Source organism: Nonomuraea turcica (assembly GCF_030718205.1).
Lineage (GTDB): Bacteria > Actinomycetota > Actinomycetes > Streptosporangiales > Streptosporangiaceae > Nonomuraea.
The window spans coordinates 1-57,490 of sequence record NZ_JAUZQF010000034.1; the positions used below are offsets into that span (position 1 = coordinate 1).

50 protein-coding genes, 2 tRNA genes and 1 pseudogene (1 of these 53 cut by a window edge) are annotated in these 57,490 nt (G+C 68.7%); 23 read left to right on the top strand and 30 right to left on the bottom strand.

All coding sequences use genetic code 11. The features are described from left to right. The first annotated feature begins 591 nt into the window (after positions 1-591). The gene (locus tag Q9G87_RS52085) at positions 592-990 is read left to right on the top strand and encodes a hypothetical protein (protein ID WP_305924141.1); all 399 of its coding nucleotides are present in this window, start codon (positions 592-594) and stop codon (positions 988-990) included. Between the two features lie 94 nt (positions 991-1,084). Further along, entirely contained in the window at positions 1,085-1,276 is a 192-nt protein-coding gene (locus Q9G87_RS52090; protein WP_305924142.1) for a hypothetical protein, read from the top strand. A gap of 3 nt (positions 1,277-1,279) precedes the next feature. Here the strand turns inward: Q9G87_RS52090 and Q9G87_RS52095 are convergent, their stop codons facing one another. The 9 genes from Q9G87_RS52095 to Q9G87_RS52135 all read right to left on the bottom strand — a co-directional run bounded on the left by Q9G87_RS52095 (position 1,280) and on the right by Q9G87_RS52135 (position 11,045). Next, positions 1,280-1,945, bottom strand: a complete 666-nt coding sequence (locus Q9G87_RS52095) for a response regulator (RefSeq protein ID WP_305924143.1) — start codon at positions 1,943-1,945, stop codon at positions 1,280-1,282. Next, positions 1,942-4,491, bottom strand: coding sequence for a sensor histidine kinase (locus Q9G87_RS52100; protein WP_305924144.1), 2,550 nt, complete (start codon positions 4,489-4,491; stop codon positions 1,942-1,944). Before Q9G87_RS52100 ends, Q9G87_RS52095 begins: the two co-directional genes overlap by 4 nt. 9 nt (positions 4,492-4,500) lie before the next feature. Next, complete coding sequence (locus tag Q9G87_RS52105) at positions 4,501-4,968, bottom strand: group II truncated hemoglobin (protein WP_305924145.1); 468 nt, start codon at positions 4,966-4,968, stop codon at positions 4,501-4,503. A 114-nt stretch (positions 4,969-5,082) separates the two neighbouring features. Then, positions 5,083-5,159: transfer RNA gene (locus Q9G87_RS52110), tRNA-Met, on the bottom strand. Positions 5,160-5,267: 108 nt separating this feature from the next. Continuing rightward, positions 5,268-5,344, bottom strand: a tRNA-Met gene (locus tag Q9G87_RS52115). 54 nt (positions 5,345-5,398) lie between these two features. Beyond that, a complete protein-coding gene (locus Q9G87_RS52120) occupies positions 5,399-8,344 on the bottom strand; it encodes a UPF0182 family membrane protein (protein WP_305924146.1) in 2,946 nt (981 codons plus the stop codon). A 130-nt stretch (positions 8,345-8,474) separates the two neighbouring features. Next, a complete protein-coding gene (locus Q9G87_RS52125) occupies positions 8,475-9,518 on the bottom strand; it encodes a YlbL family protein (protein ID WP_305924147.1) in 1,044 nt (347 codons plus the stop codon). A gap of 10 nt (positions 9,519-9,528) precedes the next feature. Beyond that, the gene (locus Q9G87_RS52130; RefSeq protein WP_305924148.1) at positions 9,529-9,954 is read right to left on the bottom strand and encodes a molybdenum cofactor biosynthesis protein MoaE; all 426 of its coding nucleotides are present in this window, start codon (positions 9,952-9,954) and stop codon (positions 9,529-9,531) included. A 17-nt stretch (positions 9,955-9,971) separates the two neighbouring features. Further along, on the bottom strand, positions 9,972-11,045 hold the full coding sequence (locus Q9G87_RS52135; RefSeq protein ID WP_305924220.1) for an NAD-dependent epimerase/dehydratase family protein: 1,074 nt from the start codon (positions 11,043-11,045) through the stop codon (positions 9,972-9,974). A gap of 79 nt (positions 11,046-11,124) precedes the next feature. On the opposite strand from Q9G87_RS52135, the gene Q9G87_RS52140 reads away from it, so the two are divergent. The 3 genes from Q9G87_RS52140 to Q9G87_RS52150 are packed head-to-tail and all read left to right on the top strand — an operon-like array spanning position 11,125 to position 14,024. Continuing rightward, complete coding sequence (locus tag Q9G87_RS52140) at positions 11,125-12,438, top strand: zinc-dependent metalloprotease (protein WP_305924149.1); 1,314 nt, start codon at positions 11,125-11,127, stop codon at positions 12,436-12,438. Further along, positions 12,435-12,995, top strand: a complete 561-nt coding sequence (locus Q9G87_RS52145; RefSeq protein WP_305924150.1) for an NUDIX hydrolase — start codon at positions 12,435-12,437, stop codon at positions 12,993-12,995. The genes Q9G87_RS52140 and Q9G87_RS52145 overlap by 4 nt, the downstream gene beginning before the upstream one ends. A 33-nt stretch (positions 12,996-13,028) precedes the next feature. Next, a complete protein-coding gene (locus tag Q9G87_RS52150; RefSeq protein WP_305924151.1) occupies positions 13,029-14,024 on the top strand; it encodes an endonuclease/exonuclease/phosphatase family protein in 996 nt (331 codons plus the stop codon). Between the two features lie 208 nt (positions 14,025-14,232). On the opposite strand, the gene Q9G87_RS52155 is transcribed toward Q9G87_RS52150, so the two are convergent. Beyond that, positions 14,233-14,817: a glycosyltransferase family protein gene (locus Q9G87_RS52155; RefSeq protein WP_305924152.1), complete on the bottom strand. Its 585-nt coding sequence runs from the start codon at positions 14,815-14,817 to the stop codon at positions 14,233-14,235. Continuing rightward, positions 14,814-15,329, bottom strand: a complete 516-nt coding sequence (locus Q9G87_RS52160) for a M48 metallopeptidase family protein (protein ID WP_305924153.1) — start codon at positions 15,327-15,329, stop codon at positions 14,814-14,816. Before Q9G87_RS52160 ends, Q9G87_RS52155 begins: the two co-directional genes overlap by 4 nt. A 452-nt stretch (positions 15,330-15,781) precedes the next feature. Between Q9G87_RS52160 and Q9G87_RS52165 the strand changes: the two genes are divergently transcribed. After that, a complete protein-coding gene (locus tag Q9G87_RS52165; protein ID WP_305924154.1) occupies positions 15,782-17,587 on the top strand; it encodes a ThiF family adenylyltransferase in 1,806 nt (601 codons plus the stop codon). A gap of 64 nt (positions 17,588-17,651) precedes the next feature. Next, positions 17,652-18,986, top strand: a complete 1,335-nt coding sequence (locus Q9G87_RS52170; RefSeq protein ID WP_305924155.1) for an ABC1 kinase family protein — start codon at positions 17,652-17,654, stop codon at positions 18,984-18,986. 372 nt (positions 18,987-19,358) lie between these two features. On the opposite strand, the gene Q9G87_RS52175 is transcribed toward Q9G87_RS52170, so the two are convergent. Next, a complete protein-coding gene (locus tag Q9G87_RS52175) occupies positions 19,359-19,988 on the bottom strand; it encodes a TetR/AcrR family transcriptional regulator (RefSeq protein ID WP_305924156.1) in 630 nt (209 codons plus the stop codon). A 68-nt stretch (positions 19,989-20,056) separates the two neighbouring features. Here Q9G87_RS52175 and Q9G87_RS52180 point away from each other — a divergent pair, with 68 nt between their 5' ends. Next, positions 20,057-20,263, top strand: a complete 207-nt coding sequence (locus Q9G87_RS52180; RefSeq protein WP_305924157.1) for a hypothetical protein — start codon at positions 20,057-20,059, stop codon at positions 20,261-20,263. An 84-nt stretch (positions 20,264-20,347) separates the two neighbouring features. Further along, positions 20,348-20,659: a hypothetical protein gene (locus tag Q9G87_RS52185; RefSeq protein WP_305924158.1), complete on the top strand. Its 312-nt coding sequence runs from the start codon at positions 20,348-20,350 to the stop codon at positions 20,657-20,659. Between the two features lie 130 nt (positions 20,660-20,789). On the opposite strand, the gene Q9G87_RS52190 is transcribed toward Q9G87_RS52185, so the two are convergent. From Q9G87_RS52190 to Q9G87_RS52205, 4 genes are all read right to left on the bottom strand, one after another. Continuing rightward, complete coding sequence (locus Q9G87_RS52190) at positions 20,790-20,954, bottom strand: hypothetical protein (RefSeq protein WP_305924159.1); 165 nt, start codon at positions 20,952-20,954, stop codon at positions 20,790-20,792. Positions 20,955-21,021: 67 nt separating this feature from the next. Then, a complete protein-coding gene (locus tag Q9G87_RS52195) occupies positions 21,022-21,291 on the bottom strand; it encodes a WhiB family transcriptional regulator (RefSeq protein WP_305924160.1) in 270 nt (89 codons plus the stop codon). A 519-nt stretch (positions 21,292-21,810) separates the two neighbouring features. Continuing rightward, on the bottom strand, positions 21,811-22,680 hold the full coding sequence (locus tag Q9G87_RS52200) for an acyl-CoA thioesterase (protein ID WP_305924161.1): 870 nt from the start codon (positions 22,678-22,680) through the stop codon (positions 21,811-21,813). Between the two features lie 113 nt (positions 22,681-22,793). Continuing rightward, on the bottom strand, positions 22,794-24,827 hold the full coding sequence (locus Q9G87_RS52205) for an ATP-dependent DNA helicase UvrD2 (RefSeq protein WP_305924221.1): 2,034 nt from the start codon (positions 24,825-24,827) through the stop codon (positions 22,794-22,796). Between the two features lie 152 nt (positions 24,828-24,979). On the opposite strand from Q9G87_RS52205, the gene Q9G87_RS52210 reads away from it, so the two are divergent. After that, on the top strand, positions 24,980-25,885 hold the full coding sequence (locus tag Q9G87_RS52210) for an alpha/beta hydrolase (protein WP_305924162.1): 906 nt from the start codon (positions 24,980-24,982) through the stop codon (positions 25,883-25,885). A gap of 22 nt (positions 25,886-25,907) precedes the next feature. Here the strand turns inward: Q9G87_RS52210 and Q9G87_RS52215 are convergent, their stop codons facing one another. Continuing rightward, positions 25,908-26,720: a patatin-like phospholipase family protein gene (locus Q9G87_RS52215; RefSeq protein ID WP_371825970.1), complete on the bottom strand. Its 813-nt coding sequence runs from the start codon at positions 26,718-26,720 to the stop codon at positions 25,908-25,910. A 251-nt stretch (positions 26,721-26,971) separates the two neighbouring features. On the opposite strand from Q9G87_RS52215, the gene Q9G87_RS52220 reads away from it, so the two are divergent. Then, complete coding sequence (locus tag Q9G87_RS52220) at positions 26,972-27,223, top strand: glutaredoxin family protein (protein ID WP_305924163.1); 252 nt, start codon at positions 26,972-26,974, stop codon at positions 27,221-27,223. A 101-nt stretch (positions 27,224-27,324) separates the two neighbouring features. Here the strand turns inward: Q9G87_RS52220 and Q9G87_RS52225 are convergent, their stop codons facing one another. Both Q9G87_RS52225 and nudC read right to left on the bottom strand, forming a co-directional pair. Continuing rightward, a complete protein-coding gene (locus tag Q9G87_RS52225) occupies positions 27,325-27,696 on the bottom strand; it encodes a hypothetical protein (RefSeq protein ID WP_305924164.1) in 372 nt (123 codons plus the stop codon). Between the two features lie 78 nt (positions 27,697-27,774). Beyond that, positions 27,775-28,749 (bottom strand): NAD(+) diphosphatase, encoded by a 975-nt coding sequence (gene nudC / locus Q9G87_RS52230; protein ID WP_305924165.1) that lies wholly within the window; start codon positions 28,747-28,749, stop codon positions 27,775-27,777. 144 nt (positions 28,750-28,893) lie between these two features. On the opposite strand from nudC, the gene Q9G87_RS52235 reads away from it, so the two are divergent. The 4 genes from Q9G87_RS52235 to Q9G87_RS52250 are packed head-to-tail and all read left to right on the top strand — an operon-like array spanning position 28,894 to position 34,177. After that, on the top strand, positions 28,894-30,045 hold the full coding sequence (locus tag Q9G87_RS52235; RefSeq protein ID WP_305924166.1) for an ATP-grasp domain-containing protein: 1,152 nt from the start codon (positions 28,894-28,896) through the stop codon (positions 30,043-30,045). Further along, positions 30,042-31,529: an IucA/IucC family protein gene (locus Q9G87_RS52240; protein WP_305924167.1), complete on the top strand. Its 1,488-nt coding sequence runs from the start codon at positions 30,042-30,044 to the stop codon at positions 31,527-31,529. Before Q9G87_RS52235 ends, Q9G87_RS52240 begins: the two co-directional genes overlap by 4 nt. Next, positions 31,530-33,080 carry an IucA/IucC family protein gene (locus tag Q9G87_RS52245; protein WP_305924168.1) on the top strand — a complete coding sequence of 517 codons (1,551 nt, stop codon included), beginning with the start codon at positions 31,530-31,532 and terminating at the stop codon, positions 33,078-33,080. Further along, entirely contained in the window at positions 33,077-34,177 is a 1,101-nt protein-coding gene (locus Q9G87_RS52250; RefSeq protein WP_305924169.1) for a type III PLP-dependent enzyme domain-containing protein, read from the top strand. Before Q9G87_RS52245 ends, Q9G87_RS52250 begins: the two co-directional genes overlap by 4 nt. Before the next feature lie 254 nt (positions 34,178-34,431). Here Q9G87_RS52250 and Q9G87_RS52255 read toward each other — a convergent pair whose 3' ends face one another. Next, positions 34,432-37,704: an ATP-dependent helicase gene (locus Q9G87_RS52255; RefSeq protein WP_305924170.1), complete on the bottom strand. Its 3,273-nt coding sequence runs from the start codon at positions 37,702-37,704 to the stop codon at positions 34,432-34,434. Then, a complete protein-coding gene (locus tag Q9G87_RS52260) occupies positions 37,698-40,850 on the bottom strand; it encodes an ATP-dependent helicase (RefSeq protein ID WP_305924171.1) in 3,153 nt (1,050 codons plus the stop codon). The genes Q9G87_RS52255 and Q9G87_RS52260 overlap by 7 nt, the downstream gene beginning before the upstream one ends. A gap of 797 nt (positions 40,851-41,647) precedes the next feature. Between Q9G87_RS52260 and Q9G87_RS52265 the strand changes: the two genes are divergently transcribed. Continuing rightward, positions 41,648-43,108, top strand: coding sequence for a chymotrypsin family serine protease (locus Q9G87_RS52265; protein WP_305924172.1), 1,461 nt, complete (start codon positions 41,648-41,650; stop codon positions 43,106-43,108). A 1,082-nt stretch (positions 43,109-44,190) separates the two neighbouring features. Here Q9G87_RS52265 and Q9G87_RS52270 read toward each other — a convergent pair. Together Q9G87_RS52270 and Q9G87_RS52275 are read right to left on the bottom strand one after the other, a co-directional pair. After that, positions 44,191-45,123 (bottom strand): inositol monophosphatase family protein, encoded by a 933-nt coding sequence (locus tag Q9G87_RS52270; RefSeq protein WP_305924173.1) that lies wholly within the window; start codon positions 45,121-45,123, stop codon positions 44,191-44,193. A gap of 17 nt (positions 45,124-45,140) precedes the next feature. After that, positions 45,141-46,298, bottom strand: coding sequence for a hypothetical protein (locus Q9G87_RS52275; protein ID WP_305924174.1), 1,158 nt, complete (start codon positions 46,296-46,298; stop codon positions 45,141-45,143). Between the two features lie 144 nt (positions 46,299-46,442). On the opposite strand from Q9G87_RS52275, the gene Q9G87_RS52280 reads away from it, so the two are divergent. From Q9G87_RS52280 to Q9G87_RS52310, 7 genes and pseudogenes are all read left to right on the top strand, one after another. Next, complete coding sequence (locus Q9G87_RS52280) at positions 46,443-46,847, top strand: hypothetical protein (RefSeq protein WP_305924175.1); 405 nt, start codon at positions 46,443-46,445, stop codon at positions 46,845-46,847. Further along, a complete protein-coding gene (locus Q9G87_RS52285; RefSeq protein ID WP_305924176.1) occupies positions 46,844-47,053 on the top strand; it encodes a hypothetical protein in 210 nt (69 codons plus the stop codon). Before Q9G87_RS52280 ends, Q9G87_RS52285 begins: the two co-directional genes overlap by 4 nt. 23 nt (positions 47,054-47,076) lie before the next feature. After that, a complete protein-coding gene (locus Q9G87_RS52290; protein ID WP_305924177.1) occupies positions 47,077-47,340 on the top strand; it encodes a hypothetical protein in 264 nt (87 codons plus the stop codon). 197 nt (positions 47,341-47,537) lie between these two features. Then, positions 47,538-48,137: an NUDIX domain-containing protein gene (locus Q9G87_RS52295; RefSeq protein ID WP_305924178.1), complete on the top strand. Its 600-nt coding sequence runs from the start codon at positions 47,538-47,540 to the stop codon at positions 48,135-48,137. A 61-nt stretch (positions 48,138-48,198) separates the two neighbouring features. After that, positions 48,199-48,396, top strand: a pseudogene (locus Q9G87_RS52300) (ribosomal protein bL12); the annotation flags it as partial. Between the two features lie 91 nt (positions 48,397-48,487). After that, positions 48,488-49,105, top strand: coding sequence for a GNAT family N-acetyltransferase (locus Q9G87_RS52305; protein WP_305924179.1), 618 nt, complete (start codon positions 48,488-48,490; stop codon positions 49,103-49,105). A 99-nt stretch (positions 49,106-49,204) separates the two neighbouring features. After that, a complete protein-coding gene (locus tag Q9G87_RS52310) occupies positions 49,205-49,738 on the top strand; it encodes an ABC transporter ATP-binding protein (RefSeq protein ID WP_452452415.1) in 534 nt (177 codons plus the stop codon). A 463-nt stretch (positions 49,739-50,201) separates the two neighbouring features. On the opposite strand, the gene Q9G87_RS52315 is transcribed toward Q9G87_RS52310, so the two are convergent. From Q9G87_RS52315 to Q9G87_RS52345, 7 genes are all read right to left on the bottom strand, one after another. Continuing rightward, complete coding sequence (locus Q9G87_RS52315; protein ID WP_305924180.1) at positions 50,202-52,949, bottom strand: CDP-glycerol glycerophosphotransferase family protein; 2,748 nt, start codon at positions 52,947-52,949, stop codon at positions 50,202-50,204. Between the two features lie 208 nt (positions 52,950-53,157). Then, positions 53,158-53,472 (bottom strand): MGMT family protein, encoded by a 315-nt coding sequence (locus Q9G87_RS52320; RefSeq protein ID WP_305924181.1) that lies wholly within the window; start codon positions 53,470-53,472, stop codon positions 53,158-53,160. Further along, entirely contained in the window at positions 53,460-53,819 is a 360-nt protein-coding gene (locus Q9G87_RS52325) for a hypothetical protein (protein WP_305924182.1), read from the bottom strand. The genes Q9G87_RS52320 and Q9G87_RS52325 overlap by 13 nt, the downstream gene beginning before the upstream one ends. 67 nt (positions 53,820-53,886) lie before the next feature. Then, positions 53,887-55,050, bottom strand: coding sequence for a S8 family serine peptidase (locus Q9G87_RS52330; RefSeq protein WP_305924183.1), 1,164 nt, complete (start codon positions 55,048-55,050; stop codon positions 53,887-53,889). Next, positions 55,044-55,946, bottom strand: coding sequence for a hypothetical protein (locus Q9G87_RS52335; RefSeq protein ID WP_305924184.1), 903 nt, complete (start codon positions 55,944-55,946; stop codon positions 55,044-55,046). The genes Q9G87_RS52330 and Q9G87_RS52335 overlap by 7 nt, the downstream gene beginning before the upstream one ends. A gap of 55 nt (positions 55,947-56,001) precedes the next feature. After that, entirely contained in the window at positions 56,002-57,213 is a 1,212-nt protein-coding gene (locus Q9G87_RS52340; RefSeq protein WP_305924185.1) for a S8 family serine peptidase, read from the bottom strand. A 20-nt stretch (positions 57,214-57,233) separates the two neighbouring features. After that, positions 57,234-57,490 carry the end of a hypothetical protein gene (locus tag Q9G87_RS52345; RefSeq protein WP_305924186.1) on the bottom strand. 460 nt of this gene lie beyond the right edge of the window, so the window shows 257 of its 717 coding nt (coding positions 461-717); its start codon lies off the right edge, out of view — the gene reads right to left on this strand; it ends in the stop codon at positions 57,234-57,236.

Below are 57,490 nucleotides of genomic sequence, written 5' to 3' on the forward strand. Positions count from 1 at the left end.
GCGTTCGTCCTGAGCCAGGATCAAACTCTCCAAACAATGATCATGTTCGGATGAATCATCCAAGCAATAACCGTCAAAAATGACGGGGTCATACATGTGTGATGCACATGCACTGGCTTTTAACACAACTGTTGAGTTCTCAAGAAACGGACGCGTTTTCCGGCGTTTCGTTTCGGTCTTGCGTTATGTCTTAATTCTTACATCCCCTCGAATTCCTGTCAAATTGACCGGACTCGCGAGAACTGCGGGAATTAAGTCGCGCCCCGTTTCCGGGACAACCCCTCTAACTTACCAGCTCATCCAGAGTGATGCGAATCGTCCCGGATGACCAACGAGGAAGTGGGGTTTGCCGGGACATCTCCGGAGCTCCATGAGCCCCTCGGCCGCCCTGCGCTAGGCAACTCTAGCAGCCCGCGGCACCCACTTCGCGCAACTTAGGTAATCATGAGGTCCTTCCCTCACCACCTGACCCTCAAACCTCTGTCATGTCCACGCGCCGGCGACGCCAGGTCAAGCCGACAGCAAGTCATCCGCAATCGCCCTCAGGTACGAAGTACTCACGAGCAGACTGCGCTCTTGGAGGTGCCCGCCATGACCCGCTCGGAGTTCGACGACATCCGCGCGTTCCTCGCCGACGAGACCACCCATGCCGGGGACCTGCTGAGAATCGCCAGGACGCTGGTCGACGACCTCGAGCACGCCCGCATGCGTGAGGCCGTGCTGCGCTCCCACTACTTGCACCTTCTCACGGCCGCGCGGGCTTCGGTGGCAGCCGAGGCCGTGGACGCGCCCGATCCCTTGACGTTCCTCAGGCGCGAGTTGGCCGAGCAGGGTCAGCTTCCCGAGGACGGCGAGGCCATGCAGCGCATCCTGTCCGACGCTCGTGCGGGGGCCGCGCTGGCCGCCGCGATGGAGGACAACGCTCTGAAGCGTCCTCGCGGCATGCGCCTGCGCCGTTGCATCGGCACGCACAGGACTCTTCGCAAGTAGACCCAGCCAACACCGGCACATGTTGCCCCACCGGTGACTGGATGACGACTCCGGACATACCGCCTCTTTCACCCCTGACTGCAAGACTGCGCATATGTGGCAGCGGGGGCTGAACTGGGCGGCAATCATCCTGGTCGGGACTTTCAGCCTGATGTGGGTTGGTGTCGTGATTTATGCGGACGAGCTCTCTCCTCCATGGATGCGCATCGCGCAGGCCGCCTTCGCCCTGCTGTTGCTCGGCTGGTCCGTGCAGAAAGCCATCGCGATGATCGCCGGGAAGGCGTGAAGGTCACGGCTGGAACCGGTACCCCATGCCGGGCTCCGTCAGCAGATGCACCGGGTGGGCCGGGTCGCGTTCGAGCTTGCGGCGCAGCTGCGCCATGTACTGGCGCAGGTAGTGCGTCTCCTTGAGATAGGAGGCGCCCCAGACCTCGGTCAGGAGGTGGCGCTGGCTGATGAGCTTGCCCGGGTTCCGCAGCAGGATCTCCAGGAAGTGCCATTCCGTGGGCGTCAGCCGTACCCCTCCCGAAATCGTCTTGCTGGAAAGGTCGATGACGTGGTCGCCCAGTTGTACCGAGGAGACCTCCTCTTGCTGGCTCGTACGGCGGGTCACCGCGCGGATGCGGGCAAGCAGTTCGTCGATGCCGAACGGCTTCGTCACGTAGTCGTCGGCGCCCGCGTCGAGCGCGTCCACCTTGTCCGAGCTGTCCGACCGCCCGGAAAGGACGATGATCGGCACGGACGTCCAGCCCCGCAGCCCCTGGATGACCTCCACACCGTCGAGATCGGGCAGTCCCAGGTCGAGGATGACCAGGTCGGGGTGCCAGTCGGCGGCATGGCGCAGCGCCGTGCCGCCGTCGGGCGCGACCGCGACCTCGTACTGCCTGGCGGCGAGATTGACCCGCAGGGCGCGCAGGATCTGCGGTTCGTCGTCCACGACGAGCACGCGGGTCATGCGGCCCTCCGCAGCGAGACGGCCATGGTGAGTCCCCCTCCGGGTGTGTCCTCCAGGACGAGCGTGCCTCCCATCGCCTCGGTGAGGCCGCGCGAGAGCGCCAGGCCCAGCCCTACTCCCGTGTGGTTGTCGCGGTCGCCGAGCCGTTGGAAGGGCAGGAACACCCTTTCATGCGCTTCCTGCGGAATGCCCGGACCCCGGTCGATGATGCGGATTTCGACGTTCTCGCCGAGCCGGCTCGCCGTGACGAGCACGTGCTCCCCCTCGGGGGTGTAGCGGGCGGCGTTCGCCATGAGGTTGACGAGGATTCGTTCCAGCAGCGCGGCATCGGCCAGGATCTCGGGGAGGTCCGCGGGGATGTCGCTCTTGATCAGGCCGGGCGCGGGGGCGAGGTCGTCGAGTGCGCGCGGGAGGATGTCCTCGATCGCCACGGGCTGGAGGGTCACGCCGAGGGCGCCGGCCTGCAGCCGGCTCATGTCGAGCAGGTTAGAGATCAGGCGGTTGAGCTTGATCAGTGACTCATCCGCGGTGGCGAGCAACTCGGCGCGGTCCTCCTCCGACCACGTGATCTCGGAAACGCGCAGGCTCTCGATCGCGGCCATGGCCGAGGCGAGGGGCGTACGGAGGTCGTGGCTGACGGCGGCGAGCAGGGCGGTGCGCATCTTGTCGGCCTCGGCCAGCGGCCGGGCCCGTTCGGCCGCCTCCCGCAGCCGTTGCTGCCGCAACGCGACCGCCGCCTCGGCCGCGAACGCCTCAAGCACCCGCCGATCGCTGGCGTCGAGCAGCCGCCCGTGGGCGGCCAACGCCAGCCGGTCGTCGATCATGATGTCGATGTCCGCCGTCCCAGGCGAGGTGGCGGGCGGACCGCCCGAGGTGGAAACGATCCGCCAGCCGTCGTCCCGGCGGGTATGGCTGATCCGCTCCGGGATCGGCCCGGTCTGAGCATTGTCCGTGCGTTCGAGCAGGGTCACCGAGGTCAGGCCGAACGTCTCGCGCATCCTCGCCAGCAGCGACGGCAGCGCCGCCTCGCCCCGCAGCACATGGCCGGCCAGCGTGGCGAGCACCTCCGCGTCGGCCCGCGATCGCGCCGCCTCCCTGCTCCGTCTGGCCGCCAGGTCGACGACCGTGCTCACCATGACCGCGACGAGCACGAAGATGGCCAGCGCGAGCACGTTCTCCGGCTCGGCGATCGTCAACGTGTGCAGCGGCGGCGTGAAGAACCAGTTGAGCAGCCCGAACCCGAGCACCGCCGCCGCCAGCGCCGGCCACATGCCGCCCACCAGCGCCACGCCCACCACGAGCAGCAAGAAGAGCAGGATCTCACTGGGCAGCGACAGGTGCAGCGGCCGCAGTGCGGCCGTGAGCAGCGGCATCCCGAGCAGGGTCAGCCCCCAGCCGTACGCACGCCGGGTGCGGGTCAGCGCCGCCCTCGACCGCCCCCGATCGCGCACCTTCCTGGTCGCCTCGTGCGTGACCATGTGCACGTCGATGGTTCCTGACAGGGCCGTCGTCGTCACCCCGACCCCTCGCGAGACGATCTGCGCCAGCCGCCCTCTCTTCGACGCGCCGAGGACGAGCTGGGTGGCGTTCACACCGCGCGCGAACTCGAGCAGCGTCCGGGGCACGTCGTCGCCGATCACCTGGTGGTACGTGCCGCCCAGGTCCTCGACGAGCGTGCGCTGGCGGGCCAGGTGCGCCGGGTCGCCGCCGGAAGCCAGGCCGTCGGCCCTGGTGACGTGCACGGCCAGCAGATCCGAGCCCTTGGTGCGCGCCGCGATGCGCGCGGCCCGGCGGATGAGCGTGTCCCCTTCGGGGCCGCCGGTGAGCGCCACGACGACGCGCTCGCGAGTCTCCCAGGTGCCGTGGATGGAGTGTTCCGTACGGTAGCGGTCGAGTTGTTCCTCAACCTTGCCCGCCACCCAGAGCAGCGCCAGCTCACGCAGAGCGGTCAGGTTGCCGACGCGGAAGTAGTTGGCCAGCGCCGCGTCGAGCTTCTCGGGGGCGTAGACGTTGCCGTGCGCCATGCGGCGGCGCAGTGCCTCGGGCGCCATATCGACCAGCTCGATCTGGTCGGCCCGCCGCACCACCTCGTCCGGCACGGTCTCGCGCTGTCGCACGCCGGTGATCTGCTCGACCACATCGTTCAGCGATTCGAGGTGCTGGATGTTGACGGTGGAGATGACATCGATGCCGGCGTCGAGGATCTCCTCGACGTCCTGCCAGCGCTTGGGGTTGCGGGAGCCGGGGACGTTCGTGTGGGCGAGCTCATCGATCAGCGCCACGGTGGGAGCGCGGGCGATGACGGCGTCGGGGTCGAGCTCGGTGAACGTCGCGCCCCGGTAGGCCATGGTCTTCCTCGGGAGGATCTCCAGGCCCTCGAGCAGGCGGGCGGTGCGGGCGCGGCCGTAGGTCTCGACGAAACCCACGACCACGTCCTTGCCGCGTTCCCGGCCCCGGCGCGCCTCGCTCAGCATGGCGAACGTCTTGCCCACCCCTGGGGCCGCGCCCAGGTAGACGCGCAACCGCCCGCGGGCCGTGCCTCCCATTCCTCCAGGTTACGGCTGGTACGGCGGAGCGACCCCCCAGCCCCAGTGCGGCACCGGCGCCTGCGGCGGAGGCGCCGCCCCGGGCTGGGAGTTGTGCTTGGCCAACCGGGTGCCCCATTCGATGTAGCCAGCGAACGCCGCCCTGAACTCTGGGTCGTCGGGCAGCCCGACCTCGTCGGCGGCGTCCATGAGCAGATTCACCCACCTGCGGCGCTGCTGCTCGGTGATCGCCTTGCCGAGGTGGTGGCGGAGCATGTTGGGGTAGCCGCCGCGTTCCTTGGTGTAGCGGTCAGGTCCGCCGAACACCTCGCTCAACCACATGGCGACGTGTTGGGGATGATCCGGGTCCATGTGCGCGAACAACGGCCCGATCACGTCGTCCTTCACCACGGTGCGGTAGAACGCCTCGGTCAGCCGCTCGAACGCCTCGGTGCCACCCGCCCACTCGTACAGCGTCGGCGCTGTCTCATCAGTCATGTAATGATGTAATCATCCGCGGGGTCGGGGAGCAACGCCCGCCTGCGGCGAGAAGGGCACCATACCCGCTGGAAATGACAAAGTCCCCGGCCATTCGGCCGGGGACTTTGTGTTTGGTAGCGGGGACAGGATTTGAACCTGCGACCTCTGGGTTATGAGCCCAGCGAGCTACCGAACTGCTCCACCCCGCGTCGCTGTCTTACGTTTATAACTATACAGCCCCGAGCGAGTGCTCGCGCCAGTTAAAACAAACCCACCGCAGAACGCACGAAAGGCCCGGTTTCCCGGGCCTTTCGACATGGTAGCGGGGGCAGGATTTGAACCTGCGACCTCTGGGTTATGAGCCCAGCGAGCTACCGAACTGCTCCACCCCGCGTCGCGTTGTGCCTTAAGACTAGACGGCAACGCGGGGATGGCGCAAACCGAACGGCTAAGACGTGCCCTGCGCCTGTGGTGATCCTGTCGGCGAGGGCGATCCCGTCGGCGATGTAGTGGGCGTGGCGGTCGGCGTGGCGGTCGGCGAGGCCGTCGGGCTGGCCGTGGGCGCCGACTGCTGCGTGTTGGCGCTCTGCAGCGCCTTCAGCGCCTCCTCCAGCCGCTTCTGCGCCTCGCCATAGGCGTCCCAGTCCGGCGGGCTGGCCTGCAGCGCCTTCTGGGCGTCCTCGTAGGCCTTCCTGGCGTTGGAGATCGCCGTGTTGAGCGCCGTGCTGGTCTGGCTGGGCTGTTGTTGCTGCTGCTGGGGCTGCTGCTGTTGCTGTTGCTGCTCCTGCTCGCCGAAGACCTCCTTCAGCGCCTCGTCCAGCGTGCGGCCCACACCGATCTTGGCGCCGTACGACACCAGCACCCGCTGCAGGATCGGGTACGGCTCCTGCCCGCCGCCTGCGGCCACCTGGATGTACACCGGTTCGATGTAGACCAGGCCGCCCGCGTACGGGAGCGTCAGCAGATTGCCGTAGCGGACCGACGAGGCGCCGACGCCCAGCAGGTTGAGCTCACCCGCGAACCGGCTCTGGAAGGAGTTTTGTGCCTGCCCAGGACCAGGGATAGGGGTGCTCGACGGCATCCGCAGGATACGGATGCGCCCGTAGCCGGAGCCGGCCGACGAGTCGACCGCCATGAACGCCGCCAGGTTGGGCCCCTGACGCGGCACGAACGTCGTCGTCAGCGAGAACGCCGGCTGGCCGCCCGGCATCGTGGTGGTCAGGTAGTAAGGCGGCTGCTTGATGTTCTTGTCGCCCTGGGTGGGGTCGCCGGGGACGTTCCAGAAGTCCTGGCCGCTGTAGAAGGCGGCGGGGTCGGTGATGTGGTAGCGCGACAGGGTGTAGCGCTGCACCTTGAACAGGTCCTCCGGGTAGCGCACGTGGCTGCGCAGCTCGGCGCTCATCTCCGAGGCCGGGCGGATGATGCCGGGGAAGGCCGCGCTCCAGGTCTTCAGCACCGGGTCGTTGGTGTCCCAGCCGTAGAGCTTGACCGTGCCGTCGTAGGCGTCGACCGTGGCCTTGACCGAGTTGCGCATGTAGTTGATCTTGTCGCTCGGCTGCTGAGCGATCACGCGACGGTCGGTGGTCGTGTCACGCGTCATATCGTCGAGGCTCTCGCTCTGCGAGTACGGGTAGTCGTTGGACGTCGTGTAGCCGTCGACGATCCAGACGATGCGCCCGTCGACGATCGTCGGGTAAGGGTTGCCGTCGAGCGTGAGGAACGGGGCGACCTTCTGGACCCTGTCACGCGGGTTGCGCTCGTACAGGATCTTGGAGTTGTCGTTGACGTCGCCCGAGAGCAGGATGTTCGCCTCGCCGTACTTGGCGGCGTAGAGAAGCCTGTTGAAGAACGATCCGACGGGCACGCCGCCGCCGGTGTAGGTCGTGTTCTCCTGGCCCGTGCCACCCGTCTTCGGGTAGTCGAGCTCCTGCGGGTTCTTGGGGTTGCCGCCGGCGATGACGTAGTGGTCGGAGGTCTGGTCCTCGCCGTAGTAGACCCGCGGCTCCTTGAGCTTGGTGCTGTCGACGAGCGGGCCGGTGACCGGCATGTCCTTGGCGTCGTAGTCGGGCAGACCCTGGGAGTCGACCTTGTTGCCGGGCGCCGCGACGAAGCCGTAGCCGTGGGTGTAGACCAGGTGCCGGTTGATCCAGTTGTTCTGGCCCGCGTCCGGACCGGTCAGCTCCCGGACGCCGACGATATGGTCGATCATCTTGCCGGTGCTGTCGGGGTAGCGGTCGACGTCGAGCGGCTCGGCGAAGTTGTAGAAGCCGCGGATGCGCTGGGTCTGCTCGTAGGTGGACGAGACCAGCGCCGGGTCGAGCAGCCGCACGCCGGAGACCGAGGTGTCGCCGCGGGGCTGGACCTTAGTCGGGTCGGCCTGGGCGTTGTAGGTCTCGACCTCGGTCTTGTCGACGTTGTAGGCCTCCCGCGTGGCCTCGATGTTGCGCTGGATGTAGGCCGCCTCCTTGCCCTGCTGGTTGGGCTTGACCTGGAACTGCTCGACCAGCGCCGGGTAGACGCCGCCGATCAGGATGGCCGAGAGCACCAGCAGGCCGAAAGAGACCCCGGGCAGCATGCCGCCGGGCCGCACCACGCCGGCGAAGAACAGCGCGGCGCAGATCAGCGCGATGATCGCGAGAATGGTCTTGGCCGGCAGGACCGCGTTGACGTCGGTGTAGGACGCGCCGTGCACGAAGCCGCGGTCGGAGAAGACCAGGCTGTAGCGGTCGACCCAGTAGGCGACGGCCTTGAGCAGCACGAAGATGCCGAGCAGGACGGACAGGTGCACCCGCGCCGCCCTGGAGGCGTGCACGCCCGGCGACTGCAGGCGGAACCCGCCGTAGAGGTAGTGCGTGATGGCCGCCAGGATGGCCGAGAGGATCACGGCGGTGAACAGGAAGTTCAGCGTCATCCGGATGAACGGCAGGTCGAACATGTAGAACGAGATGTCCCACCCGTGCAGCCTGTCCTGCTTGCCGACCGGCACACCGTTGATGAACTTCAGCCATGTCTCCCACTGCCCCGCGAACGAGGAGCCGGAGAAGAGCGCAAGCAATCCCATGCCGACGATGAAGATCAGCTTACGGTGGGGGTCGAGCGCCATGCGATAGCGGTCGGCGCCGCTGGCGCCACCGAACATCGCGGGCCCGAACATCGGCCGCGTGCGGAACGCCAGCAGCATGTTTCCGCCGGCGATGGCGACCATGAGCAGCGCCCCGACCACGAAAAGCGCGATCTGGGTCAGCACTACGCCGGTGAACACCGACGAGTAGTCGACAGCGTCAAACCACAAATAGTCGGTATAGATACCGGAAAACAGGAAGAACAATGCCACGATCGCCACGAGAGCGATCGCCACAGGCAGGAGCAGTCGTGGCCGACGGGGCAAGCGCATCGCCCTGCCGGCTCCTGGGGTCCGGAAGCTCAAGGCCAACCCCTCGTCGTGATGAAGAAACGGTCCGTGTTCTGGCAACCTACACCGCTAGGCCAGCCATACGGCTAACGCACGGCGGTCGCCAGAAGTTTCATCCGGCCTCGCACGCGGGCACGTTTCCGTTGCCCGTGCGCAGCGCGTCGAGCGCCAGCACTGTGTCATGCAGGGTATCCGCTCTGACCAGCCGAAGGCCCCCGGGAACGGCCTTCATGGCCTCGGCGCAGTTGTCGGCGGGGGTCAGGAATATGGTCGCGCCGGATTCCTTGGCGCCCACCATTTTCTGCTGGATGCCGCCGATCGCGCCGACCTCGCCCGTCGGCTGGATGGTGCCGGTGCCGGCGATCTTCTTGCCGCCCGTGAGCTCGCCGGGCGTGAGCTTGTCCAATATGCCGAGCGAGAACATCAGCCCCGCGCTGGGCCCGCCGACGTCGCCCACATTGATGTCGACGTCGAACGGGAACTTGTATTTCGCCTGCATGATCACGCCCACTTGGGGCTGCCCCTTGGCGTCCACCGTCTGCACGGTGACGTCGAGTTTCTCCTTGCCCCGGGTGATGTTGAAGGTCACGCTCTCGCCGGGCTTGTGTGCCTTGACCCCGTCGCTCACCACGTTGACGTCCGTGGCCGCCTTGCCGTCGACGGAGTTGATCTCGTCGCCCTTCTGCAACTTGCCGTCGGCGGGCTTGCCCTTTTCCGTGGACAGAACGGTCACGACCATGCTGAAGGGAATCTTGAGCTCGGTGAGCGCGGCGGCGGTGGCGGAGTCTTGGGAGTTGGTCATCTCGACCGTGTTTTCCTCCTCGACGTCCTTGGGGTCACGGTCGGGAGCGAAGATGGTCTCCTGCGGGACCACGGCCACGGTGGGGTCGATCCAGCCGCGCAACGCCGTCAGCAGGTCGATCTGCGCGGCCGGGCCGCCCTGGTAGGCCACCGTCACCAGGCTCAGCGCGCCGGTGGTGGGATAGGTCTGCCGGCCCTTGATCGCGATCACGGGCTTCTTGTCGACCTCGCCGATGGTGTTCTCGGTCGGGCCGGGGCTCAGCACGACGTACGGGACCGGCCGGAACGCTCCCACCACCCCCAGCGCGAGCACGAGGAATCCCGCGAGCAGCAGGGTCAGGGCGCGTCGTGACATGATGATGAGCTTATTCGCAGGCGCCGACCCACTCGGTCTCGCCGTCGGCGAAGACCTGGTGTTTCCAGATGGGGACCTGCGCCTTGAGGTCGTCGATCAACCTGCGGGAGGCCTTGAACGCCTCGTCCCTGTGCGGGCCGGCCACCGCCACGATGACGGCTGCGTCGCCCAGCTCCAGGTCGCCCACCCGGTGCACCGCGGCCAGCGCCGTCACGGGGAAGTCGGCGGCGACCTTCTCCGCCACCGCGCGCAGCTCGGCTTCCGCCGTGGGGTGCGCGGAGTAGGAGAGCCTGGTCACGGGCTTGCCGTGGTCCTGCTCCCGCACGGTGCCGACGAAGATCGTGGTGCCGCCCGCGGCGTGGTCGCCCACGGCGGCCAGCACCTCGTCCACGGACAGCGGGGTGTCGCGAATGCCAAGCAATCGGATGACGTCCACGGGAAAGAGCCTAACCTTTACTGACGCCTCTTTTTGCGTACCTGGCGGACGATCGCGGCGGTGCCGATGACGGCGACGGTGGCGCCGGCCGCGGTGAGCGTGGCCTCCTTGACGGGCAGCCGCCTGCCGACCACGGTCGTCCTCTTCTCCAGCAGCTCCAGCTGCTGCTCGAGCGCGGCCTCGTTGGTCCACGACGGCTTCCAGCCCGCCTCCCGCAGCGCCGTGCAGTCCACGACCCACGGGTAGACCACGTAGTGCAGGTCGGTCGCGGGCGCCGGGGTGATGCCGAGCCTGTGGAGCCGCTGCGCCGTACCGAACGTCAGCCCGGCGGGCAGCTCGAACCTGCGGATGCCGGACAGTTCCTCGACCTGCTCCTGCTCCAGCCACCCGTCGGAGCCGACCGCCACCACGCCGGTGACGACTCCGCGGGCGGCCAGCTCCAGCGCCGAGATCAGGTCCTCGACGTGGCAGAACTGCCAGTGCGGGGTGCAGCCCTTGACGGTCAGGAGCCTGGGCGACTCGAAGTGCCGGGTGATCACGGTGTCGACGCCCGGGCCGACGACCGCCGCCGGGCGCAGCACGGTCACCTCGAGCCCGGGATGGCTGCGCAGCGATCTGCGCACCAGGGACTCGATCTCCAGGTAGTCGCCCACGACGCCGGTGTCGGGCTCGGCCGCCACCGGGGCGTCCTCGGGCAGGGGCACCTCGTTGTCCGGCGCGGCGCCGTAGACCATCGCGCTCGTGACCAACACCACACGGCGCACGCGTGCCGCGGCGCACGCCGTCAGCACCGTCTGGGCGGCGCGCAGGTTGTAGGCCCGCCGGGCCACCGGGTCGGAGTCCACCGCGTAGTCGCCGGCCAGATGGACCAGCACGTCGATGTCAGCGATGCGGTTCGCCAAGAGCGGATCCCGTACGTCGATCACTCTCCACGTGGCCTCCTGAACGTCACCGCGCTGCTCGTCGATGGCCACCACCCTGCGGAAACCCGCGGAGGATACGAGCCTTGCGAGCAGCTCGCGGCCGATGCCGGAGGCCGCGCCGGTCACGGCGACGACGGGGTGGCGCGGGCGTTTCGAGGTAGGCACCAGGTCCTCACTTTGCACTGATCCGCCGTAGGACGACTAACGTGGCGGATGTGGACTCCTCCATCCTGCACGAGGTAGAGCGGTGACTGACCTGCCAGGTCGCGAAAACGACCCTAACGAAAACCCGTTCGCCATGTTCGGCAACCCTGAGCAGATGGCTCAGGCGATGCGCCAGTTCGCCGACATGTTGTCGGCACCTCAGGGTTCAGGCCCTGTCAACTGGGACATGGCGAAGAACATCGCCCGGCATGCCGTGGTGGCCGAGGGCGACCCGAGCGTCATGGAAGGCGAGCGCCGCCAGATCGTGGAGGCGCTGAGCCTGGCCGACCTGTGGCTGAACGAGGCGACCGCGCTGCCCAGCGGCGTGGCCAACCCGCAGGCCTGGAGCCGGTCCGAGTGGATCGAAAACACCATCCCGATTTGGCGCAAACTTTGCGAGCCGATCGCCGAGCGCATGGTCGAGACCATGGGCGGCGCTCTCGGCGGCTCGGGCCTGCCGCCCGAGGCCCAGCAGATGGCCGGCCCTCTCATGGGCATGCTCAAGCAAATGGGCGGCATGATGGTCGGCCAGCAGATCGGCCAGGCCATCGGCTCGCTCGCCCGCGAGGTGATCGGCACGACCGACATCGGCCTGCCACTGTCCGACACGGCCGCGCTGCTGCCCGGCGGCATCGCCTCCTTCAGCGAGGGCCTGGAGATGCCCTCCGAGGAGATCAGGATCTATCTGGCGCTGCGCGAGGCCGCGCACCACCGGCTGTTCCAGCATGTGCCGTGGCTGCGCTCGCACCTGCTGGGCGCGGTCGAGGAATACGCCAAGGGCATCACGCTCGACACCTCCGCGCTCGAAGAGCAGATCCGCGGGCTCGACATCAACAACCCCGAGGCGATCCAGGAGGCGCTGAGCGGCGGCAAGCTACTCAAGCCTGAGGAGACCGAGCGGCAGAAGGCCGCCCTGGCGCGGCTGGAGACGATGCTCGCCCTGGTCGAGGGCTGGGTCGCCACCGTGGTCGACCGGGCCGCCGAAGGCAAGCTGCCCTCCGCCGGCGCCCTGGCCGAGACCGTACGCAGGCGCCGGGCCACCGGCGGTCCCGCCGAGGTCACGTTCGGGACGCTGGTGGGGCTGGAGCTGCGGCCCCGGCGGCTGCGAGAGGCGGCGGCGCTGTGGCGGGCTCTGGAGAGCGAGCGCGGGATCGACGGCCGCGACGCGCTGTGGGGCCACCCGGACCTCATGCCGACGGCCGACGACCTCGACGACCCCGACGCGTTCGTCCGCGGCGAGGCCGCCTGGGACATCTCCCAGTTCGAGGGCAAGCCGGGCGGCACCGAGGCTGAAGGCGAGCAGGGCGACCAGCGCGACCAGCGCGAGCCGGGCGACGGCGAGGGCGACAAGAGTTGAGCCTGCACCGCGACGCGGTGGCGGTGCTGTCCGCCTGGACCGCGCCCACGCCCGAGGAAGAGGCGCTGCGCAAGGAGTTCCTCGACCACCTGCGGGCGCACGACGACGCGATGTCGCGCGCGTGTGTGCCCGGGCACTTGACGGCGACGACGGCGGTGCTGTCGCACGACGGCACGCAGGTGCTGCTCACGCTGCATCCGAAGGCCGGGATGTGGTTGCCGATGGGCGGGCACTGCGAGGTCTCCGACACCTCGCTCGCGGCCGCGGCGCTGCGGGAAGCCTGGGAGGAGTCCGGCATTTCCGGACTTGAGCTGCTTCCTGGGCCGCTGGCGGTGGACAAGCACGTCGTGTGGTGCCACCCGCCGAACAGCTGGCACCTCGACGTCGAGTACGCGGCCGTGGCGCCGCCCGGCGCCGAGGCGGTGATCAGCGAGGAGTCGCTGGACCTGCGCTGGTTCCCAGTCGACGAGATCCCCGACCCGTCGGACGAGGCGACGCGGCGATTGGCCAAACGTGGACAGGCCGTGCTCGGCTCTGGTTCGCGCGCACTTGGCTAGAGTCCTTTGCGTCGTTCTCCAGAGGGGGATTTGGTGAGCACTTCGGCTGAGTCGCCCATCGGCGGCACGATCGTGACGCCCGCTCGCAGACGCCGGAGGTTCACCGGGTCGGCGCTGACGTGGGTAGCCGTGAGCCCGTTCGCGGCGTGGGCGGTCGCCAGGGTGGCGGGGCTGGAGCGGGGGTCGTTGCCCACGCAGCTCATGACCGCGACCCCGTACGCGGCGGCGGGCTCGCTGGTTCCCCTCCTGATCGCCGCGGTCGGGCGCAAACGCGCCGCCACCGCCGTGGCGTTACTCACCACGACCGCCCTCGGTTTCAGCGTGCTGCCCAGGGCGCTGGGCACGGCCGAGGCGACGGCCGGCCGGCCGCTCAAGGTCATGACGATCAACATGCTGTACGGCCGGGCCGACATCGACGCGATCATGAAGTTGGTCCGGGAGTTCGACCCTGACGTGCTCAGCACACAGGAGCTGACGCCTGGTGCGGTCGCCGACCTGGACGCGGCCGGGCTCAAGGAGCTGATGCCGCATCGCGTGCTGGAGGACGAGTGGAGCGCCGGCGGCAGCGGGCTCTACTCCAAGCACGCCATGGAGCAGCTGCCCGACGTGATGCCGCCGGTGGGGCACAAGATGCCCGCCGCGCTGGTGTCGTTGCCTGGCGGGAACCCGATCGAGTTCGTCGACGTGCACCCCTACCCGCCGCTCGGCCCGAACGTCACCCAGTGGAACGACGCGCTGGCCGCCCTGCCGTCCACCTCTCCCGACCGGGTGCGGATCCTGGCGGGCGACTTCAACGCCTCCCTGGACCACGCGGCTCTGCGTAAGCTGCTGGCCAGGGGTTACAAGGACGCCGCCGCTCAGGTGGGGGCCGGGTTGATCCCGACGTGGCCGGCCAACAAGCGGGTGCCGCCGATCATCACGATCGACCATGTGCTGGTGGACCGGCGGGTGGGCGTACGGGAAGTCAGCGTGCGCGACGTCCCGGGAACCGACCATCGCGCCGTGCTGGCCGCGCTCACCGTGCCCTGAGCCGGGGTCGCGCCTCGCGTCCTGAACCGTGTCGCTCACCGTGCCCTGAGCCGGGGTCGCGCCTCGCGTCCTGAACCGTGTCGCTCACCGTGCCCCGAGCCGGGTCGCGCCTCGCGCCCCCTGAGCCGTGTCGCCCAACATGCCCCGAGCCGGGTCGCGCCTCGCGCCCCCTGGGCCGTGTCGCCCAACATGCCCTGAGCCGTGTCGCTCACCGTGCGCTGATCAGCGCCCTGGTGTTGTCCCAGCCCTCGAGGCCGGGATCCAGGCGTTCGACGTCTTGCGGTGTGCGCAGGCGGTGCCAGCCCGGGGTGGTGGCGACCCTCCGGGGTCCCGGGGCCTGGGCGCGCAGCGCGCCCACCACGTTCTCGTCGTCCAGGTCCGGGGCAGCCCAGGCGGGGGCGGGGAGTGCGCAGGCCAGGGCCACGGCGCCGCCGTTCTCCGCCGGGCAAACGGTGATCTCGGCCCTGCCGAGCTCCCTGAACAGCTTGCCGACCAGCAGGGGCGGCAGGTCTGGCGCGTCACCGCAGATCACGGCGGCCTGATCGGCCTTGAGCCGGCCGAGCACGGCCTGCAACGGCTCGTCCTCCGCTATCGCGACGATCTCGGTGCCGGGCCAGACGATCTCCTCCAGGCCGGGCACGCTGGTGATCAGGACGGGGGTGACGAGCTCGAGTCCCGCGACCATCTCGTAGGTGTCCTCGGCCATCGCCTCGAGAAACTCTCGCGGGTCGACGCCCGGCGGCGCCGCCTGCGCCATGTGCTGACGTACGAGGACCGCGACGAGGCGCGTCAACACTCCTCCGGCGCCGTGTGGGCCGCGGCGGAGAACCCCTCCAAGAACCCGCGCGCCCGCTCCGCTTTCGGATACTGTTCCACCAGCGCCCAGAACTTGGGGCCGTGGCTGGGCACGAGCAGGTGCACGAGCTCGTGGATGATCACGTAGTTGATGACCCATTCGGGCAGGCCCTTGAGGCGGGTGGAGATCCGGATCGTTCCGTTCTCCGGGGTGCAGGAGCCCCAGCGGTGTTGCTGGTTGTCGACCCAGCGCACGCTCACGGGCTCGGCCTTGCCGTCGAGATATTTCGCCGACAGCTCCCTGGCCCGCTCCAGCAGGCCCTCTTCGGTCGGCCTCCGCCGGCTCTCCTTCGCGGCCAGCCGATCCAGCATCCGGCTCACCCATTCATCCGCGTCTTCACCGCTCAGCCAGGCGGGCAGGAGCACGATCGTCTTGTCGCCGTCGCGGTAGGCGGAAACCGTACGCCGGCGACGAGAACTGCGACGAACCTCGACTGTCTCGGGGGGCACATATGCACGGTAGCCGAGACTGGCGAAATTCCACAGAGGGTGGACGTTGTTTCTGCTGGTCAGATGATTAAGACCCGGTGAATTTGGGCAGACGCGTTTCCCGATGCGCGGCCAGGCACTCCAGCAGGCCTGACCGGGTCCTGGTGGCGGGGCGGGACCGGAATTCCCAGCACAGCGCGGGTTTCAGGGCCTTGATGGTCTTGGTTCTGGGCCGCTTTGGACGGACTTGTGGCAATCGATACGGGTTACTGGGCGATCTTCGAGGCGATGACCGACAGGGGAAGCGTAGGTCATTCTTGAGGAAAGATTGATTTACCGGATCTTTATCCTTCGCCTCGCAACCGTCGGGACCGCATCGCGCGCGGGCCGGACACCGACGAGGGCCGGAAGTTATCCACAGGCGGGCCGGAACCGACTCGGGATCTTGCTGCGCCGTGCGAACCTTTCCCGCCATGAGGCCACGTGTGAAGCCCGCCCTCCGGCGCATCGTCCGCGACGAGCAGACCCTGCAATACGGCGTGCACCCGCTGCGCGCCATCAAGCTGTCCGGTCTGGCCCGATCAGTCCAGCAGTGGATCGAGGGCCTCGACGGCACCCGTGACCTGGCGCGCGTGCTGGACGCGGCCAACGCCGCCGGGCTCGACGAGTGCCGCGCGCGTTCCCTGCTCGACCAGCTCACCGCGCAAGGCACGCTCCACGACGCCGCCACCAGCCCCGCGCCCCTGCGCGACCTCACGCTGGCCGAGCGCGACCGTTTGAGACCCGACCTCGATGCCCTGGACCTGGCCTCGACCGCGCCCGAGGGCGGGATCGGGCTCCTGATGCGGCGGCGGGCCGCCCGGGTGCGGCTCTATGGGGCCGGGCGGGTGGGTGCTCAGATCGTGGTCCTGCTGGCGGCTGCCGGTGTGGGGCACATCCGAGTGATCGACTCGGGCGCCGTCCGGGCAAGCGACATCACGCCCGGCGGGCTGACGTGGTCGGAGCTGGGTCTGTCGCGGGAGGAGGGCGCGGTGGCGGCGGCCCGCAGGCTGCTCTCGGGCTGGCGCGGCGCCACCGACTCCCGCGTCCCGCCGTCCAGCGCCACCGGCTCCCGCATCCCGCCGCCCGGCGCCGCCAGCTCCCGCATCCCGCCGCCCGGCGCTACCGGCTCCCGCGTACCACGGCCGAGCGCCACGGTTCCGCGCGTCCCACCGCCCGGCGCCACCGGCTCGGCTTCGTCGGCGTCTGGGTTGCAGCCCGGCCGGGGACGCAGCGCGCCGCCCCTGGGCGACCGGCGGTCGGCTGCCGGCACGCCCAGGCCTGCCGCCTTCCCTGCCCTCCCGCTCGCTACATCGACGCCGCCCGTGCCCGGGTCAGGCGCGCACACTCGTACGGATGGCTGGCAGGGCCAACGCCGGACCGCACCCCAGGGACACCTCGAAAGAGCACACACCGCAGAGAGAAGCGGAACAGAGACGCGGAGGTCCAAGGCGGAGACGGCCGAAGCGCTAGAGACCCCGGCGCAGAGGACACCGGCGCAGAGGACACCGACCCAAAGCACCCCGACCCAAAGCACCCCGACCCAAAGGACACCGACCCAGGGGACACCGGCTCGAAGGACGCAGGCTCAAAGGGCTCAGGCCCAAAGGGCGCAGGCTCCGGGGACTCAGGCACAGGGGAGTGCCGGGCGGGGAGAAGGTGGGGCTCAACCGGTCACCCGCAGGAGGCGAAAGGACCAGCGGATCGACGGGCAGGAGCCGGTCAGGCCGGCGGTCGAGGTGCTGGCCGGAGGAACGTACCTGGGAGACCGGTCAGATCGTCCCGACCTGGTCATCCTCGCGCCCGTCGGCCCGCTGGACGGCGTGCTGGTCAACGAGCTGACCTGCCTCGGCATCCCCCACCTGCTGGCATCCGCCTTCGAAGGTCACGGCACGGTCGGCCCGCTGGTGTTGCCCGGCGAGACGGCATGCCTGCACTGTCTGGACCTGACCCGCCGCGACCACGACCCGGCCTGGCCGATCGTCACCGCTCGGCTGGGCGGTTATCCGCCCGGTGAGATCGCCTGCGACACGACTCTCGCGACCCTGGTCGCGGCCCAGGCGACCGGGCATGCGCTTGCTCATCTCGACGGCCAGGAGTCCGCTGTGACGAACGGCACAATGGACGTCTCCCCTGATTGGCACTGGAAAAGGCAGGCGTGGCGCATACACCCGCAATGTCGTTGTATGCGAAACGATCCTTATTCGCTAAGAATGGTCATGTCGCCCAAACGCGACTGACCTGTTCCCGGGGACGACCACGAAGGGGGGAAGCGGCATCTCTGCCGAGGTTCCGCGCATCAGTGTGAGCGATCTTCCGCGCCGTGCTGTCACGCGTTCTGCCAAGCTGGCCACGCTTCCCCTGGGATTCGCCGGTCGCGCCGCCCTCGGGCTGGGCAAACGTCTCGGCGGCAAGTCCGCTGAGATCGTGGCGCAGGAAGTCCAGCAGCGTACGGCCGAGCAGGTCTTCAAGGTGCTCGGCGAGCTCAAGGGCGGTGCGATGAAGCTCGGCCAGGCGCTGTCGATTTTCGAGGCGGCGCTTCCGCCGGAGATCGTCGGCCCCTACCGCGCCACCTTGACCAAGCTGCAGGACGCCGCTCCCCCGCTCCCCGTCTCCACCGTCCACAAGGTGCTCACGGAGCAGTTGGGCGACGACTGGCGGGACCATTTCCGCTCGTTCGACGACCAGCCGACCGCCGCCGCCTCCATCGGCCAGGTGCACAAGGCCGTGTGGCACGACGGCCGGGAGGTGGCCGTCAAGATCCAGTACCCGGGGGCGGGGAAGGCCCTGCTCGGCGACTTCGCCCAGCTGGCCCGGCTGGGCAAGCTGTTCGGTGTCTTACTTCCTGGCCTCGACATGAAGGCCGTGCTGTCGGAGTTGCGTGAGCGGGTCGCGGAGGAGCTCGACTATCTCCGCGAGGCCGAGGCCCAACACGCCTTCGCCCTCGAGTTCGACGGCGACCCCGACTTCCACGTCCCTGACGTGATCGCAGCCAACGAAATGGTGCTGGTCACCGAGTGGATGGACGGCACTCCGCTGTCGCGCGTCATCACCGAGGGCACCCAAGAAGAGCGCGACCACGCCGGCCTGCTCTTCGTCCGTTTCCTGTTCTGCTCGCCGGCTCGGGTGGGGATGCTCCACGCCGACCCGCACCCGGGCAATTTCCGCATGCTGGCCAACGGCAAGCTCGGTGTCCTCGACTTCGGCGCGGTCAACCGCATGCCCGATGGCTATCCCAGGGTCTTCGGGCAGTTAATGCGCATCTTCAACCAGGGCGACATGGAAACAGTCGTGACGGGGCTGCGTCAGGAAGGCTTCATCCGCAGTGACATCGAGATCGACCCCGACGCCTTGCGTGCCTTCCTCGCGCCGTATGTCGAGCCGACGGCCGTGGAGGAGTTCACGTTCAGCCGGGAGTGGCTCCAGGCTCAGGCGGCTGGCGTCACGGACCTGCGCCCCGGCAACGTGGTGCGCCAACTCAACCTGCCGACGTCGTACGTGCTCATCCATCGGGTGCATGCGGCAGGCGTGGGCGTGCTCTGCCAACTGGGCACCACGGCCCGTTTCCGCGACGAGGTGATCCGCTGGGTCCCCGGCTTCGCCGACGACCCCGACGACCAGCCCTTGACAATCGGCTAACGGACGTCCCCTCCTGCGCCCGGCTGCAATCCCAGCCATCGCCTGTGCTCGCCTGCAACCCGGCCGTCGCTTGCGGCCGCCTGCAACCCCGATCGTCGCCTGCGCACACCTGCACCCCAGCGGTCGGCTGCCCTCGCCTGCAACCCGGACGTCGCCTGCGCCCGCCTACAACCCGCGTCGTCGCCTGCCCTCGCCTGCAACCCCAGCGGTCGCCTGCCACCCCCGTTGTCGCCTGCGCCCGCCTGCAACCCGGCCGTCGCCTGTGCTCGCCTGCAACCCCGGTCGTCGCCTGCGCCCGCCTGCAACCCGGACAGTGACACCCACCTCCGGCAACGTGGTCATCTGCACGCCGCGCAATAGAGCGCGAATGCGTTAGGCGAGGCCCGAGAGGAGGGCGTTGACGCCGTCGGTGAGGACGCGTTCGCCTTCCTCGCGCGAATCCAGGAACCAGCCGGGGAGCGGACTGCGGAGCGAGCACGTGAGCTCGATGCTGACGATGCCGTGGATCGTGGTCCACACCAGGTACGCCGCGCGCACAGGGTCCATCGAGCGGATGAGATGGGCCTCGGCGGCGGCGGAGGTGGCCTCGGTGAGCACGGAGAAGGTCAGGCCGAGGGCGTCGTTGCGCTGTTCGGGCGAGGGGTCGAAGTCGGGGAGCGGACGCTCGAACATCAGGGCGTAGAGGGCGGGATCGGATAGAGCGAACCGCCTGTAGCCGTACGCCACCGCCATGATCCGGGCGATCGGGTCCGTGGAGCCGTTCAGCGACCTGGTCATAGCCTCGTGGAGGATGCTGAAACCGTACCGGTAGATCGCCTCCAGGAGGCCGGCGCGGCCGCCGAAGCAGGTGTAGATGCCCATGGTGGAGGTTCCTGCGGCGTCTGCCACGCGGCGGAGGGTGAGATGGAGCGCGCCATGTTCGCGAAGGACGCGCATGGCCGCGTCGAGCAGGTCCTGGCGCAGGGCGCCGAGTTCTTTCGGGATGCTTACGTCTCTCGGCACACCCTCACCATATCTGGCGATAACGAGCATCATAACGAGCGTTATCACCGAGAGAAGGGCACTTCGAGATGCGGGTCTATCGGGTCACCGGAGCGGCGGGGTTCGTCTGCGCCCTGCTGCTCGTCATCAATTCCGCCAGGCGGGCGGGGTTCCTGCCGGAGACGGCGCTCACACATGCCATCGCACCGTTCGCGGCGCTCACCGGCTTACTCGCGATCACCGGGATCTATCTGCACATTCGGGGTACGGCGGGCAGTCTCGGGCTCGTCGGCTAGGTCCTCAACTCGGCCGGCCTGGCTGGAGCGTTCGCCATCGAGTACATCCTTCATTTCGTCTTTCCGTACTTGGGCGGCGGCACGGTGAGCGCTCTGCTGGCGGGCGGCACGGGGCGGGCGTTCCTGGTCACGTCGGTCGTGCTGGTGATGGGGGTGCTGACGTTCGGCGTGGCAGCGATCCGGAGCGGGGCGATGCCGGTCGTGGCCGTGAGCCTGTACGCCGTGGGGATGATTCCCGGGTCGCTGCGGAACTTGATGCCGCTGCCGGTGTATCTGGGCGGGCTGGTGCTGGCGGCGATCGGGGTCGCGTGGATGGCGGCGCGACTCTGGTCCGCGCAGGAGGAGCCCGTCGCGCCCGCCCGCAGTGTGCGGAGGGAGGTACGGCCCACCACCTAGGCCGACCGGCCGCCCGCGGTGGGGGCGTCTGTCGTGGAAAGGGGAAGAGCCGGGCGCTGGGTTGCACCCGGCTCTTCACTGATCTGGGGTCTCACGGGGAGATCCTGCGCCGGCGGCAGGATCTCCCCAGTCAGAACTCCCGGTCCAGGGCCTTGCGGAGGCGGTCGTTGGCCTTCTTGACCTCTCGCCGCGCCCGCTGCACACGACTCACGCGCAGGGCGAGGCGTTGCTCCTCCGCCTCTCGGTGGAGGGTTTGTATTCGGTCATTGACCAGGTCATGGATGAGATAAGACATTCCGCTGCTCCTCGTCGGCTGAGCTCTCATTGGTTTTTCGCTTTCTGGCTAGAAGGTGCGCGGTGGTTCAGGCAGCGACCGGGTGCTTGCGGGGACGCCCGCGCGGACGCTTGCGGGGAACGACGGTCCCCCTGAGGATCAGCTCGCCGCCCCAGACGCCCCACGGCTCCTCGCGCTCGAGCGCGCGGTCGAGGCAGGACTTCTGGATCGGGCAGCCGCCGCAGAGCGCCTTCGCGAACTCCACGTCCTCCGGCGACTCGGCGAACCACAGGTCAGGGTCGGTACGACAGGGGATCTTGGCTTCGTCGATCAGGTCCATGATCGTCTTGGCCCCCATCTTCTTCTCCTTTTGTCGATCTTTTTTGATCTTGGTCGGGACACCTCGTAGGTGGGTCGGGATCGCGGACAAACAAATAGGCCGCGGATCCGTCTGTGGATCCGCGGCCTGGGGGCTACTTTCGCCGGTCAGGTTATGACCGGTGTATCCCTCCAGGGTTGCGGACCGCACAGTCCACCCTTGGTGAGCTGGTTGGCCGGCAGTTCGATACGTCCTGCGTAGACGGGAGCGCCTTGCACGGCCCCACGGACGTGGGCGCGCGCGGAGAAGGCGGCGGCCTGGCTACGGACAGACTTCTCGTGCCGCAACTTGGCCGGCCCATCGACGAGCCTCACCGCGTCACGGCATGCGGAAGCGAGCCACTTCGTGGCCGACATCTGAATGCTGATCACCGGGGCTCACCTCCACTCTCTGAGATCGTCGGAACAGGAGTGTCCGACTCGCTTGACCATGACCCTAAACCGGGAACCCGGGAAGGGGCAACATATTTTCGACCTGCGATTTCGTAACTTCGTCGCCCTATTTCAGTGGCCTGATCATGGCCTCCTGGACGACGGAGACCACGAGATCGCCCGACGCGGTGAACATCTCACCACGAGCCAGCCCCCTCGCGCCAGCCGACCACGGCGCCTCCTGGGCGTAGAGCAGCCAGTCGTCGGCGCGGAAGGGGCGGTGGAACCACATGGCGTGATCCAGCGAGGCGCCCATGATGTTCGAGACGCCCCAGGCCATGCCGTGCGCCAGCAGGATCGTGTCGACCAGCGTGAAGTCGGAGGCGTATGCGGCCAGCACCACGTGCAGGAGCGGATCGTCGGGCAGCTCGGCGTCGTAGCGGAACCACACGTTGGTCTGGGCGCTGCGCAACTCGGGCTTGTTGTAGGCCTCCCAGGTCAGCGGCGAGGCGTGCCGGGAGTCCACCGGCCGGGGCCTCGACAGCCAGTCGCGGAATTCCGGGTGGTCTCCGACCAGCTCGAACATGCGCTCCTGGAACGTCGGCAGCGTCTCGGGACCGGGCACGGCGGGCATCACGGACGCTTGGTGCTCCACCCCCTCCTCGAGGACGTGGAACGACGCCGACATCGTGAAGATCGCCTTGCCATGCTGGACCGCGACGACCCTGCGGGTGCTGAACGAACGCCCGTCGCGCACCCGATCCACGTTGTAGACGATCGGGATCGACGGGTCGCCGGGGCGAATGAAATACGCGTGGAGCGAATGCACGTTGCGGTCGCTGGTGACTGTGCGGCCGGCCGCGACCAGGGCCTGCGCCGCCACCTGGCCGCCGAAGACGCGTTGGATGCGCTCCTCGGGGCTCCTCCCCCGGAAGATGTCCAGCTCGATCTGCTCCAGGTCGAGCAGGTCGAGCAGCTCCTTGAGCGCCTCGTTCACGTCTCCGTCCCCCTCATGCGTTCCGATACTTGGACAAGTCTGACGTGCCGCCCATTTCCCCCCAAATGCGGCCCAGCCGTGTCCGATGATTCCGTGCTGGGATTTCGGGTTCGTTACGAGCGGCAGAGGGACAGGACCGCCGCGCCGTATCGCTCGACCTTGACGCGGCCGATGCCGGTGATCGACAGCAGCTCCTGCTCCGTCGCCGGCGCCCGCTCCGCGATCGCCTGCAGCGTCACATCGGTGAAGATGACGTAGGGCGGGACCTTGGACTCCTTGGCCGTGGCCGTGCGCCACGCCTTCAGCCGCTCCAGGAGCGCCTCGTCGTAGTCCGCCGGGCAGGTCGCGCACCGGCCCAGCTTCTGCTCGGCCGCCGTCACCAGCGTCTTGGCGCAGACCCGGCAGCTGACGGGCGCGGCCACCGTACGGCGCTCGCGGGCCGCCGGTGCCATGCGTGGCGGGCTGGAGGTGCGGCCGGTGAGGCCGTCGAGGAACCGGGACGGGCGGCGGCTCTTGCGCCCGCCGGGGGCGCGGGCCAGCGCCCACGACAGTGACAGGTGCTCGCGAGCCCGGGTGATGCCGACGTAGAGGAGGCGGCGCTCTTCCTCAATCTGCTCCGGGGTCTCGGCGTAGATGATCGGGAGCATCCCGTCGGTGAGGCCGACGAGGAACACGGCATCCCATTCCAGGCCTTTGGCGGAGTGCAGCGAGGCCAAGGTGACGCCTTCCACCGGCGGAGCGTGCTGCTCGGAGGCGCGGCGTTCCAGCTCGGCGACGAACGCGGGCAGGTCGCCGCCCTCCGCGGCCACGTCCTCCGCCAGATCGGCCAGGGCCTTGAGCGACTCCCACCGTTCCCTGGCCTTGCCGCCGCCGGGCGGTGACGGGGTCAGCCCGACGCCGGCGAGGATGTGGTGCACCTCGGAGGCCAGCGGCTCGCCGGTGGCCGAGCGCGCGGCGCCGCGCAGCAGGACGACCGCCTGGCGGACCTCGGGGCGTTCGAAGAAGCGCTCGGCGCCACGCAGCATGTACGGGATCTCGGCCTTGGCCAGAGCCTCCTCGTACGCCTCCGACTGGGAGTTGACCCGGAACAGGACCGCGATCTCGCGCGCCGGCACACCCTTGTCGAGCAGTTTCCTGATGGCCCTGGCCACCCCGGCGGCCTCGGCCGGCTCGTCGTCGTAGTCGGCGAACACCGGCTTGGGCCCGTCCGGGCGCTGGGCGAGCAGCTCGAGGCGGTGCGGCGACTTGCTCTTGGCGATGACCAGGTTGGCGAGGTCGACCACCTGCGGGGTGGAGCGGTAGTCGCGGACCAGCTTGATCACGGCGGCCTGCGGGTGCTCCACCGCGAACCCGGTCAGATAGCGCGGGCTGGCGCCGGTGAAGGAGTAGATCGTCTGGTTGGGGTCGCCGACCACGCAGATGTCGTCGCGCCCGCCGAGCCAGGTGTCGAGCAGGAGCTTCTGCAACGGGTTAACGTCCTGATATTCGTCGACTACGAAATAGCGGTATTGCTGGCGGATCTGCGCCGCCACCTCCTGGTGCTCGGTCATCACGGCCGCGGTCAGCTCCAGGATGGTCTCGAAGTCCACCAGGTGGCGCTCGCGACGGAGATGCTCGTAGGCCTCGTAGAGCCGGGCGATCTCCTCGGCCGGCGCGGGTGGCGTGCGGTGGTATTTGGCCGCCGCGGCGACGTAGTCTTCGGGGCCGACCTGGGTGACCTTGGCCCACTCGATCTCGGCGGCGATGTCCCGCAACTCGGACCGGTCGGGATTTTTCCGGATCTGGCGGCAGGCCTCCACCAGCACCGGCAGCTTCGACTCGATGATCGAGGGCGCCGAGCCGCCGATCACCCGCGGCCAGAAATAGGTGAGCTGCCGCAGCGCGGCCGCGTGGAAGGTGCGGGCCTGCACGCCGGGCGCCCCCAGCGCACGCAGCCGCTGGCGCAACTCCCCCGCCGCCCGGGTGGTGAACGTCACAGCCAGCACGCTCTGCGCGTCGACCACCCCGCTGCGTACGGCGTGCGCGATCCTGTGGGTGATCGCCCTGGTCTTGCCCGTGCCCGCGCCCGCGAGCACGCACACGGGCCCGCGCACGGCCTCGGCGACCGCGCGTTGCTCGGGATCCAGGCCCGTCAGGACGTCGTCCACATTCGTCACCCGTTCATCATCCCAGTACTGGCGGCCTAGGACCTTATTCTGGCAACATGCGGGCCGGGTTATGTTCTCGGTCAACGAGATGCAAAGAACTGGTCTCTTCCCCCAGAATGGGGCCGACCATCAGCATGGGGGAAAGGAAGGCCGTGCGAACTGCGGTTTACGTGGGCGCTCTCGCGCTCGCTGCCGTTGTGCTCACACCCGTCGCCGCGACCGCGACGACAAAGGAGCCCACACCCGCCCCAACCGTGAGCAACCCCGTGAACGCCGACGGGATCGGCGGCCTGAGCACGGAGACGGTTGCGTACGGCAGCCACCGGCGCCAGCAGATGGACGTCTGGTGGACCCCTGACGGCATGCAGCGGCCCGGCGTCTTCCTCATCCACGGCGGCTGGTGGTCGAGCGGCGACAAGAGGTACATGAAGGAAGTCACCCACACCTACGCCGAACTCGGCTACACGGTCTTCAACCTCAACTACCGGCTGTCCGGCGACGCGCCCTGGCCCGCGCAGCGCACCGACGCGCTGGCCGCGATCGCCGCGGCACGCAAGCACGCCGACCGGTGGGCGTTCGACCCCAACAACTACGTGCTCCTCGGCTTCTCCGCGGGCGGCCACATCGCCGCGGCCGTCGGCACGTACGGCGACGGCATCGGCGGTCTCAAGGGCGTGGTGGGCCTGTCGCCGATCATCTCGCCGCTGCGGGCCTACTCCGACGGCGAGGACACCGCGGACCCCAGCAAGCGCAAGCTCCGCGAGTCCGCGATCCGCCTGGCCGGCGGCTGCGCGCCCAAGGGCAAGTGCTCGCGGGTCTGGGCCAGCATGGAGGTGGCCTGGCACGCCAGCCGCCACGACGCGCCGATGCTGAGCGTGCACGCACAGGACGAGTTCGTGCCGCCGGTGCAGAGCCTGCTGCTCAAGCAGATGCTCGGCCAGGTGGGCGTGCCGGTGACGGTGCTCACCCAGCCGGGGGCCAACCACAGCGCGCCCCTCTACCGCGAGCCGGGCGTGGCCGAACGGGTGCAGGCCTGGATCACCGAGCGCATCGGCTAGTGGCCTGTCACGCACTTACCCGTCACCGCACCCAAACAGGCTCGATGAGCTTGGCGGCCTCGGCCGCTTGCCGTGCCCCTGCGTGGTAGACCGACGACCAAGCGGCACGGTTGTTGAGATCGCCGAGGACTTCCTGCGCGGCAGGGTCCGGCGCGAGCCGTACCGCCGTTGCGTGGTGTGGCATGTTCGCTGGGAACAGGTGGGCCAGCGGTTCGATGACGATCACCGTCTGTATGCCTGCGGCGAGGTCGGCGTTGGTACCCGATCGGAGCGCGCCGTCCATGTAGCGCCGACCGTTGATCGTTATCGGGGGGGCGCTGGCGGGGAAGGCGGAGCTCGAAGCCACCGCCGCCACCAGGGATACGCCGCTGGACTGCTCCCACACCAGCGGTTCACCGGTGTCGACATCCACCGCGGGGATCAGCAGCCTGCCCTCGGGCCACTCGCTGGCCCCGATCAGGAACTCCATGCGCGCCAGGTGCGCCTCCTCGGCACCGGTTTCGGCAGCCAGTGCGAGACGGCCAACCCGGCGCAGAGCCGCAGCCGGCTCCAGTGTGGAGTCACCGAGGATGGCGAACACCTCGTTCAGTCGGTCGTGATCTGTCTTGACCGCAGGCTCGCCGTCCGCCTCGGGCAGCACCGCGAGCCGTTCCAGGTCTTGTCCCGCGGCCAGTGTCGCACCGACAATCGCTCCTGCCGACGTGCCGATGGTCAGATCGGCCTTCGCAAGGTCGAACCCCTCGCGCCGCAACCCGGCGGCCAGTCCGGCCAGCCAGGCCGTCCCCAGCATCCCACCAGGCCCGAGCACTACCGCTGTCTCTTGTCTCATGGCCATTAGCCTGCAACCCCAAGCCCACTTGAGGTCAACATCATCTCGTGCTTCGCATTTGGCCGCAGACCGGTGGCCTATAACCGGCCGCAGCACTTCCAGCGGCTCCCTGATGATCCGCTGATGCTCGCGGCCCTCCTCCAGTGGCAATTACCGGGTCGAGGTTCGGTGACCGGCACTAGCTCCAGGATTAACCAGGCACTGCGCGTTGTTGCACCGAGCGTCTGTTTTCCTGACCCTTGGAGGGATCACCCAACATGGCGCTCACCGTCTACAGCACCACCTGGTGCGGCCCATGCAAGCGGCTCAAGGCCCAGCTGACCCGTGAGGGCATCAGCTTCAACGAGGTCGACATCGAGCGTAACCCGTCGGCGGCCGAATTCGTGATGAGCGTCAACAACGGCAACCAGACCGTGCCGACTGTGGTGATCGAGACGGCGGAGGGGCGGGTCGTGCGGACCAATCCGTCGGTCGGGGAGGTCAAGCTGCTGCTGGAGAGCGCGGCCTGACGTTCTTGGATACGGCACGAGCCCCCAGCCGGGACGGCAGGGGGCTCGTGGCCTAGCATGGCTGCGAGGACCTGGGTGCTAAGATCACTCAGGTCCTCAGCTCAGTGGGTGTGGTTGTCGACCGTCTCCTCCAGGCGCTGGATCTCGCCCTTGACGTCTGCGATGTCCGCCTTGAGCTCCGTCCGAACGTCCGCGAGCTCTGTCCGAACGTCCGCGATGTCCGCCTTGAGCTCCGTCCGAACGTGTCCGATCTCCGCCGTGAGCTCTCCCTTCATGACGGCGAGGTGGGTCTTGAGCCCGATGTCACGCATCAGGTTGTCCTCTTTGAGCTGGACCACGGCCGCGGAGATCGCCCCGCTCACCACATCGACGATCTTCTTCGTCTGAAACTGGATCTTGTCATCGATCGCGACCTCCACGGCCGCGAACTGGATGGCAAGCTTCTGGCGCTCGAGCTCCATGAGCTCTCGCATGTGTGTTTCATTCATGGGCATGACTTTACCCTCCACCTAACGTTTCGTGTTCATGGAATCACGCTGAGCGAAATCTCGCTACCAGTCACCCGACAGAGGGCCGCCGTACCAGGTCTCGATGAGGCGGCGGGCGATCGACACGGGCGGCGGCAGGCGCAAATCACCTGACTCCAGCGCCGCCGCCAGCTCCTCACGCGAATACCAGCCCGCCTCGGCGATCTCCTCCGCGTCGGGCGTGAGCGTGGTCGAGGTGGCCTCGGCGAAGAAGCCGAGCATGAGGCTGCGCGGGAACGGCCAGGGCTGGCTGCCGAGATAGCGGGGATTGACGACGGCGATGCCGACCTCCTCCGCGACCTCGCGTACGACGGCGTGCTCCAGCGATTCCCCCGGCTCGACGAACCCCGCCAGGATCGACAGCCGCCCCTTCGGCCATTGCGGACCGCGGGCGAGCAGGCAGCGGTCCGCCTCGTCGCGGATCAGCATGATTACGGCGGGGTCGACGCGTGGGAAGTGCTGGCTGCCGTCCTGCGGGCAGAGGCGGATGTGGCCGCCCGCCCGGACGTCGGTGCGGGATCCGCAGCGCGGGCAGTATTCGTGGGTCGCATGCCAGGCCTCCAGCGCCACGGCGTAGACCAGCAGGCCCGCGTCGCGGTCGCCGAGCAGGCCGCCGACCTGGCGCAGCCCGGCCGCCACCGGCCGGCCCTCGGGGGTGTCGCCCAGCGTCATCGCGAACGTCACGCGGCCGTTGACCTCGCCCTTCGGCACGCCGGGCAGCGGCGCGGCGACCGCGAAATAGGCGACGCCGTCCTCGACTCCCAGCAGATAACGCTGCCCGGGCGGCGCGTCGGCGGGACCGTAGAGCACCGCGCCCACCTCGTCGCCGATCCGCCGCACCAGCGTGTGACCGTCGTCGATCACCAGCACCCTGGTCGTGGGGTCGGACCACGCCTGCTCCAGCCACCGCTCGTCGGCACGCAATGCCGAGGAGCGGTCAATGGTGCCGCGCGCCAGAAGCAAGGGTCCGATGAGTTGCTCTTCCGCGGTCGTCTCCACTGACCGCCCCCTCTCACATTCCATGTCATCCTATGACCTCGCGGTTAGCCCCTGATTAGGGAATCCAGGCCCCGGAACGATCTCCCTACGGCTAGGATCGAGCAGTTAGGTTAGCCTTACCTGATCCCCGGGGGTGCCTTCGCGTTGCGGCTCTACCTGACCGCGCTCAAGCCGACCGACTCCGTGACGGACGGCTTCCTGCCCGCGGCCCGCGCGCTGGGTTGCGAGGTGACGATCCTGACGGATCGGCCGGAGCGGCATCCGGACGCGGTGGCGTGCGACGTGCGCGACCCACGTGCCCTGATCGACACGATCGAGCAGCTCGGCAGACCCGACGCGATCTTCTCCAACTCCGACCACCTGCAGGCCGAGACCGCGCTGGCGGCCGCCTACTTCGGGCTGCCGGGCAAGGACTGGCGGGCGTGCGTGGCCGCCAAGAACAAATTCCTGATGCGTCGCAAGCTCCTTGAGGCGGGGGTCGAACAGGTCAGGTCGGTACGGCTCGCGCCCGGCGACCCGGTGCCTGACGGCCTGCCCTTCCCGGTCGTGCTGAAACCCCGGGAGGGTGTGGCCAGCGAGGACGTCATGCTCGTCGAACGCGACCTGGCCGCTGCCGTGGCCGCGGTCAGGAGGCGGCGGCCGGGTGAGGCGCTGGTCGTGGAGGAATACCTCGAAGGGCCGGTGCGGACGCTCGAAACGCTCGGTGACGGGGACGAGGTGCGGGTGCTCGGGGGGTTCGAGACGACTCTGGGGGCGCTGCCGTACTTCATCGAGGAGCGGCTCGACTGGGCGCCGCCGCCCGACCACGGGCACGAGCACGTGCTGGCGGCGCTGCGGGCTCTCGGGGTGGGATTCGGGGCGTGTCACACCGAGTACGTGCTCACGGCCGGCGGACCCCGCGTCATCGAGGTGAACTATCGGGTGATCGGGGATCACTGCGACTTTCTGATGGGGGACGTGCTCGGGGTGCCGTTGTTCGAGTGGATCCTGCGCGTGCATCTCGGCGAGCGGTTGCCGACCATGCCTGCCGTGCCTTCCGCGGGCCGTCACGGGTGTGCGGTCAGTGTCGTGGCCGACCGGGCGGGGACGATCAAATCCGCGCCGGAGCACGAAGTCGTCGAGCGCGGTGACGTGCGGCTGTGGCATCGGCCGTTGCGGGAGGTGGGCGACGTTGTCCGCCTCACCCACACGAACCGGGACTACCTGGGCGTTATCCGGGCTGTCGGGCCGGATCGGGCGCGGGTGGACGCGGCTGTGGAGGACTACCGGGTCGCGCGGCCTTGGGTGGTCGAATGAGCGATCGGGAGGCTTATCTGGCCGCCCGGGTGCTGGACGCCCTGCTCCGCGAGGACTACGGCGGGCTGGCCTCGCGCGTCACCAGGACCAAGGACGGCGTGGGGATGCTGCTGGCGGACGGCCGGTGGGTGCGGCTGGAGCCGGGGGTGCTGTTCCAGGACTTCGTGGTGGCGCAGGACGAGCGACTGGGGCTGGAGCAGGTCTTGGAGACGCTGGTAGAGGTCGCCGATCCGGCGGACTCCGAAGGGGTCGCGGCCTTCTTCGAGGAGTGCCTGGCGGCGTTGTCGGCGCTTGAGCTGCACGATGCGCATGCCGTTGAGGTCCTTCGGCGAGGGCCGTCCTATGAGGCTCTGGCGGCTTTCGTGGATCATCCGGTTTACCCGACGTCGCGGGCACGGCCGGGGCTGGCGGAGGGTGACCTGCTGGCTTACGCGCCGGAGTTTGCGCCTTCGTTCGAGCTGCGGTGGGCGGTCGTACCCCGCCGTGCGCTCGTGCCGGGCTCCGCCGCAGACCTTCCCGCCGACGCGGCGCCCTCGTGGGACGCCGGTCCTGATGAGGTGCTCTTTCCCGTGCATCCGCTGACCGTCGGCGAGGTGCGGAAGGTCGACGGGGTGAGGGTGCTGGACGAGGCGCGGGTCACGGTGCGGCCCACGCTCTCCATGCGGACCGTCGAGCTCGGCCCCCGCACGCACCTCAAGCTGCCGCTGCCGATCAGCACGCTCGGGGCGCGCAATCGGCGCTCGATCAAGCCGGGGACACTGGGCGACGGGGCCAAGGCCGAGCTGTTGCTGCGGGAACTGGCCGACCCCGATGTGCTCCTCGCCGACGAGCAGGCCTATGCGCACACGGGCCACGAGTATCTCGCGTGGATGGTCAGGCGGCTGCCGGAGGGGAAGACCATGCCGGTGGCAGCGCTCAACGCGCCTGGTGTGCTCGCCGAGGTCGGTGACGTCATCCCCGCATATCTGCGGCTCCTGCTGCGCTGGAACGTCCGGCTCTTCGTGCGGTACGGCGTCGCGCTGGAGGCCCACCAGCAGAACCTCGCCCTGGTCTTCCAAGGAGACCGCATGAAGCTGCTGGTCAAGGACAACGACGGGCTGCTGGCGTCCCCGGCGAGGCTGCGGGCCGCGGGCGTCGAGGCGCCGGCGTTCGCCGACGAGCGCATGCTGAACGACGACCCGCACGCGCTCGCCGACGTGTTCGTGACCATCACGCTGCACCTGGCCGCCGCGGCCGTGGCGTTCGCGGCGTTGCCGCACGCGCGTGCTGCGGCGCTGCTGCGCGACACGCTCGCCGAGGCGCTCAACGAGTACGGCGACGACCCCATGGCCAGGCTCCTGCGCGCCAGGACCCTGGACGCGGCCCGGCTGACCGGCAAGTCCATGATCACGGCCGGGACGCTGGTGGCCAAGGAACGTTCCGGCGCGCGCGACATCAACAAGTACTACGGCACCAGCGGCCCCAACTACCTGAGGAGAGCTTGAATGCCGAGCTCGGACGGACTGGTCATCGACGCGCCCTCCGCTCTGGCCGAGGAGGCGACGCTGGCGGCCCTGCTGCGCTGCTGCGCGCGGGAGGTGGCCGGGCCGCGCGGCCTGGTGTGGCCCGCGCCGCCGTACCTGCTGCTGCGGGTGGCGGGCACGTTGCTGCGGGCCCGTACGTACGGCGGCGCCGCGCTGCGCTTCGACGGCCCGCCCGAGCGTCTGGAGAACGGCGCCTGGCGGCCGCTGTCGACCGACGAGCTGGTCGGGCTGGTCGAGGCCGACTTGCAGGGGCACAACGCCGAGTTCGCCGGACAGGTGGCGGCCAGCAGGCAGGCGATTGCGGCGATCCTGCGAGCCAGGGCCGGCTCCGAGCCACCGGCCGATCCGTGGCTGGCCTCGGAGCAGGCCCTGGTGTACGGGCACCCGTTCCACCCGAGCCCCAAGGCGCGCGGCGGGGACGGCTGGCTGCGCTACGCGCCCGAGGCGCACGCCGCGTTCCCCGTCCGGTTGCTCGGCGTGCGCGAGGACGTGCTGGCCGAGGCGGGCGACGTGTCGGCAGTGGAGGGCATGGGCGGCATGGGCAGGGCGCCGGACGGCTATCGGGTGCTTCCCGCGCATCCATGGCAGCTCGACCTCCTTCGGCCCGCGTTCGGAGCCGAGCTGATCGATCTGGGACCTGGGCCGGTCGTGGCGCCTACTTCGTCGGTGCGGACCGTGTACGCCCCGGAAGCGGAGGTATGCCTGAAGTTCTCCCTGAACGTGCGGATCACGAACTGCGTACGCAAGAACGCCTGGTATGAGCTGGCCGGAGCCGTAGAGCTTTCGTCACGACTCAAGCCCATATTTGACGAAATATCGGCCAAGCACCCCGCCACCCGCTGGCTCCCCGAGCCCGGCTACCGCTCGGCCGCCCTCGGCACCCGGTTCCACGAGGGCCTGGGCGTGATCATCCGGAAGAGCCCGTGGGCCGCCTGCGACCCCGGCGTGACCCCGATCCTGGCCGGCGCACTCGCCCTGGACGCCCCCGCACGGGACCCGCTGGCGTGGTGGTCGGCGTACGTGTCCGCGGTGGCGCTGCCCGTGGTGGAGCTGTACTTCGCGCACGGCGTCGTACTGGAGCCCCATCTGCAGAACGTCCTGGTCGGCCTGGACGCGGCCGGGATGCCCGCGCAGGCCGTCTTCCGCGACCTGGAGGGCACCAAGCTCGTCGCCGGCCGCCACGACCTCGGCGGGCTGCACCACGAGGTGGCCCAGGCCCTCACCTACGACGCCGAGCGCGGCTGGGCCCGCGTCGTCTACTGCCTGCTCGTCAACCACCTCACCGAGATCGCCGCCGCCGTGGCCGGGCACGACGACGGGTTGCTGCGCGAGTTGTGGCGAATCGCCCGCGACCTGCTCGCCAAGCTCGCCGCCGACCTCGGCTGGCCGCTGCCGCTGTCGGACCTGCTGGCCGGCGCCCCGCTGCCCGCCAAGGCCAACCTGGGCGTGCGCTGGGCCAGGGCGGCCGACCGCGCCGCCGGTTACGTCCCGATCGCGAACCCGCTCGCATGATCCCCGCCCGCGTCCAGGACGCCGCATCCGGCTTGACCGCTCCTGCTTACGTCTACGACCTGCCCGCGCTGGAGGCGCACGTCGCGGCCGTGCGGCAGGCGCTCCCGGGGATCGAGCTGTACTACGCGGTCAAGGCCAACCCGGACGCCGAGCTGCTGCGCGTGCTGGCCGGGCACGTGGACGGGTTCGAGGTGTCGTCGGGCGGCGAGCACGCGCACGTCACGGGCCTGTTCCCGGGTGTTTCCGTGGCGCTCGGCGGGCCCGGGAAGACCGACGCCGAGCTGCGGCTGCCGCACCACCGCATCCACGTCGAGTCACCGAACGAACTGCGCCGCCTCCTCGCCACGGGGCTGGAGGCCGACGTACTGATCAGGGTCAACCCCGACCTGCCGGTCGAGGGAGCGGCGCTCACGATGAGCGGGCCGTTCGGGATGGACGAGGAAGGCGTGAAGGAGTGCCTGCCGCTGTTCGGTGAGCGGGTACGGCTGCGCGGCCTGCACACCCACCTGGCCAGCGGGCTGGACGCCGCCCAGTTGCTGCGGCTGGCGGGGACGCTGCTGGACAACGACCACGAGGAGGTCAATCTGGGCGGGGGCATGGCGGTGTCGTACGAGTCGCCGGAGTCCAGGTTCGACTGGGCCACGTACGGGGCCGGGCTGGCGGAGCTACGGCGCGGGCGGCGGCTGCGGATCGAGCCGGGCCGGGCGCTGACCGCGTACTGCGGCTACTACGTGACCAGGGTGGTGGATGTGAAGCGGGTGCGCGGCGAGGCGTACGCGATCGTGCTGGGCGGTACCCACCACCTGCGGACGCCCGTGACCAAGGGCCACGATCAGCCGTTCGCGATCCTGCCCATGGGCACGGGGCCGGGCGTGACGGACGAGCCGATCACGTTCGTCGGCCAGCTGTGCACGCCGAAGGACGTTTTCGCCCGAAAAATCGCGACTTCTGCTCGGGTTGGGGACATGGTGGTGTTCGAGATGGCCGGGGCCTACGCCTGGAACATCTCGCACCACGACTTCCTCATGCATCCGAAGCCGGCGTTCCACTATCTATCGGGATGCGGGCCAGTACTCCTGCCTTCAGGCGGGAGGTGAAGGCCCGCGCGTGAGTGCCCCCTGGGGACGAGCGCGCCTTTTTGACCGTAACTTCTTGCACTGTCTCGGCCACGGTGGGTATGGTTCGAGTGATCGAACGGGAAGGCGATAACCAAGCCCATCGGGAGATCGTGTCCTTCTCGGTACAGCTAGGCCGCCGGAACGGCGGTGACAGCGCGTGGAGACTCGGGGTTGCCCGGGTCGGTGAAGCGCGAACCCCCGCACCTGAGGGTGACGGGAAGAATCTCCACCGTTCACGGTGGAGAGGAGTTCAAGAGCTTGACGCTCTCGATGAGCGCGACCAGCCCGGCCTCGTCGAGCAGGTTCACGGGCCGCACGGTGCGGTTGGCGCGGACATAGTGGAAGGCCGCGGCCACCTTCTCCAGCGGCACCCCGGCCAGGTGCGACCAGGCGAGCCGGTATGCCGCCAGCTGCACCGACGCCCCCTTGGCCGCCTTGCCCCTGGGCGGCTGCCCGGTCTTCCAGTCCACGACCTCGTAACCCCCGTCGGGGAGCTCGAACACGGCGTCCATCCGCCCGCGTACCAGCCGGTCGCCGATCATGGTCTCGAACGGCACCTCCATGTCGACCGGCCGCCGATCGGCCCATTCGCTCTGCTCGAACCGCTCCTGCAGCTCGGCCAGACGCACGTCCGCCTCTTCCAGCTCGTCGTACAGCTCCAGGTCGTCGATCAATCGCTGCTGGTCCCAGCGCGTCTCCAGCCACTTGTGGAACGACGTGCCGCGCCGGGCCAGCGGCGCGGGCTTGACCGGGACGGGACGGCGGATCCTGCGGGCCAGCTCGCGCGGATCGGTGGCCAGCGTGACCAGCGACGACACGGTCAGCTTCGCCGGCAGCTCGACGATCGTGGCGGGCCGGCGCACGTGCAGCTCCCGCTCGCGGAGCAGCAGCTCCGTGTCGCGTTCCCAGGCCCTCAGCCGCTCCTCCTCATACGCCCGCAGCGGCTCGTCGTCCTCGGGCTCAGGCTCGGCCATCGTGCCGGCCAGCGCGTCCTCGACCAGCCGGGCGCCGTCGAGCACGGACTCGTACCGCAGGCCCTCGGGCGTCACCGGCCAGACGGCCTCGGCGGGCTCGGCGAGCAGCGGGTTCGTCGCGCCCTCCGCCACGTCCCCGGCCCAGAACGCGACGCGGTCGGCCGTGTCGCGGATCTCCAGCAGGAAGTCGGACGGCGCCAGCGGCTTGGTGGCGGTGCCCCAGCGGTAGCCCGAGGCGATCAGGTGGTAGTGGGCGCGGGTCACGGCCACGTACGCCAGCCTGCGTTCCTCCATCAGGTCGCGCTCGCGGCCGTGCTCGTCGAAGCCGGCCAGCTCCTCCTTGCTGAGCCCGCCCAGCCTGGGCAGGTCGGCGGCGTCGCCGCGCAGCGGGTAGGGGAGCTTGCGGGGATTCTCCGTCCACCGGCTGTTCATGACCGGCGTGGCGGGGAAGATGCTGCCCGTCGTGATCGTCCCCTTCGAGCTGACCAGCTGCGACAGCCCCGGCACGACCACGATCGGCCATTCCAGGCCCTTGGAGGCGTGCACGGTCATCAGCTTGACGCTGTTGCTCTCTCCGACCCGACCTGCCTCCAGCCCGAACTCCTCGCTCTCGGCCGCCTGCAGGTAGGCCAGGAACGCCCCGAGCGTCGGATCCTCGGCGTCGCCCGCGAACCTGGACGCCGCGTCGAGGAACGCGTCGAGGTCCGCCCGCGCCGCGAACGCGCTCACCGTGCCGCTGCGCGCGGCCACCTCGACGTCCAGGCCGAGCTTGCGCTCCACCTCACTGATCAGATCGGGCAGCGGCTGCGCGGTGTGCGCCCTGAGCTGCCGCAGCTCGTGGGCGAGGGCGAGGAGCCTGGTACGGGCCAGCGGCGACAACGCCTCCAGCCACTCGTCCCGGTCCGGCAGCTCGTCCAGGGCGTCCACCAGGCTCCCGCGCTCTTCGGCCAGGTCGGCCACCACCTGGTCGAGCGGGTCCTCCGCCCGGTTGCTCTCGCTCAGCTCGCGGGCCAGCTGCCTGGCGTGCTCGCCCAGCACCCGCAGGTCGGCGGGCCCAATCCGCCAGCGCGGCCCGGCCATCAGCCTGGCCAGCGCGTCACCGGCCGTCGCGTCGTACAGGACGCGGAGGGTGGCGACGATGTCGCTCACCTCGGGCACGGTCAGCAGGCCGCCGAGGCCGACCACCTCGACCGGGATGTCGCGTTCTTCCAGGGCCCGGCGCAGCGCCGGGAACTGCGAGCGTTTCCTGGCCAGAATCGCGACGTCCTGCGGCTGGATGGCGAGGGTCTTCTTGCGCTCCTTCTCTCCCCACGGCAGCCCGTCGGGGGCGACCTGCTGGCCGAGGATCTTGGCGATGCCGTCGGCGACCCACCTGGCCTCGTCCTCGGCGGTCTCGTGAAAGGCGCAGGTCACGCGGCCCCGGTCGACCCGGTTGGGGCCGGGGACGAGGACGGGGACCTCGCGGGCCTCCATGCGGAGCGGGAGCTGGACGCGGGCGGCCACGTCGAGAACGCGGTCGCCGTTGCGGAAGCTGACGCTGAGCTGGCGGACCGGGGCCGGGTCCCCCGAACTTGTCCGGAAATCTCGGGAAAAACGGCGAAGGTTGCCTGCGGAGGCGCCGCGCCAGCCGTAAATCGACTGGCAGGGGTCGCCGACGGCCGTGACCGCATGGCCGCCACTGAACAGCGAGCGCAGCAGGACCAGCTGGGCGTGGCTGGTGTCCTGGTACTCATCCAGCAGGACCACCGCGTAACGCTCGCGCTCGATCTGTCCCACTTCTTTGTGGTTGGCGGCGATCCTGGCGGCCAGCGCCATCTGGTCGCCGTAGTCGATGACCTCCCGGCTCCGCTTCAGCCGCTCGTACGCCTCCACCAGCGGCAGCAGCTGCTCCCGCGCGGCATGCACGTCCACCGGCTTGCGCTGGGCGAGCGTCTTCCTGCCCGGCAGCACGTCGTGCCGTTCGCGCAGCCACTCCCCCACCCGCCGGACGTCGGCCGGCGTACGCAGGTGCTCCGACAACTCGCCGGCCAGCTCCAGCACGGCGGCGGTGACCGACGGCGGGCCCAGCTCGATCTTGTCCATCGGCCCGTCGTACATCGCCACCACCCGCGAGGCGAGCTGCCACGACACGGCCGGCGTGACCAGCCGCATGGTCGGCTCCAGCCCCTCGCGCAGGGCGTGGTCGGTGACCAGGCGGGCGGCGTAGGCGTGGTAGGTGGAGACCGTCGGCTCGTTGTCGAGCGCGCCCGGCTCGACCAGGCCCGCCTCCGCCAGTCCGGTGAGGCGTTCCCTGACCCGGGTGGCCAGCTCGGCGGCCGCCTTGCGGGTGAAGGTCAGGCCCAGGACGTTCTCCGGCTTGACCAGGCCGTTGGCCACCAGCCAGACCACGCGCCCGGCCATGGTCTCGCTCTTGCCCGAGCCCGCGCCGGCCATGACCACCATCGGCTCCAGCGGGGCCTCGATGACCACGGCCTGCTCGCCCGTGGGGGGAAGGATGCCGAGCTTGCCGGCGAGTTCGGCGGGGGTCAGCACACCTGGCCCCCGTTGTCGTTGACCGGGCAGCTCGCCCTGGCCGCGCAGGTGCGGCAGCCGTCGTTGACCTTGGCCTGGAAGAAGGGGCCCGACATGCCGGTGGCCACGGTGTCCACCAGGTCACCGGCCCAGCCCGGGTTGTCGTCCTCGCTCAGCGGTTGCTGCCCCTGCTCCAGGGCGTCGTTCTTGCCGCCGGCCTTCCCCAGCTGGACGAGCGCGGCGCCGCCCGGCTCGGTCATGCCGTGCCGGGCGAACGCGCCCAGCAGCGCGGCCAGCTGGTAGACGCCGAGCTGCGGGTGGCGGTCGATCTCACCGGCCTTCGGTTTGGAGCCGCCGGTCTTGAGGTCGATGATCACGGCGCGCCCGTGGTCGTCGCTCTCCACGCGGTCCACCCGGCCCTTGATCTGCACGCCTTCCGAGACCATGGCGGTGAACGACTCCTCCATGGCCTTCAGCTCGCGCGGGTTGTCCTTCTGCCAGCGCAGGAACTTGCCGATCATCTGCTCGGCGACCTTGCGCTGCTTGCGGTTGTACCAGGTGCCACCGAAGTCGAGCTCGTGCCAGACCTGGTCGAGCCGCTCGCCCAGGAGGTCCTCGCTGGGCAGGTCGGTGTTGGCCAGCACGGCCAGGGCGTGGATGACGTTGCCCAGGCCCTGCGCGGTGCTGGTGCCGGCGGCGCCGACGGCGGTCTCCAGGAGCCAGCGCAGGCCGCACTTGGTGAAGCTCTCGACCGCCGAGGGCGAGATGCTCACGATGCCGTCGGGCCAGCTCAGGGGGCGGTCGTCGGAGATGGGCGTGAGGGCGTACCAGTCGTTGGGGTGGGCGCCCTGGACGCCGGCGGCGGCGAGGCGGGCGAGTTGCTGCGCCGCTTTCTGCCGGAGTTTTCGGGGTTTGGTGGGGTCGGTCACCGCACTGCGGAGGTCCGCCACCAGGGCGGGCATGTTCAGCCAGCGGGCCCGGTCGTCCATCGTGGCCGTCTCCACCGCGCCCGGCAGCAGCTCCGACAGGAACCTGGACGCGCGCTCGTCGGTGTCCTCGCCGCCCACGGCCGTCACCACCAGCCTGTGCCTGGCCCGGGTGACGGCCACGTAGAACAGCCGGCGCTCCTCGGCGAGCAGCTTGGAGGCCAGCGAGGCGGCGTTCGGCCGAGCCCCCTCGAGCACCTCGACGAGGTCCTCCACGCCCAGCATCGACCCGCGGAGCCGCAGGTCCGGCCAGACCGCCTCCTGGACTCCCGCGACCACCACGACGTCCCATTCCAGGCCCTTGGAGCGGTGGGCGGTGAGCACGCGTACGGCGTCGCCGTCGGGTGCCCGGTCGGCCAGCGTGTCACCGGGGATCTCCTGGGCGGCCAGGTCGTCGATGAACACCTCGGGACCCGCCTTCGGCATCCGGTCCACGAATCTGGCCGCATGGTCGAACAACGCCACGACCGCGTCCAGATCGCGGTCCGCCTGCGCCCCCCTGGAGCCGCCGGACATGCTCAGCTCGGTCCAGCGCTGGGCCAGCCCGCTGGCGTTCCACACGGCCCACAGGAGATCCTCCGCCGTGCCCTGCTCGCCTACCGCCTCCCTGGCCACCGCCAGCAGCTTGGCCACCCGCTCGGCCGGGACGGCGACGTGGGGCTCGATCCTGGTGAGCTCGCGGACGTCCTGCACGGCCGCGACGAGCAACTCTCCGGACGAACGTGCCTCGCCGGCGTCGGACGCCTCGTTCTCGGCGATCTTGAGTGCCCGGCGGAGGCGGCGCACGCCGATCATGTCGGTGCCGCCGAGCGGGCCCGTCAGCAGCTCCTCGGCCACCCCCTCATCGAGGTGGGCGGGGTCGAGCACCACCTTCATCAGGGTGAGCAGCGGGCGCACCCCGGGCTCATGGGCGATCGGCACCTCGTCGCCCGCGATCATCGTCGGCACCCCGGCGTTGGTCAACGCCCGGCGCAGCAGGGGCACCTGCCGCCTGGCCGAGCGCACCAGCACCGCCATCCGGTGCCAGGGCACGCCGTCGATCAGGTGGGCCCGCCGCAGCGTGTCCGCGACGATCGCGGCCTCCTGGCTGGTGCTGTCGGCCAGCAACACACGTACGTCGCCGTCCGGCGTGTCCGGCAGCGGGGCCAGATCGCGGTGGCCGCCTCCTGGCCCGGCGGGAAGGCGGGTGGCGACCCTGCGAGAGGCCTCCAGCAGACCGGCCCCGCTCCTGCGGCACACGCGCAGCGTCAGCACCGGCGCGTCATGGCCGTCGCGGGTCCTGAACCGCTCGGGGAACTTCATGATCCCCTGGACGTCCGCGCCCCTGAACCCGTAGATCGACTGGTCGGGGTCGCCCACCGCCACCAGGTCGCGCCCGTCGCCCGCGAGCTGGGCCAGCATCAGCTCTTGGGCCGGGTCGGTGTCCTGGTATTCGTCCACGAACACCACGTCGTGCGCCGATCGCTCCCGCTCGCGCACGTCCGGCCTGGCCAGCAGCGCGGAGGCGGCGCCGATCAGCTCCGCGTAGTCGTAGGTCTCCTCCGGATCGAGGTCGAACCTGTCCTGGTAACGCTCGGCGAACCGGCCGGCCGCCACCCAGTCGCCCCGCCCGTGCCGCCTTCCTAGCTCGATCAGCCGGTCCCCGTCGAGCCCGCGTTCGTTGGCCCGCGACAGGAAGTCCCGCAGCTCCTCGGCGAACCCGCGGGTCTTGAGCGGCTCGCGCAGCGACACCGGCCAGTCGAGCCCGCCGCTCTCCAGCTCGCCGTGCAGCAGCCGCCTGATCTCCAGCAGCTGCTCGGGGCCGGTCAGCAGGCGGGGCGGGGCCTTGCCCTCGAGGATCGACTCGCGGCGCAGGAGCGTGTAGGCGTAGGAGTGGAAGGTCAGGGCGAGCGGGGTGCGGGTGGTGCGGCGCAGGCGTGCGGTGACGCGCTGGCGCAGCTCCTCGGCGGCCTTGCGGCTGAAGGTGAGGATGAGCACCCGCTCGGGGTCCAGGCCGCGGCGCTCGATCCTGTCCACGACACTCTCCACGATCGTGGTGGTCTTGCCGGTGCCCGGGCCGGCGAGGACGAGGAGGGGTCCGCTCTGGTGTTCGACCACGGCACGTTGGTGCTCGTCGAGCACAGGGGGCACAACAGGGCTGCCGCTGCCGCGCCGTACCAACCGCCAGGTCTGACCACTCACAGCTCTAAATTCCACCAGACCACAGGGGTAGATCGTGCCGACTTGCCCGGTCTCCCCACGCGATCCGCCCACCGTACCGGGGCAAATCCCAGCTTTTCCGACGACACGCCGCCCGTACCTTTCCAGACATAGCGCGATATATCGCGTGCAGGCTGGAAGGGAGACCCGGCTTTAAAGACATTGCCAAGCTGATCAACGTCAAGGCCGGGCCGTGGGCCGCCGACTTCGGGCGCTTTCGCCCTTCAGAGGCTGCTCATGTGCTGTCACACATCGATCAGTACCTGGTTCGGCGGGCCAGACGGAAGTACAAACTCCTGCGGCGATCTCCACGTCGGGCATGGGAGGCCCTGAAGAAGATCATGAAATCTCATCCGGGGCTCTTCGCGCACTGGAAGTGGAAATGCGCTCAGGCGATCAGTGCCGGCAACCTCCGGCCACCCGAGCGGTATGAGCTTGCGCAGCGTGCGCGCTGGATCACCACATGGAGCGCCAGGAGGGCCACCCTCGCGCATCGTCCGGGCCAGGGCCTTCATCTTCCAGACTGCAGCGTCTCCGAAATACGAGCAAGCATAGCTTTTTGCTCGGCCACGCGATCGCCCCAGGAGCCTGCGGAGAGCGACTGTCCAGATGCATCACCCGCCCCACAGAATTACAAGGAAATCAAGCCTTACTCATAGCAAAAGATCATGTTAACTTTGCCGCCGAAACCCCCTCAAGTATGTGGAGGTAAAATGGCGGAAAGTTCTTCAGGGTTAGCAGATGGGACAGCAGCAAGGCGAGTAACGTTCCTGGCCATCGTGGCGCTACTACTGCCGTTGTCGGCGTTTAGCCTCGCAGGTTCTCCCGCTGCGGCATCCCCTGCTCGGACCGAAACCGTGGTGCTGGCCGCTGAGCGGCAATCGAAGGTCCACCGCCCAACACTGGAAAGACTCAAGCGGGACGCGGCCCGCAAGGGGATCTCCCTGGAGCAGGCCGTGGACGCTTACATCGCACAGAAGGCAAAGACTGATCCGGCGGCGACCGCGAATTGGCCGGACGGCCCGGTAGATATCCCCGACGTTGCCATCGATGATCTTTCCGCCGCGCACATCGAAGTCCTGAAGGGGATGGCGCAGGCCCAAGGCGTCAGCTTCAGCGAGGCCATCGAGCGCCACGGATCATGGCCTTCGGCCAAACAGAAGCTGGTCCAGCTCCAGCAAGCCTTCAAGGGCGAGTTCGCTGGTGGCGAGCGCGCCGCCGACGGCTCACACGTCTGGCTCGGCTTCAAGGGGGATATTCCGGCGCCGGCCATAGAAACGGCCAAAACCCTGCCCCTCCGGGTGGAGCTACAGGGCCGCCTGGGCTACACCGAGGCCGAACTGAACGACACGAAGAAGCGCGTGCATCACGCCCTACGGGACGACCCTCGCTTCTCTGATGTGGCCAGCTATTACGACGCCAAGACCGGTACTGTGCACAGCCTCGTCGTCCCCGCACCCGCAGCTAAAGCGTCCGTCCAGGACAATGCCGTCGATTCGGCGGTGTCTTCGCTGGTGACCAATCCGTCCATCACCGTGGACGTGACTGTCACGGATGGGCCCGTCGCATCCACCTTCTCGTCCACCGCCACCTCCGCCTCGGTCTCCACTTCTGCCGCGGACCCTTACATTCGGGGTGGGGGGAATCTGGGAGACTGCACGTCCAACTTCAACGTGGTAGCCACCTGGGATTATGAGACGCGGCGCCATGGCACGGCTGGGCACTGCGCTAACGGTGCATCGACGAGGACATACTGCAACTATTCCATCGATGGCGGCAACTGCACCGGGATCAGCTTGACCAACTCATGTTGGTTGGGTTGCGCCTACGGTGAAGCTGCGCTGTACACCCGGGGCGGTCTGACGCTCACCCGGACCTTCTACTGGAGCTCCAACCAGAAGGCATATGTGGATGCCGAGGATCCCGTTCAGTGGGTCGGTGATGACGTATGCAAGTGGGGGAAGTCGACCGGGACCACTTGCGGCACTGTACAGAGAACCAACTGGTCCAACGGCACCGCAGATAATCTCTTCGTCACCGATCAGCCCGCCGGAACCGAGTGTGACCATGGTGACAGCGGTGGCCCGGCCTTCATGGGAGGTCCGTCGGCAGGCTTCACCGCATATGGCATCGTCGTCGGACAGGGCGCGCTCGTGGGCCAGACGGGCCTGTACTGCGCGTACAGCCACGTGACGGTGTACCGCGATGCCTTCGGCTACAGGATTTGGAACCGAGAATAGAGGGGCAAGGAGTAGCGTAGAGGGCTGGACCGCGGCCTTATAGGGCGGTCCAGCCATCCCTCGCCAGAAGGGGTTGTCTCCGTGAGACGACTATCCGCAATCGCTGCGATGCTTGTTGCGGCCGTGAGTTTAGTGGCCTGCACCGCAGACGCCCGCCGAAGCGGGTCATCTGCGGCCGCTCCGCCTAAACCGTGCCCGTCGGACAAGGTATGCCACGCCGTTATTGGCACCGACCCGGCCATCGCTGTATATCAGGGGGAATTCTACTCCACCTTGATGCCGTTGACGGCACGGCTTGAGTGGGTGGAAAATGAGTCCTGTCTTGTGGTTACGAGACACGGCGATCACTATCGGCAATTCAGGACGCTAGTTCCCCTATGGCCCGAGGGTACGAAACCGGCCCGAGCACCAGACGGCAGACGAGGCATCGAAATTCCCCAAGTTGGACAGATCTTCGAGGGTGCATTATTTACGGCGGGCGGCACAGATTATCCGCCTAATCTCAAACCACCCGTCCCTCGGATCTCTACTCTTACCCAACCGCCTGGCGCGTGTACCGCCCATGACGGATTTTTCGTCGTCGAACCGTATGGGATTAGGCGTTTAGAGAGTTAGTCTCGCGGGCCCTTTACGCCAGATGCGGCGCATGGCGCCTCCTGGCCGTAGTAGTACGTGATGCGACCGTCCTGCCACACGACGACGGCGGGCCCATCGAACTGATTCTTCTCGATATGGGCACGCGGGCCGCTCATTGTTCTCGTCCTCACACCGCGCGGTTTGGAGCATCGTACGCCGAGTGGAATAACCGCCAGGTCGGCAAGCGCATATACGTTGTCACGCAGCATCGCCGAGCTGCTGTCCGCAGGAGGACTGGAGGCACGATTCAGGAGCTTGGCCACTCAAACAGGCCACCGGCCGGACGCCCCACCAGTGCCCAGGTGCGTCCCTTTTGTTTGCCTATCCGCATCGATCCCGAGCAGGCGACTCAGCTGAGATCCGGGCCGGCGTTCGCCGCGGCGATGGCGTAGCCGTGGCCGGCCTCATCCTGGGATATCTGGCTTCGACCGTGGCCGGCCTCTTCTTCAACTGAAGGTGATAGCAGACAGGATGTCTCGGGCCAGAGGCAGGCTGGAGGCGGCGACGAACTTGTATCGGTCCTCCATGGCCTTCGTGATGTCGGCCACAGTGCCAAATCCGTAGTCCAGCGGAATGGGACGGCCCTCCAGATCCAGGACCGTCCCACCCGCCGCCTGAAGGATGTAGTGACCAGGAGCGAGATCCCACGTGGCGAAACCCTTGGCAAACTCGATCATGGCGTCACTGAAGCCTGCCGCGATGTGGCATAGCCCGATCGATCCGAAGTCCACGCCGATACGGCCTCGCCTTGCCCCGTCTGCCGCTGGGCGGCTCAACTGCTCTATCAGTCCGGCTTGCTGTGCGAGCGGTACGAAGCGCTCGCTGGGTTTCATGAAGAAGTTCGTAACGAGGGACTCCGCCAGCGGCGTCGACCGGTCCAGCCGTAGGGCGTGAGGAGTCCCGTCCTGGGTGAAGACGAAGGCACGCTCCTGGCCGTCATCGTCACGGGCCGCAGCGTAGATCTGTAGGTGATGGAAGATGTCGCCCACTACGGCCGCGATCGGACGCGCGAGGCTCCGCGAGTAGATCAGGACATGCGTGTAGCCGTATAGCGCTCGAACTGCCATCTCACTCGTGTCGAGTGGGTCTACCAGGACGCAAAGGTCCGGCTCCGGATCATCTCCAATGACTTGGGGGTCTGCCTCCTCAGAGGCGTAGACGTACGAGGGGATGACCTCGGTCAGCAAATCCCGGTAGCGCTCATGCATCCAAAGGTCGTACTTGGACAGGAAGTTGTCGGAGTGGCGGGTATTGCGGCTCTCTGAGCGGTTGCCCGACAGTGCAGCCTCGATAAGCCGCGGCCGAAGCTCGCGGATCACCGTCGCCACGAGCTCCGCGAGCTGGTGAGCAATGCCGGAGAGAGGGGGATGGGATGTCACGACGCACCTCCGTGCCGTCAGCGTAGCTCTAGGGGTGGCTCGATCCCAGGAGGGCTCATCGTCGCGGCGATGAACACGGCCTTGAAGTCCGCAGCCCGCATGATGCCCGCGCCCGTGAGATCGTCAAAGCGCGCTACCTCAAGGTCCCGCTCCTTCGTCATCGCGCCAAAGACAGCGAAGTAGATTTCGGCACCCGGGTAGCGCTTTCTGATCTCTCCTGTGATGAAGCCAACTACATCGGCGTGCTTGACCTCGAAGTCACACAAGACGATCGAGGGCGCCTCTGGTAGGGGCGGGCACATGGAAGCCTGATCGAGCTCGATGAAGTCGCGGCTTTTGTTGCACTTGAGATAGCCGATGGGGCATCGCCCGAACTGGGCGGATGCAAGGAAGGTCGCCATGACGAGGCCGGCCTCGTTGATACCGAAGCACGCATCGACGTCAAGCCGGCGCCCCACGTTCTTAATCTGGTGAATGAGCCGCTCGATCCCGTAGCCGAACAATGCCCAGCTCTGGTTAAGCAACTGCCCCGGTCTGGGGTTGGGGAGGGTGTAGAGCCATCTGTCAGGGCTGCCGAACTCCATGGTGGGGACGGCAAGGTTGAAGTCCGGGCCGATGATACTCTCTTTAGCGGCGTTCGCCTGTCCGTTTGACCTAGCCTGGCGCCCTCTGGGGTCTGCTTGCGGCTCCTCCCCCACGGTGGACGAATCGGCCTCCGCGTACCTCCTAAGCGAGAGCTGATCTTCTGGTGTGAGACGTTCATATGCCTCCGCCACCAGATCAATGGGAGAGATGTGCTCATTTGCCACGCCAAGAGGACCACTGCCGTATGCAGTGGCGAGGACCAGCAGGCTTGAGAAGCTTGGAGGCGATCCCGCTCCGCCACGTTCACGTGCCCAGGTCTCCCAGGCATTGATTGTTGTACCGCCCAAGCTGGTCTGATTGCCTGTCGCCTGGTTGTACCTATCAGCCGCTTGCACCTGAGAAAGCCCGCACACGTAGCGGTAGGCCTGAAGGCTAGGTATATCCGGGTGCTGATTGAGTAGCTCTATTGCGGCCTTTTTGACAGAACCTGCCTCTTGCCACAGTTCTCGCCCGATACGCGCCAGTTTGCGCCCCTGTGCTTGCGGGCTTTCCTCTATTCCTCGTCGGGTAGGCATCCTTGGCCTCCTCATCGGCCCAACGCTAGATTACCCATCTCAATGGGCAATCACTTGAGATCCGCGAAAGTGCGCAGGTCAGAGCTACCTTTGGATCCGATTGTTTGTGGACGCCCTCATAGGTGCGAGTGAGGCTCACGCGCACCTACCGTCAAAGGTATGGGCGTTACGCATACAACCGCATCAGCCGATTACCTGCTAGGCGAGCCGATACCGGAGGAGCAGGCGGCGGCACAGAACGCCGCCCTAGATCGGGTTCTAGAGCATCTGACCGCCGTAGGTGTCCATGCGCAACTGATCAAGCTCCTCGTGCTCCGGTGTGAGACCAAACCGGATCCCTTCGCTGCGCCGCTTTGGTATCCGCCGCAGCTGATCATCTATGCGGATGCGGGCTGGAAAGTTGCGACCATAAGCATCGGCCCCCGTTCCGGTAGCTACATGGTCGAGCTAGCGCGCGTCGGCCCCGAGAACAAGCCGCAGGCCGACAGGGTAGAGGTCGTGCCGGCGTGCCTGCCGAGCCGTATCGCCCGTCTCGTGGCGCAGAACGCGGGGGTAGCGGAGTGATCACCCGTGATGAGCTGCCGAAGGCTGACGAGCTGCGTTCGGTGTACGGGAACGCATGGGAAATCTGTACTGACGTGCCTGATGTTCTCTACGCGTGGCGACACGAGAACCTTGCCAAGCTGGACGGCCATCTAGTCAACGTCCTGCGCGCGTGCGACATTGACGAGCTGGCGAACAAGCTTGCCGAACAGGAGGCGCCGCAATGAGCAGCGGGCAGAGGCGTCCGCCCGTGAGCGTGCCGGAGATTGAATGGGTGCGCCGCTCCGACAATACGGAATACGGCATGATGGGGAGCATTAAGGCGTTCTCGATCCATGTTGACGGCATCAGCTATCGCCTTGATCCCCGCCTACCCGATCGCACTGGCGTTTCCTACAGATCTGAAGAGTTCCGAAGGCCTGAGAAGGCGCGGGAGCGGGCCGAGGCGATACGGGAGGCGTGGCGGGAAGACCTCGCCACCCCATACGAAGGACCGTTGCAGCGGGCGTCATAGACGCCGCCGTAGCCGGGGGCGTCATAGACGCCCCCGGCTGCGGCTTCCCCGCGTTCCTTATTCGGGGCGCCAGCCCCCAGGCTCAATCCGGCAGTCCGGCTTCCCCGCACACGACATCCACGTGTCACCGCTCGCTCTGGAGGTGGACTTGCGAAAGCGAGATGCGCACGGAGCGTGCTCCCTTGTAACGTAGGGTCATGTTCTGGCAGGTCCACTCCGAGAAGACGCTCTACTCCGCCGCGCGGGTGGACGTCCGGGTCGCGGACGTGGAGCTGCCCGACGGGCGGCATCTCGATCACCATCTCGTCCGCACCGCACCCGCGGCCGGAGCGGTCGTCACCGACGAGCAGGACCGGGTCCTGCTGATCTGGCGGCACCGGTTCATCACCGACAGCTGGGGGTGGGAGATCCCGCTGGGGGAGGTCGACGAGGGTGAGATGCCGCAGGCAGCCGCGGCGCGGGAGGTCGAGCAGAAGACCGGCTGGCGTCCGGGCCTCCTGCGCCCGCTGCTCGCCGTCCAACCCGCCAACGGCTTCACCGACGCCCTGCATCACGTCTACTGCGCCGAATCGGCCACGCGCATCGGCCCGCCGGCGGATCCTTCGCAGGCCGACCGCATCGACTGGCTCCCCTTGACGGGGATCCGCAAGCTGATCGACAACGGCGACATCGTCTGCGGCACCACGTTGTCGTCGCTGCTCTATCTCCTGCTCGACCACATGCCCCGGGACCGCGAGCCGCCGTTCGACCCCACCCGTCAGATCCTCCTCCGCGACATCCCGGGCCTTCAGTTGTAACCCCTGAGCCGGTCAACTAGTGCGGTGACCACATAGGTTCACCGGCTCGGGGAACCGTGCTGTACTGCTTGCGCCGGGCGACAAGAGGATCCAGGTCATCAAGGAGATCCGCGCGCTGACCTCCGTCGGCCTGAAGGAGGCCAAGGACCTGGTCGATGGCGCTCCGAAGCCGGGCTTCGACGGCAAGGTCAACGAAGAGCAGGCGGAGAAGGCCAAGGCTGTCATTGAGGGCGCCGGTGCCACCGTCAGCGTGAAGTAGTTCTACTTCGCTTCCGAGAAGGAGCGGCCACACCCAGGTGCCGGGTGGGTCGCTCCTTTTCCGTTTTCTGCCACTCGTTACGCTGCCGGGCATGATCAACGTTGCATCCGAGTGGATCACGGGCTGGGCGATCTCACGGGGTGCTAGAAAGCCGGTGGCTGAGCCGTGGGGCTGGCGCATCGAGGTCGAGGGGATCGGGCGATACGTCGTCACCGACCTCCAGCGGCTGAAGAAGCTGCTCCCCACCGTCGCTGAACAGGGCGCCTGGCTCAAGCTCTTCGTCTCCCCCGAGGAGGCTGCGCCGTACCTCACTCAAGGGTGGGAACGCACAGACCCCGGCTTCATGATGACCGTGGACCTGAACCGCGCCGAACCCCGCTGCCCGGCCGGATACGAGATCGAGGTGACCACCTCCGGAGCGGTCACCTTCGTCCGGATCCTGACCGCCGGTGGCGAGCAGGCCGCGCGCGGCCAGATGGGTTGCACGGGTGAGACCGTGGTCGTCGACAAGGTGCTGACCGAGGAGGCGCACCAGCGGCGGGGACTGGGCACGGTGGTGATGCGCACCCTACAGAATCTCGCCATCGACCAGGGGGGCAGCGTCGGCGTCCTGGGCGGGACCGTCGAGGGGCGGGCGCTCTATGAGCGGCTCGGCTGGCGCGTGGTCTCACCCCTGACTTCCTTCCAGTACGGCGTAGCCCAGCCCTAACCGATCGCGCCACTTCACCGGAAGTCGCAACGGCCGCAACCCCGGAGAGCAAAGTTCTCGCCACGTTTCCCCTGTAAATGGAAGGTGACTGGCGTGGGTATGGAAGTCGTCGTCGAGGGGCTGACCAAGTCGTTCGGCAGGCAGGTCATCTGGGAGGACGTCTCACTCACCCTCCCGCCCGGTGAGATCTCCGTCCTGCTCGGGCCGTCCGGCACCGGCAAGTCGGTCTTCCTCAAGACGCTGGTCGGCCTCCTGCACCCGGATCGCAGCCACATCTGGATCGACGGGTACGACCTGGCCACGTGCGGCGAGAGACGCCTGGATGAGCTGCGGCGGTTGTTCGGGGTGTTCTTCCAGGACGGCGCGCTCTTCGGCTCGATGAGCCTCTACGACAACATCGCCTTCCCGCTGCGCGAGCACACGAAGAAGATCGAGGCGCAGCTCCGGCGCGTGGTCATGGAGAAGATCGAGCTCGTCGGGCTCGTGGGGGCCGAGCACAAGCTGCCGGGGGAATCTCGGGCGGGATACGCAAGCGGGCCGGGCTGGCCAGGGCGCTGGTGCTCGATCCGGAGATCATCCTGTTCGACGAGCCCGTGCGGTGACCACCAACGTTCAACACTCCCCGCTCGTTGAAACATGGATGGCATCACGCACGGTGTCCTCATCGGCCGCGACCAGCTGGGCGATCGCCGCCACCGGCGTCCCGCTGGCCGAGGCCATCACGATCAACGCCCGCCGTACCCGGACCGAGTCATGCTTGCCCGCCGCACCAGCCGCCGCTGCAACGTCTGCCCTTCATGATCAGACAGACGCCACGCCAGCACAGGCTCGGCCATCATGCTCCTCCTCCATCGCATCGGTGTCGATATGACAGTGGCGAGCAACCAGGACGGCCGGCGCAGGCAGCACATTGGGTCCCCAGGCCGGTGAACCTATGTGATCACCGCACTAGACGCTCCGTCACGGCGAGCAACGCGTGAGCCTTCACGACCTGGCCATGACAGACGGCAAGGGGTTACGGCGCGTGAGGTGACGCTGGGCGACCGTAAAGGATGGTTGTTAAAGGCGCGCGGTGACGCTCAGAGACCGTGGAAGATCACGAAAACAGACGATCGACCACCCGAGCAGTGGCTTTGCCGTCGTCGCGGGGAGCGAACGTCGCGCGGAACGCGTCGTAGCGGTCGGCATGGGCGGCCGCCACTGAATCGATCGACCGGAGCGCCTCGATCACCTCTGCCGACGTGGACAGCACCGGGCCGGGCGCCTGCTCGGCCAGGTCGAGGTAAAGACCCCGCTTGGACGAATACTTCGCCAGGTCGTAGCCATAGAGCACGATCGGGCGGCCGGTGCAGGCGAAGTCGAACATCACCGACGAATAGTCCGTCACCAGGACGTCGGCCACCAACAGCAGATCGGCCATGTCCGGATAAGTGGTGACGTCGTGGGCGATGTCGGGGACGGCCGGGATGGCCTGCATGGGATGGGCGCGGACCAGGATCTCGTGGTCGGCGCCCAGCGCCTCTCGGGTCTTGGCCAGGTCCAGCTTCACCATGGCGTTCTTACGGTCGTAGTCCCGCCACGTCGGCGCGTACAGGACCACCCGCTTGCCCTCCACCAGCCCGAGCCGCTCGCGCACCGCGGCCGCCAGGGCGTCGCGGTCCGGCGAGTTGAGCACGTCGTTGCGGGGCAGGCCGCTCTCCAGGATCTCGCCCTTGTAGCCGAACGCCTTGCGGAGCACAGGCGTCGCCCACGGCGACTGCGACAGCAGCAAGTCCCAGCCGCGCACCTCCGCCGCCTGGCGATGCCAGATCGGCGGCTTGGGGTCGCGGTTCATGTGCGGCTGGTCGTTGCCGATGATCTTGGCTGGGGTGCCGTGCCAGGTCTGCACCACCACCTGGTCCTCGCGGGCGCGGAACCAGACCGGCAGGAACGAGTTGGTCACGATGTAGCGGGACCTGGCCAGGGCGGCGTGATGCTCGCGGCTGCCGGCGCGCACGACAGTCGCCGGGCCGGGCGGCACGAACGCGCCGTCCTTGACGATCCAGATGTGCTCGCGGTCGTCGCCGCGCCGCAGCCGCTCCTCGTAGATGGCGCGCACGCTGTCGGCGTAGAGCCGTCCGTCGTTGACGACGTAGACAGTCGCGTCGTTCAGCGGCTCCGTGCGCTGCGCCGGGTAGAAGACCCGTCGCAGCACGTGGGTGCCCGCGACGCCGCGCTCGTCCGCCGGGCGGGCCTCTTCGACGGTCACGACCGGCACGTCGAAGCGCGTGGAGATCATCCGATAGGTGCGCTCGTCGAAGGTGCGCGGTTTCTCATCGAGCCCCGCCAGGGCGGCGTGGTCCATGCGCAGCGGGACGATCTCGCCGGACGGATGGCGTACGGACATGTTCCAGGTGCCCGACGCCAGCGGCACCGGCTCGCCGAAACGGTCCATGGCGGCAGGCTCGACGCGGACCGAGAAGTCCTCGCCGGAGCGCTCCATGGGCAGCTGGTAGGACAACCCGGACCGGTGCCGCAGCGTGAGTGTGCGCGGGCCGGACGCGTCCGGGTAGTGGCCGCGCAGCACGAGCACGGAGTCTTCCCAGACCGCCGAGGTGATCACGGGGCGGACGCGGTGGGCGGAGACCACGACGCGGTCGCGGCGGTCGCCGAGCACGGTGATCTCGCGGTCCCCCACGACCGTGCGGGTCTCGACGAGGTCGGCGAGCATGACCGAGGCCGCCGGGTCGCCCTTGGGCTCGACCCAGAGCCGCCGCCCGTCCTTCTCCTGCAGCAAGGAGGGCACGGCCAGCGCGACCACCACCTGCGTGCCGTCGCCCGACGGCGTGAAGTCGGCGGCAATGCGGTGACCGCCCAGCCTGGCGTGACCCTTGGTGACCGTGCGGCCTGGCAGGGAGATCTTCAGCTCGAGGCGGTCTTCGTCCACGGACACCCCGGCCAGCTCGGCCCGGTTGGGCTGGAGCACGACCTGCAGCGCCCGGTCGGACGTCCAGACCGGCCTGATCCACCAGCCGGGCTTGAGCTTGAGCCCGGCGGGGCGCTCGGGCCGGCCGAGCGCGGAGCCGCGCAGCAGGCCGGTGGCCCGCGCGCCACGGCTCCAGAACACGATCTCGGCCCGCCACGTCGTGGTGTCGGGCACCGACGGCCGGTGCCGCATGCGGCGGCGCACGGCGGAGACCACACCGCGCACGGCGCCGCGCCAGCGCAGCGGCCACGGGCTCAGCTCCGCGGCGAAGCCGGACCAGTCGTAGTTGCAGCCGGGCTCGCGGGCCCCATGTGTGGCCTCGGGCTCCAGCACGCGGCGGGTGCGCATGCGGATGGGCGGCAACCAGCGCGGCCCGCGCAGCACCACGGTCGCCCAGTTGAACCTGCGGCTGCGGACCGACAGTCCGGCCAGGTAGGCGAAGCCGGTGACGCGCAGCTTGCCGTCGACCCAGGTGATGTCGTCGATGTGGGTCACCGGCACCATGTCGGCCCTGCGCAGCCGATAGAGGCCGGGCGGCAGCTCGTCACGGAAGGGAAGGTCGGCATACCAGCTGAGGCCCTTGCGGATGCGCTTGGACGGCTCGGCCGCCGCGGTCACGACCTTGGTGAGGGTGTCGCCGTCGATGAGCTCCTCGTCGGGGCGGTGCTCGATCAGGTGCACGATGACCCGTCTGGCGACCGGCAGGTCGCGCTTGACCCCCGCGTCCACGCCCGCGAGGTAGGGGCGCACGAGCGCGAGCATCTCGCGGCGCCGCGCGGCGCCGCGTTTGACCGCGAGGTCGATGCGGCCCCCGAGGGGACCGCTGAGCACCTCGGTGTCGAACGCCGCGTCGCGTCCGCCGGAGCCGACCGCTCGCATGACCGCTTCGAGAGGCTCGCCACGATCGCAGAGATCCTGGACAGCCTTCAGGCGGTCGGCAAGCGAATTACCGCCCTGGCTCTGGGCTGTGACGCCGGTGGCCATTGGGGAGGCACCGCCTTTCGGGCCGCCATCAGTGTTTTGCCCATGGTAATGCGAGTCACATGTCACAGAATCGCCCGTTCGGCAAAACCGCAGGTCAATGCGCTTACTGAAAATCCCCTGAACGCCCGTCCCAGCGCGCCAGGCGCATGTCGACGCGTTCGCCTCGCAGCGGAGTGCCTTCCTCGCGCCAGTGGGCCAGGCAGCGTTGCAGGTGGTCAGGGGCCGCGCCGCTGCCGTCGGCATGGACGACGCGCCACCAGGGCACGCCACCACCCCACGTGGACATCACCTTGCCGACCTGTCGCGGGCCGCCTTCACCCAGATATTCGGCGATGTCCCCGTACGCCATGACCTTGCCGGGCGGGATGCGCTCGACGAGGTCGAGCACCCGCTCGGCGAAGGGGCTCAGGGGCTCCATGCGGCCGGGCCGGCGTCGATGATCTGCTCGAGCTTGCCGACCTCCACGACGCCGCCGCCCGTCTCGACCTCGATGACACCGTCGCGCAGCTTGTAGACCTCGCCGTCCTCGCCCACAAGCCGGGCGCCGAGCGCGGTCGACAACCTCAGGAGTTGTGCCACCTGCCAGTCGGAACCGGGCTCGCCGACCACCTGGCCCGCCCAGCGCGCCACCGGGTGCCTGCCGCCCGCGTGGCCGATCACGATCTCATCAGACCCGCGCAGCTCGAAACCGGCCGGCGCGATGGCCCTCGCCAACTCCGCGAAGGCGAGCGGTGACTCGCGCACCACTCGCAGCTCGTATCCCATGACGGGGGACCCTAGCGGATCTCTTTGCCAACGAGAAACCCGCCGTAGTGCCTGGTCCAGGCCCTTCTCACGGTTCCTTTCGCTGGTTGAGCACGATGATCGCGCCGCAGAACGTGATGAGCGCGAGCAGCACCCCGCCCCCGTAAACCCACAGGTGCCAGGGGTCGGGTCCCGGCCGGGTCGGCACGGGCGAGTCCTCGCCCTGGCCGAAGTGTTCCTTGCCGGACTCCCCCACGCTGCGTTGCACGCCGGTCAGCCGCTCGGCGGCGTTGAGCGCGGCGGCGGCGTCGACCACGCCGAACCCGGTCTGGTCGTCGTATCCGGCGGCGGGCCGGCCCCGCGCGCTCATGGACAGCGCCTGGGCGACCTGCTCGGGCGGCAGGCTCGGGTAGCGGGACTTGATGAGCGCGGCCACCCCGGCCACGAGCGCGGCGGCCGAGCTGGTGCCCTCCGACAGCTCGTAGCCGCTCTTGCGCTTGACCACGGGCACCTCCACGCCGGGCGCGGCCACAAGCACCGACAGATTGTCGCTGCTGAACGTGGCCTTCCTGCCCTGCTTGTCGGTGGCCGCCACGCCGATCACGCCGGGGTAGCCGGCCGGGAAACTCCAGTAGGAGGTGCCCTTGTCCCTGGCGTAGCCGGTCTGGCCGTCGTTGCCCACGGCGGCGACCAGCACGACGCCCTTGCTGAGCGCGTACGAGACGGCCTCGCGCTCGGACTTGTTCGGCCCGTAGGACCCGATCGACATGCTGACGACCTTGGCGCCGTGGTTGGCCGCGTACCGCAGGGCGCGGGCGAGCGGGCTCTCAGCGGCCATCTGCTCGTCCTCCATGGGCGGGACGCCGAACTCCATATCCGGTTCGTCGTCCGTGACCATGGGCAACGACAGGATGCGGGCCTCAGGCGCGACGCCGACCAGCCCGTCGTCCTCGCCGGAGCCGGCGATCAGGCCGGCCATGGCGGTGCCGTGCCTGCCGGGCGGAATGTTGCGGACGATCGAGCCTGAGGTCATGTCGGGGCCGGCGCTGACACGTCCCTTCAGCTCCTTGACCTCGGCGTCCACGCCGCTGTCCACGACGGCGACGGTGACGCCCGCCCCCTTGGTGACGGTCCACGCCTGCTGGACGTTGAGGGCGTCGAGCACCCACTGCTGCTGCTCCCTGACCGGGTCGGCGCTCGGTCCCGCGAAGACCAGCAGGGTGGCCGCGATCGCGCGTATGGCGGTCAGCACACGTTCCCCTGCGTGCAGGGCGGCACCTTCGGGGGATCCGCGAGGAAGTAGGCGATCTGGTGACCGATCGACTTGGCCGCCGGCCACAGCTCGGGGTGCAGGATCTCCTCGGGCGGGATCGAGGCCCGGGTCCGCCCGTCCGCGTAGCCCGCGGTGGAGAACACGATGTACGGTCCCGCGCCGACCCAGCTCGTACGCTGCCGCTGGTCGGGCCCGAACCGCTCGCTCACGGTGCCGGGGAAGGCGACGGGCAGCACGCCGACGCGGTCGTCCTGGGTGAGCTCCTCGGTGGCCGAGACTCTGGACGCCTCGTCCTTGAGCACGGCCACGCCCACTGTGAAGACGAACGACGCCGTCTGGTCGATGTAGGTGGCCCGCAGCATGGTGACGCAGCCGTGGTTGTCCAGCACACCGGCCACGGAGGCGTCCACGCCCTTGCCGCACTCGGTTTCGGGGGCGATGCCGACGCGCCTGGCGTATTGCTGGGCGCGGTCGAGCCCGAGGTACTTCACCTCTTCGGGGAAGACGCCCGTCGCCGGCCACGCCTGCCAGCGCCTGGCGATCTCCTCCTGTTTGTACTGGTTTTGCTCCGAGGCGGTCAGCGGGCGCGCCCGCGTCTCGTCGAGCAGCCCGATCGTGCCGAGCAGCACGACGGCCGCGGACATGGTGATGATGACGCCGAGCAGCGCCACGAAGATGCGCCGGTAGCGGACGCCCTGCTGGAGCGCGTCGAGTTCGGCGCGCTGCTTGGCGTCCGCGCTCCTGCGGGAGCTCGCGGCCGGCCAGGCACGCACGCGTGACCGGCGGCCGGTGGTGGCGCCGAGTGGGTTCCTGCGTCCCGGGGCGGATTCGCCTCCGGAGCGCGGCAGCCCTGAGATCGACCTACGTGCCTTCACCACCGCCTCTTCCTGCGTTCATGGCCTGTCTATTTCGTCCCCTTTAGTGGAGAGATCATGCGTCTTGCGAGCTGTGCGCCCGGCGCACGCGTCTGACCAGGATGAATATGACGGTCAGCGACGCGATCGCGCCTGCGGCCGCCGCGGCGGCGATGGCCGCGTACACCCTGACGCGCTCGTCGTCCCTGACGATGACCTTGATCGGACCGGCCCGCCCGCCGCCGGCCACGGGCTTGGCGGGGTCCTGCGCCCCGGCGCCCGTCGCGGTCTCGGTGTGCCCTGCCAACCGGCCGGCCTCGGCCAGGGCGCGGGCGGCATTGACAACGCCGAAGCCGGTGGCCGTGTCGTAGCCGCCGGGCGGGCGGTCGGTGGCGCTGGCGGTGAGGGCCTGCGCGACGAGCGGCGGCGACATGTCCGGATATTTCGCCTTAATGAGGGCGGCGACGCCGGATACGAGCGCCGTCGCCTGCGAGGTCCCCCTGCCGACCCAGTACTCGTCGCCTGGTCCGGCGCCCATGATGTCCACGCCGGGCGCGGCCACCTGCACCGAAGAGTTCCAGTTGGAGAACGTGGCCCGCCGCAACCGCCGGTCCGTCGCCCCCACGGAGACCACCCCCGGGAACGCCGCCGGATAGGAGTACGGCGCGAAATCGCGGTCGATCTTCCGGTCGCCGTCGTTGCCCGCGGCCGCGACGAGCACGACGCCCCTGGAGATGGCGTAGCGGATGGCCGCCCGCTCCTCCCGGGTCGCCAGCTCCTTGGAGATCGACATGTTGATCACGTCCGCCCCCTCGTCGACCGCGTACCTGATGCCTCGGGCCACGACGTTCTCGAAGCGCTCCGCTGAGTTGAACTCCCGGAAACCCGGCTCCTCGTCCTCGAGAATGACCCTTACTGACAGTACGTCCGCTTCGGGCGCGACGCCGATGATCCCCAGCTTTCCTTGGCGGCCGTGACCGTGCCCGGCGATCAGCGAGGCCATGTACGTGCCGTGCAACCTGCGCGGACCCACCCCGGGCGGATTCGCGCCCGCGGTGAAATCTCTGCCCACCCGGACCGAGCCGATGAGGTCGCGATGGCCTGGATCGACGCCGGAGTCGAGCACCGCCACCGTGACCCCGACGCCCTTGCTGACGCGCCACGCCTGGGTCAGCTCCAGCGTCTTGATCACCTGCCGCTGCCCCCCACGCACATCGTCGGCCCGCGCGGGCGAGGCCACGAACAGCAGCATCCCGGCCACCGCCGCCGACACCACGCGTCTCAGCACAGTCGCTCGAGTGCCCTGGCTCAGCACTGCCATTCCTCTGCGGTGCAATCGGGCATCCTGGGCGTGCTGAGATCGGTCAGCACATGCTCGGAGATCTCGGTGGCGAAGGCGAAGATGTCCGGGCGCGACTCGCCGACCGCGCTCCCCGGCCGGCCGTCCACCTCACCGGCCGTGGTCAGCACCAGGTATGGCCCCGCCTGCCGGACCGACCCGGCCTGGCGCACGGCAGGGGTGAAGCGGTGGGCGATCGTGTTGCCGAAGGCCAGCGGGCTCAGCC

What these genes read in the sequence shown, in the direction of transcription:
- Q9G87_RS52085 (WP_305924141.1), top strand. Translation starts at nt 592, where the DNA reads ATGACCCGCTCGGAGTTCGACGACATCCGCGCGTTCCTCGCCGACGAG.
- Q9G87_RS52090 (WP_305924142.1), top strand. Translation starts at nt 1,085, where the DNA reads ATGTGGCAGCGGGGGCTGAACTGGGCGGCAATCATCCTGGTCGGGACT.
- Q9G87_RS52095 (WP_305924143.1), bottom strand. Translation starts at nt 1,945, where the DNA reads ATGACCCGCGTGCTCGTCGTGGACGACGAACCGCAGATCCTGCGCGCC.
- Q9G87_RS52100 (WP_305924144.1), bottom strand. Translation starts at nt 4,491, where the DNA reads ATGGGAGGCACGGCCCGCGGGCGGTTGCGCGTCTACCTGGGCGCGGCC.
- Q9G87_RS52105 (WP_305924145.1), bottom strand. Translation starts at nt 4,968, where the DNA reads ATGACTGATGAGACAGCGCCGACGCTGTACGAGTGGGCGGGTGGCACC.
- Q9G87_RS52120 (WP_305924146.1), bottom strand. Translation starts at nt 8,344, where the DNA reads ATGCGCTTGCCCCGTCGGCCACGACTGCTCCTGCCTGTGGCGATCGCT.
- Q9G87_RS52125 (WP_305924147.1), bottom strand. Translation starts at nt 9,518, where the DNA reads ATGTCACGACGCGCCCTGACCCTGCTGCTCGCGGGATTCCTCGTGCTC.
- Q9G87_RS52165 (WP_305924154.1), top strand. Translation starts at nt 15,782, where the DNA reads ATGAGGCCACGTGTGAAGCCCGCCCTCCGGCGCATCGTCCGCGACGAG.
- Q9G87_RS52180 (WP_305924157.1), top strand. Translation starts at nt 20,057, where the DNA reads ATGCGGGTCTATCGGGTCACCGGAGCGGCGGGGTTCGTCTGCGCCCTG.
- Q9G87_RS52190 (WP_305924159.1), bottom strand. Translation starts at nt 20,954, where the DNA reads ATGTCTTATCTCATCCATGACCTGGTCAATGACCGAATACAAACCCTC.
- Q9G87_RS52195 (WP_305924160.1), bottom strand. Translation starts at nt 21,291, where the DNA reads ATGGGGGCCAAGACGATCATGGACCTGATCGACGAAGCCAAGATCCCC.
- Q9G87_RS52215 (WP_371825970.1), bottom strand. Translation starts at nt 26,720, where the DNA reads ATGGCCATGAGACAAGAGACAGCGGTAGTGCTCGGGCCTGGTGGGATG.
- Q9G87_RS52220 (WP_305924163.1), top strand. Translation starts at nt 26,972, where the DNA reads ATGGCGCTCACCGTCTACAGCACCACCTGGTGCGGCCCATGCAAGCGG.
- Q9G87_RS52225 (WP_305924164.1), bottom strand. Translation starts at nt 27,696, where the DNA reads ATGCGAGAGCTCATGGAGCTCGAGCGCCAGAAGCTTGCCATCCAGTTC.
- Q9G87_RS52240 (WP_305924167.1), top strand. Translation starts at nt 30,042, where the DNA reads ATGAGCGATCGGGAGGCTTATCTGGCCGCCCGGGTGCTGGACGCCCTG.
- Q9G87_RS52245 (WP_305924168.1), top strand. Translation starts at nt 31,530, where the DNA reads ATGCCGAGCTCGGACGGACTGGTCATCGACGCGCCCTCCGCTCTGGCC.
- Q9G87_RS52250 (WP_305924169.1), top strand. Translation starts at nt 33,077, where the DNA reads ATGATCCCCGCCCGCGTCCAGGACGCCGCATCCGGCTTGACCGCTCCT.
- Q9G87_RS52275 (WP_305924174.1), bottom strand. Translation starts at nt 46,298, where the DNA reads ATGAGGAGGCCAAGGATGCCTACCCGACGAGGAATAGAGGAAAGCCCG.
- Q9G87_RS52280 (WP_305924175.1), top strand. Translation starts at nt 46,443, where the DNA reads ATGGGCGTTACGCATACAACCGCATCAGCCGATTACCTGCTAGGCGAG.
- Q9G87_RS52295 (WP_305924178.1), top strand. Translation starts at nt 47,538, where the DNA reads ATGTTCTGGCAGGTCCACTCCGAGAAGACGCTCTACTCCGCCGCGCGG.
- Q9G87_RS52305 (WP_305924179.1), top strand. Translation starts at nt 48,488, where the DNA reads ATGATCAACGTTGCATCCGAGTGGATCACGGGCTGGGCGATCTCACGG.
- Q9G87_RS52310 (WP_452452415.1), top strand. Translation starts at nt 49,205, where the DNA reads ATGGAAGTCGTCGTCGAGGGGCTGACCAAGTCGTTCGGCAGGCAGGTC.
- Q9G87_RS52315 (WP_305924180.1), bottom strand. Translation starts at nt 52,949, where the DNA reads ATGCGAGCGGTCGGCTCCGGCGGACGCGACGCGGCGTTCGACACCGAG.
- Q9G87_RS52320 (WP_305924181.1), bottom strand. Translation starts at nt 53,472, where the DNA reads ATGGAGCCCCTGAGCCCCTTCGCCGAGCGGGTGCTCGACCTCGTCGAG.
- Q9G87_RS52325 (WP_305924182.1), bottom strand. Translation starts at nt 53,819, where the DNA reads ATGGGATACGAGCTGCGAGTGGTGCGCGAGTCACCGCTCGCCTTCGCG.